The sequence below is a fragment of the Sphingomonas sp. PEI4 genome, assembly GCF_056679955.1.
Map to the genome: position 1 here is coordinate 107,794 of NZ_JBWXPI010000004.1, position 53,601 is coordinate 161,394.

63 protein-coding genes (1 of these 63 only partly in view) are annotated in these 53,601 nt (G+C 62.7%); 29 read left to right on the forward strand and 34 right to left on the reverse strand.

The genetic code is table 11. The features are described from left to right. From copM to AC1MLZ_RS22925, 13 genes are all read right to left on the reverse strand, one after another. Window positions 1-64 carry the beginning of a CopM family metallochaperone gene (gene copM / locus AC1MLZ_RS22865; protein ID WP_052148877.1) on the reverse strand. Its footprint begins 407 nt before the window's first position, so 64 of the gene's 471 nt are visible here — the first part of the coding sequence; its start codon is at window positions 62-64; the stop codon falls past the left edge of the window. Then, a complete protein-coding gene (locus AC1MLZ_RS22870; protein WP_037527212.1) occupies window positions 61-747 on the reverse strand; it encodes a ZIP family metal transporter in 687 nt (228 codons plus the stop codon). Before AC1MLZ_RS22870 ends, copM begins: the two co-directional genes overlap by 4 nt. Beyond that, window positions 735-1,082 carry a hypothetical protein gene (locus AC1MLZ_RS22875; protein WP_480962197.1) on the reverse strand — a complete coding sequence of 116 codons (348 nt, stop codon included), beginning with the start codon at window positions 1,080-1,082 and terminating at the stop codon, window positions 735-737. The genes AC1MLZ_RS22870 and AC1MLZ_RS22875 overlap by 13 nt, the downstream gene beginning before the upstream one ends. 62 nt (window positions 1,083-1,144) lie before the next feature. Continuing rightward, the gene (fliE, locus tag AC1MLZ_RS22880; RefSeq protein ID WP_037527334.1) at window positions 1,145-1,501 is read right to left on the reverse strand and encodes a flagellar hook-basal body complex protein FliE; all 357 of its coding nucleotides are present in this window, start codon (window positions 1,499-1,501) and stop codon (window positions 1,145-1,147) included. 59 nt (window positions 1,502-1,560) lie between these two features. After that, entirely contained in the window at window positions 1,561-4,044 is a 2,484-nt protein-coding gene (locus AC1MLZ_RS22885; RefSeq protein ID WP_037527207.1) for a heavy metal translocating P-type ATPase, read from the reverse strand. Beyond that, complete coding sequence (locus tag AC1MLZ_RS22890; RefSeq protein ID WP_151989670.1) at window positions 4,037-4,654, reverse strand: cation efflux transmembrane domain-containing protein; 618 nt, start codon at window positions 4,652-4,654, stop codon at window positions 4,037-4,039. The genes AC1MLZ_RS22885 and AC1MLZ_RS22890 overlap by 8 nt, the downstream gene beginning before the upstream one ends. Further along, the gene (locus tag AC1MLZ_RS22895) at window positions 4,651-5,022 is read right to left on the reverse strand and encodes a hypothetical protein (RefSeq protein ID WP_084214887.1); all 372 of its coding nucleotides are present in this window, start codon (window positions 5,020-5,022) and stop codon (window positions 4,651-4,653) included. The genes AC1MLZ_RS22890 and AC1MLZ_RS22895 overlap by 4 nt, the downstream gene beginning before the upstream one ends. Next, window positions 5,019-5,516 (reverse strand): SRPBCC domain-containing protein, encoded by a 498-nt coding sequence (locus AC1MLZ_RS22900; protein WP_052148875.1) that lies wholly within the window; start codon window positions 5,514-5,516, stop codon window positions 5,019-5,021. Before AC1MLZ_RS22900 ends, AC1MLZ_RS22895 begins: the two co-directional genes overlap by 4 nt. A 60-nt stretch (window positions 5,517-5,576) precedes the next feature. Beyond that, on the reverse strand, window positions 5,577-8,804 hold the full coding sequence (locus tag AC1MLZ_RS22905; protein WP_151989672.1) for an efflux RND transporter permease subunit: 3,228 nt from the start codon (window positions 8,802-8,804) through the stop codon (window positions 5,577-5,579). Between the two features lie 4 nt (window positions 8,805-8,808). Continuing rightward, window positions 8,809-9,981, reverse strand: coding sequence for an efflux RND transporter periplasmic adaptor subunit (locus AC1MLZ_RS22910; protein WP_037527202.1), 1,173 nt, complete (start codon window positions 9,979-9,981; stop codon window positions 8,809-8,811). Next, window positions 9,978-11,291, reverse strand: coding sequence for a TolC family protein (locus tag AC1MLZ_RS22915; RefSeq protein WP_183937720.1), 1,314 nt, complete (start codon window positions 11,289-11,291; stop codon window positions 9,978-9,980). Before AC1MLZ_RS22915 ends, AC1MLZ_RS22910 begins: the two co-directional genes overlap by 4 nt. A 57-nt stretch (window positions 11,292-11,348) precedes the next feature. After that, complete coding sequence (locus tag AC1MLZ_RS22920; RefSeq protein ID WP_151989675.1) at window positions 11,349-11,681, reverse strand: hypothetical protein; 333 nt, start codon at window positions 11,679-11,681, stop codon at window positions 11,349-11,351. Between the two features lie 32 nt (window positions 11,682-11,713). Next, window positions 11,714-12,364 carry a cation efflux transmembrane domain-containing protein gene (locus AC1MLZ_RS22925; protein WP_480962198.1) on the reverse strand — a complete coding sequence of 217 codons (651 nt, stop codon included), beginning with the start codon at window positions 12,362-12,364 and terminating at the stop codon, window positions 11,714-11,716. Between the two features lie 71 nt (window positions 12,365-12,435). Between AC1MLZ_RS22925 and AC1MLZ_RS22930 the strand changes: the two genes are divergently transcribed. Continuing rightward, on the forward strand, window positions 12,436-12,828 hold the full coding sequence (locus AC1MLZ_RS22930) for a MerR family transcriptional regulator (RefSeq protein ID WP_183937207.1): 393 nt from the start codon (window positions 12,436-12,438) through the stop codon (window positions 12,826-12,828). A gap of 321 nt (window positions 12,829-13,149) precedes the next feature. Here AC1MLZ_RS22930 and AC1MLZ_RS22935 read toward each other — a convergent pair whose 3' ends face one another. The 3 genes from AC1MLZ_RS22935 to AC1MLZ_RS22945 all read right to left on the reverse strand — a co-directional run bounded on the left by AC1MLZ_RS22935 (window position 13,150) and on the right by AC1MLZ_RS22945 (window position 16,590). Further along, a complete protein-coding gene (locus AC1MLZ_RS22935; protein WP_183937208.1) occupies window positions 13,150-13,533 on the reverse strand; it encodes a MerR family DNA-binding protein in 384 nt (127 codons plus the stop codon). Then, complete coding sequence (locus AC1MLZ_RS22940) at window positions 13,530-15,995, reverse strand: heavy metal translocating P-type ATPase (RefSeq protein WP_480962199.1); 2,466 nt, start codon at window positions 15,993-15,995, stop codon at window positions 13,530-13,532. Before AC1MLZ_RS22940 ends, AC1MLZ_RS22935 begins: the two co-directional genes overlap by 4 nt. A 226-nt stretch (window positions 15,996-16,221) precedes the next feature. Beyond that, window positions 16,222-16,590: a hypothetical protein gene (locus AC1MLZ_RS22945; protein WP_052148874.1), complete on the reverse strand. Its 369-nt coding sequence runs from the start codon at window positions 16,588-16,590 to the stop codon at window positions 16,222-16,224. Between the two features lie 279 nt (window positions 16,591-16,869). Here AC1MLZ_RS22945 and AC1MLZ_RS22950 point away from each other — a divergent pair, with 279 nt between their 5' ends. Together AC1MLZ_RS22950 and AC1MLZ_RS22955 are read left to right on the forward strand one after the other, a co-directional pair. Further along, on the forward strand, window positions 16,870-17,085 hold the full coding sequence (locus AC1MLZ_RS22950) for a hypothetical protein (protein ID WP_084214899.1): 216 nt from the start codon (window positions 16,870-16,872) through the stop codon (window positions 17,083-17,085). A gap of 26 nt (window positions 17,086-17,111) precedes the next feature. After that, window positions 17,112-17,561, forward strand: coding sequence for a four-helix bundle copper-binding protein (locus AC1MLZ_RS22955; RefSeq protein WP_052148873.1), 450 nt, complete (start codon window positions 17,112-17,114; stop codon window positions 17,559-17,561). A gap of 1 nt (window position 17,562) precedes the next feature. Here AC1MLZ_RS22955 and AC1MLZ_RS22960 read toward each other — a convergent pair whose 3' ends face one another. The 5 genes from AC1MLZ_RS22960 to AC1MLZ_RS22980 form a co-directional block, all read right to left on the reverse strand. Continuing rightward, the gene (locus AC1MLZ_RS22960) at window positions 17,563-17,862 is read right to left on the reverse strand and encodes a DUF1622 domain-containing protein (protein WP_052148885.1); all 300 of its coding nucleotides are present in this window, start codon (window positions 17,860-17,862) and stop codon (window positions 17,563-17,565) included. Window positions 17,863-17,967: 105 nt separating this feature from the next. After that, window positions 17,968-18,672 carry a cytochrome c3 family protein gene (locus tag AC1MLZ_RS22965; RefSeq protein ID WP_480962200.1) on the reverse strand — a complete coding sequence of 235 codons (705 nt, stop codon included), beginning with the start codon at window positions 18,670-18,672 and terminating at the stop codon, window positions 17,968-17,970. After that, complete coding sequence (locus AC1MLZ_RS22970; protein ID WP_480962201.1) at window positions 18,660-19,328, reverse strand: iron reductase; 669 nt, start codon at window positions 19,326-19,328, stop codon at window positions 18,660-18,662. The genes AC1MLZ_RS22965 and AC1MLZ_RS22970 overlap by 13 nt, the downstream gene beginning before the upstream one ends. Further along, window positions 19,329-21,263 (reverse strand): FAD-binding oxidoreductase, encoded by a 1,935-nt coding sequence (locus AC1MLZ_RS22975; protein WP_480962202.1) that lies wholly within the window; start codon window positions 21,261-21,263, stop codon window positions 19,329-19,331. Between the two features lie 16 nt (window positions 21,264-21,279). Further along, a complete protein-coding gene (locus tag AC1MLZ_RS22980) occupies window positions 21,280-21,624 on the reverse strand; it encodes a hypothetical protein (RefSeq protein ID WP_128081994.1) in 345 nt (114 codons plus the stop codon). A 338-nt stretch (window positions 21,625-21,962) separates the two neighbouring features. On the opposite strand from AC1MLZ_RS22980, the gene AC1MLZ_RS22985 reads away from it, so the two are divergent. The 6 genes from AC1MLZ_RS22985 (at window position 21,963) to AC1MLZ_RS23010 (ending at window position 27,407) form a co-directional block, all read left to right on the forward strand. Continuing rightward, window positions 21,963-23,522: a PAS domain-containing sensor histidine kinase gene (locus AC1MLZ_RS22985; RefSeq protein WP_480962203.1), complete on the forward strand. Its 1,560-nt coding sequence runs from the start codon at window positions 21,963-21,965 to the stop codon at window positions 23,520-23,522. Next, the gene (locus tag AC1MLZ_RS22990) at window positions 23,518-24,138 is read left to right on the forward strand and encodes a response regulator transcription factor (protein ID WP_480962219.1); all 621 of its coding nucleotides are present in this window, start codon (window positions 23,518-23,520) and stop codon (window positions 24,136-24,138) included. The genes AC1MLZ_RS22985 and AC1MLZ_RS22990 overlap by 5 nt, the downstream gene beginning before the upstream one ends. 66 nt (window positions 24,139-24,204) lie before the next feature. Further along, window positions 24,205-24,624 carry a response regulator gene (locus AC1MLZ_RS22995; protein ID WP_052148869.1) on the forward strand — a complete coding sequence of 140 codons (420 nt, stop codon included), beginning with the start codon at window positions 24,205-24,207 and terminating at the stop codon, window positions 24,622-24,624. Window positions 24,625-24,721: 97 nt separating this feature from the next. Next, on the forward strand, window positions 24,722-26,035 hold the full coding sequence (locus AC1MLZ_RS23000; RefSeq protein ID WP_480962204.1) for a type II restriction endonuclease: 1,314 nt from the start codon (window positions 24,722-24,724) through the stop codon (window positions 26,033-26,035). Between the two features lie 68 nt (window positions 26,036-26,103). Further along, complete coding sequence (locus tag AC1MLZ_RS23005; protein ID WP_037527313.1) at window positions 26,104-26,985, forward strand: DUF4396 domain-containing protein; 882 nt, start codon at window positions 26,104-26,106, stop codon at window positions 26,983-26,985. An 89-nt stretch (window positions 26,986-27,074) separates the two neighbouring features. Continuing rightward, window positions 27,075-27,407: a four-helix bundle copper-binding protein gene (locus AC1MLZ_RS23010; protein WP_480962205.1), complete on the forward strand. Its 333-nt coding sequence runs from the start codon at window positions 27,075-27,077 to the stop codon at window positions 27,405-27,407. Window positions 27,408-27,456: 49 nt separating this feature from the next. Here the strand turns inward: AC1MLZ_RS23010 and AC1MLZ_RS23015 are convergent, their stop codons facing one another. The 4 genes from AC1MLZ_RS23015 to fliE (AC1MLZ_RS23030) all read right to left on the reverse strand — a co-directional run bounded on the left by AC1MLZ_RS23015 (window position 27,457) and on the right by fliE (AC1MLZ_RS23030) (window position 29,630). Then, on the reverse strand, window positions 27,457-27,726 hold the full coding sequence (locus tag AC1MLZ_RS23015; RefSeq protein WP_183937216.1) for a flagellar biosynthetic protein FliQ: 270 nt from the start codon (window positions 27,724-27,726) through the stop codon (window positions 27,457-27,459). 43 nt (window positions 27,727-27,769) lie between these two features. After that, window positions 27,770-28,696, reverse strand: coding sequence for a copper homeostasis membrane protein CopD (gene copD, locus AC1MLZ_RS23020; protein ID WP_037527182.1), 927 nt, complete (start codon window positions 28,694-28,696; stop codon window positions 27,770-27,772). 4 nt (window positions 28,697-28,700) lie between these two features. Next, window positions 28,701-29,069, reverse strand: coding sequence for a copper homeostasis periplasmic binding protein CopC (gene copC, locus AC1MLZ_RS23025; RefSeq protein ID WP_037527181.1), 369 nt, complete (start codon window positions 29,067-29,069; stop codon window positions 28,701-28,703). Between the two features lie 117 nt (window positions 29,070-29,186). Beyond that, window positions 29,187-29,630 (reverse strand): flagellar hook-basal body complex protein FliE, encoded by a 444-nt coding sequence (gene fliE, locus AC1MLZ_RS23030; protein ID WP_260171581.1) that lies wholly within the window; start codon window positions 29,628-29,630, stop codon window positions 29,187-29,189. Window positions 29,631-30,141: 511 nt separating this feature from the next. On the opposite strand from fliE (AC1MLZ_RS23030), the gene AC1MLZ_RS23035 reads away from it, so the two are divergent. The 5 genes from AC1MLZ_RS23035 (at window position 30,142) to AC1MLZ_RS23055 (ending at window position 34,529) form a co-directional block, all read left to right on the forward strand. Beyond that, window positions 30,142-30,582, forward strand: coding sequence for a periplasmic heavy metal sensor (locus tag AC1MLZ_RS23035; RefSeq protein ID WP_037527177.1), 441 nt, complete (start codon window positions 30,142-30,144; stop codon window positions 30,580-30,582). A 9-nt stretch (window positions 30,583-30,591) separates the two neighbouring features. Then, entirely contained in the window at window positions 30,592-31,167 is a 576-nt protein-coding gene (locus tag AC1MLZ_RS23040; RefSeq protein WP_037527173.1) for an RNA polymerase sigma factor, read from the forward strand. 271 nt (window positions 31,168-31,438) lie between these two features. After that, entirely contained in the window at window positions 31,439-32,065 is a 627-nt protein-coding gene (locus tag AC1MLZ_RS23045; protein ID WP_052148868.1) for a multicopper oxidase domain-containing protein, read from the forward strand. 6 nt (window positions 32,066-32,071) lie between these two features. Then, window positions 32,072-33,904 carry a multicopper oxidase domain-containing protein gene (locus tag AC1MLZ_RS23050; protein ID WP_480962206.1) on the forward strand — a complete coding sequence of 611 codons (1,833 nt, stop codon included), beginning with the start codon at window positions 32,072-32,074 and terminating at the stop codon, window positions 33,902-33,904. After that, window positions 33,867-34,529, forward strand: a complete 663-nt coding sequence (locus AC1MLZ_RS23055; RefSeq protein WP_183937218.1) for a copper resistance protein B — start codon at window positions 33,867-33,869, stop codon at window positions 34,527-34,529. Before AC1MLZ_RS23050 ends, AC1MLZ_RS23055 begins: the two co-directional genes overlap by 38 nt. A gap of 307 nt (window positions 34,530-34,836) precedes the next feature. Here AC1MLZ_RS23055 and AC1MLZ_RS23060 read toward each other — a convergent pair whose 3' ends face one another. The 4 genes from AC1MLZ_RS23060 to AC1MLZ_RS23075 form a co-directional block, all read right to left on the reverse strand. Further along, complete coding sequence (locus tag AC1MLZ_RS23060; RefSeq protein WP_037527171.1) at window positions 34,837-35,307, reverse strand: YybH family protein; 471 nt, start codon at window positions 35,305-35,307, stop codon at window positions 34,837-34,839. A 10-nt stretch (window positions 35,308-35,317) separates the two neighbouring features. Beyond that, window positions 35,318-36,007, reverse strand: coding sequence for a DUF2231 domain-containing protein (locus AC1MLZ_RS23065; protein ID WP_306286113.1), 690 nt, complete (start codon window positions 36,005-36,007; stop codon window positions 35,318-35,320). 78 nt (window positions 36,008-36,085) lie between these two features. Further along, window positions 36,086-36,853: a MauE/DoxX family redox-associated membrane protein gene (locus tag AC1MLZ_RS23070; protein WP_037527169.1), complete on the reverse strand. Its 768-nt coding sequence runs from the start codon at window positions 36,851-36,853 to the stop codon at window positions 36,086-36,088. 201 nt (window positions 36,854-37,054) lie between these two features. After that, window positions 37,055-37,276, reverse strand: a complete 222-nt coding sequence (locus tag AC1MLZ_RS23075) for a hypothetical protein (protein ID WP_183937219.1) — start codon at window positions 37,274-37,276, stop codon at window positions 37,055-37,057. A gap of 192 nt (window positions 37,277-37,468) precedes the next feature. Between AC1MLZ_RS23075 and AC1MLZ_RS23080 the strand changes: the two genes are divergently transcribed. Then, window positions 37,469-37,846 carry a DUF305 domain-containing protein gene (locus AC1MLZ_RS23080; protein WP_037527165.1) on the forward strand — a complete coding sequence of 126 codons (378 nt, stop codon included), beginning with the start codon at window positions 37,469-37,471 and terminating at the stop codon, window positions 37,844-37,846. A gap of 191 nt (window positions 37,847-38,037) precedes the next feature. Then, entirely contained in the window at window positions 38,038-38,367 is a 330-nt protein-coding gene (locus AC1MLZ_RS23085) for a hypothetical protein (protein WP_128081993.1), read from the forward strand. A gap of 80 nt (window positions 38,368-38,447) precedes the next feature. Here the strand turns inward: AC1MLZ_RS23085 and AC1MLZ_RS23090 are convergent, their stop codons facing one another. Continuing rightward, window positions 38,448-39,383 (reverse strand): NAD(P)/FAD-dependent oxidoreductase, encoded by a 936-nt coding sequence (locus AC1MLZ_RS23090; protein WP_037527163.1) that lies wholly within the window; start codon window positions 39,381-39,383, stop codon window positions 38,448-38,450. Window positions 39,384-39,551: 168 nt separating this feature from the next. Between AC1MLZ_RS23090 and AC1MLZ_RS23095 the strand changes: the two genes are divergently transcribed. Next, on the forward strand, window positions 39,552-39,731 hold the full coding sequence (locus AC1MLZ_RS23095) for a hypothetical protein (RefSeq protein ID WP_183937220.1): 180 nt from the start codon (window positions 39,552-39,554) through the stop codon (window positions 39,729-39,731). 495 nt (window positions 39,732-40,226) lie between these two features. Here the strand turns inward: AC1MLZ_RS23095 and AC1MLZ_RS23100 are convergent, their stop codons facing one another. Together AC1MLZ_RS23100 and AC1MLZ_RS23105 are read right to left on the reverse strand one after the other, a co-directional pair. Continuing rightward, complete coding sequence (locus AC1MLZ_RS23100) at window positions 40,227-41,510, reverse strand: glycoside hydrolase family 130 protein (protein WP_037527161.1); 1,284 nt, start codon at window positions 41,508-41,510, stop codon at window positions 40,227-40,229. Window positions 41,511-41,588: 78 nt separating this feature from the next. After that, a complete protein-coding gene (locus tag AC1MLZ_RS23105) occupies window positions 41,589-42,698 on the reverse strand; it encodes an acyltransferase family protein (protein ID WP_480962207.1) in 1,110 nt (369 codons plus the stop codon). 388 nt (window positions 42,699-43,086) lie between these two features. Between AC1MLZ_RS23105 and AC1MLZ_RS23110 the strand changes: the two genes are divergently transcribed. Continuing rightward, window positions 43,087-43,704: a YgjV family protein gene (locus AC1MLZ_RS23110; protein ID WP_221211838.1), complete on the forward strand. Its 618-nt coding sequence runs from the start codon at window positions 43,087-43,089 to the stop codon at window positions 43,702-43,704. 88 nt (window positions 43,705-43,792) lie between these two features. On the opposite strand, the gene AC1MLZ_RS23115 is transcribed toward AC1MLZ_RS23110, so the two are convergent. Next, window positions 43,793-44,407: a DsbA family protein gene (locus tag AC1MLZ_RS23115; protein ID WP_480962208.1), complete on the reverse strand. Its 615-nt coding sequence runs from the start codon at window positions 44,405-44,407 to the stop codon at window positions 43,793-43,795. Between the two features lie 262 nt (window positions 44,408-44,669). Here AC1MLZ_RS23115 and AC1MLZ_RS23120 point away from each other — a divergent pair, with 262 nt between their 5' ends. From AC1MLZ_RS23120 to AC1MLZ_RS23140, 5 genes are all read left to right on the forward strand, one after another. Continuing rightward, complete coding sequence (locus AC1MLZ_RS23120; protein WP_037527300.1) at window positions 44,670-44,960, forward strand: HU family DNA-binding protein; 291 nt, start codon at window positions 44,670-44,672, stop codon at window positions 44,958-44,960. Beyond that, window positions 44,957-45,457 carry a Ros/MucR family transcriptional regulator gene (locus tag AC1MLZ_RS23125; RefSeq protein ID WP_183937224.1) on the forward strand — a complete coding sequence of 167 codons (501 nt, stop codon included), beginning with the start codon at window positions 44,957-44,959 and terminating at the stop codon, window positions 45,455-45,457. The genes AC1MLZ_RS23120 and AC1MLZ_RS23125 overlap by 4 nt, the downstream gene beginning before the upstream one ends. A 442-nt stretch (window positions 45,458-45,899) precedes the next feature. Next, entirely contained in the window at window positions 45,900-46,175 is a 276-nt protein-coding gene (locus tag AC1MLZ_RS23130; protein WP_480962209.1) for a hypothetical protein, read from the forward strand. After that, the gene (locus AC1MLZ_RS23135; protein ID WP_037527296.1) at window positions 46,172-46,612 is read left to right on the forward strand and encodes a periplasmic heavy metal sensor; all 441 of its coding nucleotides are present in this window, start codon (window positions 46,172-46,174) and stop codon (window positions 46,610-46,612) included. Before AC1MLZ_RS23130 ends, AC1MLZ_RS23135 begins: the two co-directional genes overlap by 4 nt. A gap of 10 nt (window positions 46,613-46,622) precedes the next feature. Further along, window positions 46,623-47,210: an RNA polymerase sigma factor gene (locus AC1MLZ_RS23140; RefSeq protein WP_037527294.1), complete on the forward strand. Its 588-nt coding sequence runs from the start codon at window positions 46,623-46,625 to the stop codon at window positions 47,208-47,210. A gap of 31 nt (window positions 47,211-47,241) precedes the next feature. Here the strand turns inward: AC1MLZ_RS23140 and AC1MLZ_RS23145 are convergent, their stop codons facing one another. Further along, window positions 47,242-47,577: a hypothetical protein gene (locus tag AC1MLZ_RS23145; RefSeq protein ID WP_037527292.1), complete on the reverse strand. Its 336-nt coding sequence runs from the start codon at window positions 47,575-47,577 to the stop codon at window positions 47,242-47,244. A gap of 178 nt (window positions 47,578-47,755) precedes the next feature. On the opposite strand from AC1MLZ_RS23145, the gene AC1MLZ_RS23150 reads away from it, so the two are divergent. The 6 genes from AC1MLZ_RS23150 to AC1MLZ_RS23175 all read left to right on the forward strand — a co-directional run bounded on the left by AC1MLZ_RS23150 (window position 47,756) and on the right by AC1MLZ_RS23175 (window position 53,587). Next, the gene (locus AC1MLZ_RS23150; protein ID WP_480962210.1) at window positions 47,756-49,831 is read left to right on the forward strand and encodes a copper resistance system multicopper oxidase; all 2,076 of its coding nucleotides are present in this window, start codon (window positions 47,756-47,758) and stop codon (window positions 49,829-49,831) included. Next, on the forward strand, window positions 49,828-51,123 hold the full coding sequence (locus tag AC1MLZ_RS23155; RefSeq protein ID WP_183937226.1) for a copper resistance protein B: 1,296 nt from the start codon (window positions 49,828-49,830) through the stop codon (window positions 51,121-51,123). The genes AC1MLZ_RS23150 and AC1MLZ_RS23155 overlap by 4 nt, the downstream gene beginning before the upstream one ends. Window positions 51,124-51,190: 67 nt before the next feature. Beyond that, complete coding sequence (locus AC1MLZ_RS23160) at window positions 51,191-51,775, forward strand: c-type cytochrome (RefSeq protein ID WP_037527288.1); 585 nt, start codon at window positions 51,191-51,193, stop codon at window positions 51,773-51,775. A gap of 46 nt (window positions 51,776-51,821) precedes the next feature. Then, window positions 51,822-52,538 carry a PepSY domain-containing protein gene (locus tag AC1MLZ_RS23165; protein WP_183937227.1) on the forward strand — a complete coding sequence of 239 codons (717 nt, stop codon included), beginning with the start codon at window positions 51,822-51,824 and terminating at the stop codon, window positions 52,536-52,538. Between the two features lie 133 nt (window positions 52,539-52,671). Next, window positions 52,672-53,064, forward strand: a complete 393-nt coding sequence (locus AC1MLZ_RS23170) for a DUF305 domain-containing protein (RefSeq protein ID WP_037527287.1) — start codon at window positions 52,672-52,674, stop codon at window positions 53,062-53,064. Window positions 53,065-53,176: 112 nt separating this feature from the next. Continuing rightward, a complete protein-coding gene (locus AC1MLZ_RS23175) occupies window positions 53,177-53,587 on the forward strand; it encodes a DUF411 domain-containing protein (RefSeq protein WP_409349174.1) in 411 nt (136 codons plus the stop codon). The last annotated feature ends 14 nt before the right edge of the window (window positions 53,588-53,601 follow it).

Genomic DNA, 53,601 nt, shown 5'->3' on the forward strand with positions numbered 1-53,601 from the left:
TTTCATTCCCCTTGCTGGATCGATTGCGGCGCACGTCGGCGCCGTTTGAGGTCAGGCTCGTCACATCGCGATTTCCTCAATGAGGAGGAGCGAGAGGAAGCCGACGAAGAACATTGCGCTGATGAGCGGCGTGTCTGGCTTCTCGTGTGCTTCGGCCAACAGCTCTTCAGTGACGAGAAACAGGAGCGCCATGAGGCCGGAGCACAGGAAGCCCGCGACTACCGGAGGCGACAGGCCAGCGACAGGGATCGCCAGCAATGCGCCGATCGGCAGCAGCAGCGCGAGCGCCGTCACGGTGAGGATGATCTTGAGTTTCGAGGTAATGGATTCGGCGAGTTCCGTTGTCAGCGTTACACCTAGGAACAGCACCTCCAGCGTGAGCGCGACGGTGAGCAGGACGCCCGCCTTGGCACCGGCGACGAACGCAAGGCCCAGCACCAGCCCGTCGACGACGATGTCGATCCCGACCGCCGATATCAGCGTGACCGGTCCCGCAGCGCGGGCTTCGTACGCCTTGAGCCCCAGCATGACCGCGACCCCCGCTGAGCCGCCGATGAAGGTTGCCAGCGGTGAGCCAGCATGCAGCACTTGGGGCAGGATTTCGGTTGCCGCAGCGGCGAACACGACACCGGCAGCGAGGTGCTGCATCGCGGATATAAAGGCGTCGCCGGGCCGACGCCATATCGCAAAGATGCCGCCTAGGATCACGGCAAGCACCGGAATGATCGTATAGGTCAGCGCCAGCATGATTTTCCCCTGAACGACAGATGCTCGTTGATGCCTTGCTTGCCGATCCGCTCGAGATGGAGCCGATCTTGGCCGATCATGACCGTCAGCCGTCCATCGGCAGTCCGGACCTGCGCGCGTGGCACAGTCAGTTGCTCACGATCTTCCCGCGTCGCACCGATGAGGTCGACGACGAAGGTATTGGCACTCAGACCGGTCACGATCGACGTTCTATCTTCACAGGTGAAGACATGCATTCGCATCTCGGAACCGGACGACAACGTGTTGTGTCCATCAGAGTCGTCGTCCTGCCGGACGGGCGAGCAAGCGCCCGCCAGCACGGCGATCAAAGCCATGCCCGCGCGCGTACGCCACATGCCCTTCGGCATGGCCGCATGCACTGTCGCGCGAAGGTGCGTCATCCAAGAGGCATGCTCATGATGTCCCTGTAGGCCGACAGGAGCTTGTTCCTGACCTGAAGCGTCGCCTCGAAGGACACCGAAGCGCGGTTCTGCATCAGCGCCACGGTGGCAATATCGGTGGTCTCGCCGCGCTCGTAGCGTTCGGTGGCGACGTCCTCGGCTTCCTGTGCCGCGTTCACCTTGCCGACGATGCTCTTCAAGGTGTCCCCAAATGTCGCCGGCGCTTCGGTCCGCGGCATGGTCGAAGCCGCCCCAGGCGTCGCGTCTGGCGGCGTCAGGCGGTTGAGCGTCTGACTGCGCGCGAGGATCTGCGCACGGACGGCAAGGACGCCGGATACGGTGGGATCGGACATCACGAACACTCCTTTTTAACCTGCGGAGACCGTATCCGATGGATACGGTCTCCAGAGCATCAGGCGGTTCGCGCCACAACGAACCGATCGCGGTAGGCGAGCAGGCGCAACGCATTCACGACCACGAGCAGTGTCGACCCTTCGTGCATGGCCACGGCCGCCCCGATTCCGAGACCGAAGATCGTCGCAGGGACCAGGATCGCCACCACGCCCAAGCTTACGAAGACGTTCTGCCGGATGATCGATCGGGTCTTCCGCGACAGGCCGACCGCGAACGGCAGATGGGCCAGATCGTCCGCCATCAGCGCGACGTCGGCTGTCTCCAGCGCGACGTCTGACCCCGCCGCGCCCATCGCGATCCCGACGGTCGCATTCGCCATCGCAGGAGCGTCGTTCACCCCGTCGCCGACCATCGCGACCTTGCCGTCGCCCCGCAGCTTCTTGATCGCCTCGACCTTGTCTTCCGGCATCAGGTCGCCCCACGCCTCGTCGATGCCGACCTCGCGGGCGATTGCATCCGCAACCGTCTGGTTGTCGCCAGAGATCATGATCATGCGCGTGATGCCGAGCGAGCGCAGCGTCGCCAGTGTCGCCTTGGCGGCAGCCCGCGGCGTGTCCATCAGCCCGATGACACCCAGGTCGACCTCGCCGCGTCGCACGACCATCGTCGTCCGCCCGCCTGCGCGGAGGCGTTCGACTGCGGCTACCGTTTCATCGGTCAATGCGGCGATGCCGTCCTTACCGAACATCTCGGCCTTGCCGATCGTAACCGGATCGCCCTCCAGCGTCGCTCGGACACCGCGGCCAGTCAGACTCTCGAGATCGCTCGCCTGCGGAAGTGCCACGTCGTTCAGGCGCGTCCTACCGTCCTTCACGATCGCCGCGGCGAGAGGGTGATCGCTCAGGGCCTCCACGGCGACGGCCGTCGTGAGCAGCCGGTCCTCGGCGATGCCCGTCATCGCGACGACATCGGTGATCTTGGGCTGGCCTTCTGTTAGCGTGCCGGTCTTGTCGAAGGCGATGGCGGTCAACGAACCGAGGTTCTCCAGCGGCCCACCGCCCTTTACCAGCACACCCCCGCGCGCGGCGCGGGCTACACCCGACAGCACGGCGCTCGGCGTCGCGATCGCCAGCGCGCACGGGCTGGCGGCGACGAGGACCGCCATCGAGCGGTAGAAGCTGTCGCGGAAGGGTTCGTCGACGACGACCCAGGCGAACAGCAGCAGGACGGCGAGGCCAAGCACCACGGGCACGAACACCCGTTCGAACCGATCGGTCATGCGCTGCGTCGGCGACTTCTGCGTTTCAGCCTCGCTGACCATTTTCACGACCTTGGCGAGCGCGCTGTCAGTCGACAGTCGCGTGACCTCGATCTCGATCGCGCCGCTGCCGTTGATCGTGCCGGCGAACACGCGGCTGGCGGCGTCGACGCGGTCGGGATTGGCCCGCGCCTGGTCCGTATCGGTGACTGCGGTCTTGTCGACCGGGATACTTTCGCCCGTCACTGGCGCTTGGTTGATGCTGCTCGAACCCAGCGTCACGAAGCCGTCGGCGGGTAACCGTGCATCGGGTTTGACTACGACGATGTCGCCGACTACCAGCGTGTCAACGGATATCTCGCTGATCTTGCCTTCGCGGCGGACAAGGGCGGTTTTCGGTGCCAGCTCGGCCAAGGCCTCGATCGCCCGCTTGGCGCGACCCATCGCATAATGTTCGAGCGCGTGGCCGAAGCTGAACAGGAACAGCAGCAACGCGCCTTCCGCCCAAGCGCCCAGCGCGGCCGCACCCGCTGCGGCGACCAACATCAGCGTGTCGATCTCGAACCGGCGCATTCGCAGATTGTCGATCGCTTCGCGGACGGTGAAGAATCCACCTAGAACGTAGGCGATCAGGTAGCAGGCTAGCGGCAGCCACGATGGCGCCTCGGCGACCAGCTTCTCGATCGCGAAGCCAATGCCGAGGACGGCACCGCAGCCCAATGCGAAGAACAGCTCGGTATTCGGCCCCAGGATGCCGCCATGATTGTGATTATGCCCCTCCTTGCCATGGTCGTGCTCGCCGGGGGCATGGTCATGGCCGGCGTGATCGTCGCTAACGGCCTGCGGGACGGCTATGTCGCGTTCGAGGACGGCGCCGCGGATCATGGTTTCGTTGGTGCGTTCTCGGTCGAACTCGACCCGCACTCTGCCACTCGCAGCTACCTCAGCCTCCAGAACGCCGGACAGGGCCTTCAATCGATCGCCAAGGGTACGCGCGCGCCGTTGATGCATGGCCCCGATGTCGAACATCGCGTGACCGTAGCGCACACCGATTTGCGCGCCCGCGCCGGTCGCGACCTCGCGAATACGCGATAGCGTAAGCTGGTCTGGATCATAATGGATGCACAATTGGGCGGGCGTCTCGCCAATGGCGGGAACGACGTGCGCTTCACTGACGCCCTCGCGGTCCGTCAGCCGCTGGACCAGCCGCGCGACGCAGGCGTCCGCGGCATCCGGCACGTCGGGCAGGACGACGGCGAGGTCGATCTTGGTCTTCTCAGCCATTCTGATTGTCCTTGGTTTTGCGCGCGTCCTGTTTCGCGTCGCGCAGGATCTTGATGCCGCCCCACAATTGGATGGCGGCCGTCGCCAGCCCAACCACGAGGTCCGGCCAGTTCATGCCCAGCCACATGACGAGGACGCCGGCGATCACGATGCCGCCGTTCGAGATGAAGTCGTTAAGGCTGAAGGTCGTCGCCGCGCGCAGGTTGACGTCCTTGTTCTCCAGCTTCTGCAGGAGGCGCAGGCATAGATAATTGATGATGCCCGCCACGATCGACATCCCGATCATGGTCGGGCCGATCGGGTCGCTGCCCTGCGCAAAGCGGCGCGCGACATCGATGAGGACGGCGACTGCGAACAGGAGCAGCATGATGCCGGACACCCCGGCCGCAAGCTGCTTCCAGCGTGCACCGCGCGTCAGCGCGACGAGGCTAAGCCCGTAGACCGCGGCATCGGAGCCGTTGTCGAGACCATTGGCGATCAGCGCGCTGGAATCGCCAATCAGTCCCGTGGCGACGAACGCCAAGGCGAGTCCGGCATTGAGGATCAGGACGATCCAGAGCGTACGTCGCTGGCGATCCGTTGTGCTGGCACTCAGAGTGGGATCGCTCATAACCGGGTTGCCTTCTGGCAAAGTACCGGGCGTTTGCCAGGTGCCTCGATCTTGATCTGGTTGCCGGAGAAGGTCGCGGTCTCCGCATCGCCGACATATTGGAGGCCTTGCAGCGGTGCGGTCAGAACGGCCGCAGGTGCTTTCGCATCGCGTCGTAACTCGACCGTGAGCCCCTGATCCTTGAAGTCGACCAGGAGCGTCTTGTTATCGTCGCATCGATAGGGGTGACGCCCAGGTGCCCTGCTGGCCACGGCGCTGTCCGCGGCGTGGATCTCCTGTTCGGTCGGGGGGCCCTTCTGCGGCTGCTCGGAACAGCCGGCCAATATCAGTACGGCGCCCAGGCCCAAGCCAACATGATACATCGTCATCGCTGCCTCCGTTGATTTCGCGCGCCGATGCGCGCAGTTCCAGTCCGGCTGTTCGGAACCGGGACCGCCGACAGGCGGCGAAGCTGGCGATCCAGGCACCTGTCCGACTGCACGAGGCTCGTCTGGAGCCTGCGGCGCATCAGGGCCCAGAGCGGACGACCGAAGATGCCTGAGAAGCGCAGACTATGGCGCAGGCGGGTTCCGGCGGGATCGCTTTCCAGCGCATAGGCTTCCTCGAACATCAGGAACCTGGCCACGCCGGCCGTCCACGCGAACGCTAGCGGTTTGTCGGCGCGGATGATGTCCGCCTTGGCCGTCATGGACTTGTCGAGCCCGCCAATGCGGAACGTGTAATCGGCATCGCCACCGCAGACCGCAGCGCCGGAAAGCTGGATAAACGGCTTCCATTGCGTGTGACCGGCAAAGTCGGTGAGGACGGTCCAGACGCGTAGCGGTGAAGCATTGAGCGTCGTCACATTGTCGATCGTCATCATGGGCGAACCTCCTTCCATGGAGTGAAGCCTGAGGGAGGGCGCAGGCGCCCTCCCTCACGGTCATGCATGCTGCGGCAGCGCCGTGGCGGTTTCCGCCGTGTCCGCGTCGTCGACCTTCACCGCTCGCTGGCCGAACCGTGCGTACAGCGTCGGCAGCACGAACAGCGTCAGTAGCGTCGCCGAGATCAGCCCGCCGATGACGACGGTTGCGAGCGGCTTCTGAACTTCCGCGCCTGCCCCGCTGGCGAACGCCATCGGCACGAAGCCGAGACTTGCGACGAGCGCGGTCATGACGACGGGGCGTAACCGCTGAAGAGCGCCCGTATGCGCCGCTTCGGCCCGGTCCATGCCGGAGCGGATCAGGTCCTGTACCGAGCTGACCATGACGAGGCCGTTGAGGACCGCGATGCCCGACAGTGCAATGAACCCCACCGCGGCCGAGATCGAGAAGTCCATGCCGCGTGCGAACAGCAGCAACACGCCGCCCACCAGCGCGAATGGTACGCCGGTGAAGACGATCGCGGCATCGCGGACCGACCCCAACGCCCCGTAGAGCAGCAACAGGATCAGCACAAAGCAGGCCGGCACCACGAGCTGAAGCCGCTTACTCGCGGATTCCAGATTCTCGAACTGCCCGCCCCATTCCAGGTAGCTGCCCGGCGGCAGGCGCACCCCGCTGGCAACCGCGGCTTGCGCGTCCGCCACAACGCTGCCGACGTCGCGCCCACGGACGTTCGCCTGAACGACGACACGGCGTTTGCCGTTCTCGCGGCTGATCTGGTTCGGCCCGTCGACGACGCCGATGTCGGCGACGCTGGACAGCGGCACATAGCCACCGCCAGCGACCGGCACCTGCACCTGTTCGAGCAGTCCGAGATCTGCACGTTCTGCGTCCGACAGGCGGATGACGACCGGGAAGCGCCGGTCGCCTTCGAAGATCATGCCCGCCGTTCGCCCGCCGAGAGTGGCGGTGATGGTGTCCTGCACGTCCTGCGCGGTGACGCCGACCCGCGCCATCGCGTCGCGGTTCACCCGGATGTCGAGCATCGGAAGCCCCGTCGTCTGTTCCACCTTCACGTCGGCTGCGCCCTGCGTCTTGCGCAGAATGCCGGCGATTTGTTCGGCGGTGCGGTTCATACTGGCGAAGTCGTCGCCAAACACCTTGATCGCGAGATCGCCGCGAACGCCGGCGATCAGCTCGTTGAACCGCATCTGGATCGGCTGCGTAATTTCATATGCGTTGCCTGGAAATTGCGCGAGCCTGGTTTCCAATCGTTCGACGAGTGCGGCCTTTTCCAGCTTGGGATCGGGCCATTCGGCATGCGGCTTCAGGATGACGAACATGTCGGTCGCGTTCGGCGGCATCGGGTCCGAGGCCAGTTCGGCCGTGCCCGTCTTCGAGAAGACGAACCGCACCTCGGGCTGTTTTGAGACCATCCGCTCGATCGGCACCTGCATCGCCTGGCTCTGCTGGACCGACGTCGCCGGGATACGTAGCGACTGGATGAGCAGGTCGCCTTCGTCGAGCTGGGGGAGGAACACCTGCCCCAGCGTCGTGAAGGCGAATGCCGCCAGCACGAGGCTGACTACGCTGGCGCCGATGGTGATCGACGGCCGCTTCATCGCCTTTTCCAGGCCCGGTTCGTAGCGCTGCTTCAGCCACGAAATGATCCGACCGTCCTCCTCATTCACCTTCCGCGACAGCCAGATGGCAATCGCCGCAGGTACGAAGGTCAGCGACAGCACGAAGGCGAAGAGCAGCGCGATGATGACGGTGAGCGCCATCGGCACGAACGTCTTGCCCTCGACCCCGGTGAGCGTCAGCAGCGGTACGTAGACGAGGATGATGATCGCCTGTCCGTACACGGACGGACGGATCATCTCACGCGCCGCGGTCGCAACGGCCTCCAGCCGCTCCTTGACGCTCAGCAGCCGGCCTTCGTGATGCTGTTTCTCGGCAAGGCGCCTGAGCGCATTCTCGACGATGATGACCGCGCCGTCGACGATGAGTCCGAAGTCGAGCGCGCCCAGAGACATGAGGTTGGCCGACACGCCGAGCCGGAGCATTCCGAACCCGGTCAGCATCATCGTGACCGGAATGACCGCCGCAGCGATCAGCGCGGCGCGGAAGTTGCCGAGCAGCAGGAACAGCACGACGATGACGAGCAATGCGCCCTCGGACAGGTTTTTCGCGACCGTCTTGATCGTCGAATTGACCAGCGCGGTACGATCCATCACCGGCTGCACCACCACGTCGGGCGGCAGCGATGCGTTGATGGTTTTCAACCGGTCGGCGACCGCCGTTGCCACGTTGCGACTGTTTTGGCCGATCCGCATAACTGCGGTGCCGACCACGACTTCGGTGCCGTTCTCCGAGGCCGAACCCATCCGGATCGCCTGTCCCGTGCGGACGGTCGCAACCTGATCGAGCGTAATGGGGATACCGTCGCGGGTTGCGACGACGGTGCGCGCTAGTTGGTTCGCGTTGCGAACCAGCGCGTCCGAGCGGACCGCCAAGCCTTCACCATTGCGGTTGACGAAGCCCCCGCCGACGCTGGTGTTGTTCTTCTCGAGCGCGGTGCCAAGATCAGTCAGCGTAATCTTGAGCGACGCCAGCTTCTGGACGTCGGGAACGACCAGAAACTGCTTGGCGTAGCCGCCGATCGAATCGATGCCGGCTACCCCGGTGACGTTCTTCAGCAGCGGTGTGACGATCCAGTCCTGCGCCGTACGTAGATAGGTCGCCTTGTCCTCGGGCGTCGTCAGCCGCTCGCCTTCCGGCGTGATATAGCTGCCGTCGGGTTGCTGCCCCGGCTCGCCGGCACGGTGCTTGTCGTCCTTCCGGTGCTCGAGCCGGACGGTCCACATGAAGACCTCACCGAGCCCCGTCGCGATCGGCCCCATTTCGGGGTTCACGCCGGCCGGCAGGTTCTCCGAGACGCCCTGCAATCGCTCGCCGACCTGTTGGCGGGCAAAGTAGATGTCGGTGGAGTCGTCGAAGACCGCGGTGATCTGGGCGAAGCCATTACGGCTGAGCGAGCGGGTATTGTCGAGGCCGGGAATGCCGGCAAGCGCGGTTTCGATCGGGAACGACACCTGCTTCTCCACCAGCTCGGGCGAGAGGGCGGGCGCGCGGACGTTGATCTGCACCTGGTTATTCGTGATGTCCGGTACTGCGTCGATCGGCAGCCGGGAGAGCGAAAAGGCGCCGATGACGGCGACGATGGCGGTGAGGAGCAGGACGAGCCAGCGCTTCTCGACCGCCCAGTTTACGATGCGGGCGATCATGACATCAATCCTCGTGCGCCGCTTCGCCCTTGCCGAGTTCGGCCTTCAGGGTGAAGCTGCCAATGGTGGCGATTTGCTCCTGGCCGGTCAGGCCGGAGCGAATGATGACGGTATCGCCGGCCGCGTCGCCGAGCGTTACAGGGGTTGCCTGGAACCCCTTGGCCGTCCGGACGAAGACGACCGACTTGCCCTCGACCGTCTGAACGGCCGTCGTTGGCACGCGGACCGCGGTGCTGCCACCGCTGCCGCTGAGCTGGACCGAGGCAGTGACGGGCTCGCCGACGCGCCACTGACCGCCGCCATTGTCGAGAGTCGCGATGACCGGCACCTGCCGCGTCTGTGAATCGAGCGCAGGCGACACGAAGCTGATCCGTGCGGTCGCCTGCCGCCCCGGTGCCGTCACGGTGACGATATTGCCCGGCTTTACCCGGCCGGCGTCTTCCGGCTTAAGGTTGAGCGCCAGCGACACCCGGCCGAGATTGGCGATGCGATAGAGTTCGCTGTCTGCTGCGACCGTCTGCCCGAGCACGACTGGTCGGGCGATGACCTGACCGCCGATCGGTGCGACGATGCCGAGCCGGTTGAGCCCGCCCCCGCCGCCGCCTGCTGCCGATACCTGACTTTGTGCCTGCCGGTAGGCGATACCCGCCTCCGTTGCCGCGGTGCGCGCGGCGATCAAATCCTGCTCGGGGGACACGCGCTGCGCGAACAGCCGCTGCTCGCGGCCAAGATTGGAGTTGGCAAGCGCGAGCCGAGCACGCGATGCCTCGACCTCACCCTTGAGTTGTGCTGCCTCGCGGCTTTCGATGACGGCGATCGTTTGTCCGCGCCCGACTGATTGGCCGAGGTTCCGGGTCAGCGAGACGACACGTCCGCCGATCGCCGCCGAGACGACCTGCGTCCCTTGCGGGTCGCCTTCGATCGTTGCCGGCAGGTCGATCGTACCCGCGCCACCCGTCAGCGGACGACCAATCTGGACCCCGGCTGCGGCGATCTGGTCCGCCGAGAGCGTCACGGCACCCTCATCGGCATGGGCGGCTTCGTTACCGCCGGCCTCGGCGCTGGCCGTGGTTTCGTTCCCGGCAGTCTCGTTGCCGCCTTCGGGTGCGCTACCGCAGGCCGCGAGCAACAGGGCAAGGCCGAACGGCAGAACGCCGCCCGTCAGGATGGTCTTCATCGGTCGGTTCCCCCGGTAATGGTTGTCGGTGCAGGCGCGGTCAGTCGCTCCAGTCGCGCACGGCTATTCTGGTAGTTGGCGAGCGCGTCGATCGCGGCGACGCGAGTCTCGGCGAGCGTGCGTTCGGCATCGAGGAGATCGAGTTGGCCGAACTTGCCTTCGCGGTAGCCGATCCGCGCGATCCGGGCGGCTTCGGCTGCTGCCGCCAGCGCTGGCCCGACCGCGGCCCGCGCCGAGGTCGCGGCATTGGCGGCTTCGGCCTGGGCGTCTGTGATCGCCTGCTCGACGTCAAGCGCGGTAACACGCCGGACGGCCTCCGCCCGTGTTCGCTCGGCCGTCGCCTGCGCGATGGCGGCGCGGCCATTGTTAAAGATCGGAATCGGGATCGAGATCGCGAACACCGCGGCGGTGTCGTTGGTCGCTTCCAGTCGCCGGAGCGCCGGTCCGATGTTGATGTCGGGCACGCGGTTCGCGCGCGCGAGCCGGATGCCGGCATCGGCAATGGCGAGATCGGCGTCCGCTGCCGCCAGCGCCAGCGTGCCGGCGGTCTGAGCTGGTGCTGCCGGGCCGAAGGTCGCCGGCGGTAGCCGATCGAGCAATCCGGCATCGAGCGTGCCGTCGATCGGACGACCGAGACGCCGCGCAAGGTTCGTCCGCGCGGCTTCGGCGAGCCGAGTGAGCCGCTCGACATTGGCATCGGCGTTGATGCGCGCGACGTCGGCGCGTTGTTGTTCCAGTGGTGACGCACGCCCCGCCTGGACGCGGACGGAGGCGCCGCGCAGCACTTCGGCCGCGATCCGCGCCTGGTCACGCGCCGTCACCAGCCGCCGTTCTGCCGCGATTGCGTCGACATACAGCTGCGTGACCTGCACGCGGATGTCGGCCGCAACGATCGCGCTTTGGAGCTGCGCGCGCGATAACTGCGCGTCGGCGACGCCGACGCGGGCACGACGCTTACCGCCCAGCTCTATCGGGATCGCGACCCCTAGCGTCGTCTCCGCGCTCCGTACGCCCCTATAGGGACCGGAGCCGACGACGTTCTCGACCTGTCCTTGAAAAACGGGGTTGGGTCGCAGGCCGGCTACAGCGCGGGCCGCCTGTGCGGCCTCGATCGACGCCGTGGCAGCAGCACCCGAAGGCGCTGACCCGCCCGCGGCCGACACGGCCTGATCGAGCGAGAAGCCGGGCAGCGGTTGTGCCGCGGTCGGCGTTTCGGCTGGGGTAGTCGCCTGTGGCGACTGCCCCTGTTGCGCCTGCGCGATCGATGCGCAGGACGCCGCGGCCAGGACGGCCGCGAGCATTGTTTTCATGGAATATCGATCCTGACAGAACACGTCGTGCCGGCAAATGCCGGCGAGCGGGTGTCGTCAGGCTGCCGGTGGCCTCAACGCAGGGTCAACCACATGCGACGCAATGGCACTGGCAGGTGTAGGAAACGGACGCAGGCCGCCTACACGGGCTATCGACGGCAGCGTATCACTTGCCGGCACATCCAGTGTTTGACCGTGGCAGGTGGCATGGTGGTGCGGCACCGCCTTATCGGCATCGCCTTGCGATTGATCGGCGTCGCCGTCGCTATGCACTGTGCCGCTGCACTCGATAGTCACCGGCCCCGGAATTTCGCGCGCATGCACGGTCGCCGTCATCACCAGGGACGACGCGATCATGACGAGCAAAAAGGACCAGAGCCTGCGTAGCATTGCAGGTCGTCTAGTCGAAATACGCCCGAGTGTCATCGCAAGACTTCCGCCGCTACCGGCCGGGCCTCTCGCCATGCCGGGATCGCTTCGGCGAGAACACGCCACGCCGAGCGCAGGAAGATGAGCGCGATGATGCCGCCTACCGCAATGTCCGGCCATGCAGCTTCGGTCATCGCGACCAGCCCGGCCGCGATCAGCACGCCGACGTTGGAGGCCACGTCGTTGCGCGAACACTCGAACGTGCTGGACATATTCACGTTTTCCGACCGGAAGCGCCACAACATGGCGAGGCAGGTCAGGTTGGCGACCAACGCGGCGCTGCCGAACGCCAGCATCAGCGAGGACGAGGGTGGCACGCCGTTCACGATCTTGGCGAAGATCTCGAACACCACCGCGATACCGAACACGAGAATGATGCCGCCTTTGGCAAGCGCCGCGCCGGCTTCCCAGCGCGGGCCACGGCTCAGCGCATAAAGGCTGAGGGCATAGACGACCGCATCGCCGAGCATATCGACCGAGTCCGCCATAAGCGCCGACGAGCGGGCGAAGACGCCACCGCCGAACTCGGCGACGAACATGACGAAGTTGATAACCATGACGGCGATCAGCACGCGCCGCTGATCGGCCTTGCGGCCGAGCTGCGCGATCGTGTCGCCTTTCCTGGAACAGCAGTCGTCCGCCATCATACCACTCGATTCGCGTGTCGGACCCCCCATATGCACCCTCATGTCACTAGAGGGTCAAGGGCTCGCACATGAAGATCGGTGAAATTGCTAAACTAACCGGTCTGAAGGTAGAGACCGTCCGCTATTATGAAGGCGAAGGGTTGATCGGCGCGCCTCGCCGCAATGGCGGGAATTACCGCCTGTACGACCGGTCGCACCTGGAACGCCTGACATTCATCAAGCGCTCGCGCGACCTCGGCTTCACGCTCGATCAGGTACGCGACCTGCTCCGCCTGGCGGACGATCCGCGCGGATCATGCGATGCGGTCGACGAGATGGCGGTGGTGCATATTGAGGAAATCGATCGCAAGCTCGCCGACCTCCATGCGTTACGTGATGAGGTTGCCACGTGGGGTCGCTGTGACGCGACGACGATCGCCGAATGCCGGCTGATCGACGCTTTATCCTCGCGGCTACCTTAAGCGCTGGCCGGACATTATCATGCGCGATATCTTCGCTCACTCTGCTCGGGCCGTTTCAAAGAGATACCGGCCACGATCGCAAGTGTAACAAGGAGATATTGGGATGACCGGCCAGCGCGGCTTACGCTGGACGGATGAGGCCGACGCCGAGCTACGCCGGCGGGTAGCGGCCAGGCAGACGATCGCGCAGATCGCACGCGAAATGGAAAGAACGATGGACGCGATACGCGGCCGGGCAGCGTCACTGCGGATCACGCTTCGCTCGTCACAACGACCATGGCGCGATGGCGTTACTCATCGCCGTAGCGAGTAGGCCCAGCTTCAAGCTGCCATGCGGCGAAGAATTGGGCAGTCCGGTCGATCGTCTCCGTGACAGCGGTTTACCAATTCCAGCAGCGTCGATCGCATATCTTCGAGCGCAGCCGCCTTACGTCCGAGTTCGTCAGCGCGCGCTTGCGCAAGCATTTTGACTTCGCTGCTCGAACGGCTGCGATCCGACCAGAGGCCGAGCAGCGTCCTAATCTCATCGATCGGAAACCCCAGGTCACGCGCGTTGGCAATGAAGCGAAGGCGGTGAACGTCCGCATCGCCATAGTCCCGGTAGCTCCCGCGCCGTGGCGGCGCGGGAACAAGCCCGATCTTCTCGTAGTGGCGGATCATGCGTTGGGAGACGCCGCTGGCATCCGACGCCGCCCCGATGTTCACAGCTTAACGGCGTTGAGGCGAAGCGCGTTCAAGACCACGGTGAAGGACGAAAGCGCCATCGCCGCACCCGCCAACATCGGCGAGAGCAGGATGCCCGCGACCGGGTAGAGCACCCCGGCCGCGATCGGCACGCCAATCCCGTTGAACAGGAACGAGAAGAAAAGGTTCTGGCGGATATTCCGCATCGTCGCACGAGCGAGCTTGCGCGCCCGCACGATTGCCGAGAGATCGCCGCGCGTGAGCGTCATGCCAGCGCTTTCGATCGCTACGTCCGTCCCCGTCCCCATCGCCAGGCCGACATCCGCAGCGGCAAGCGCCGGGGCATCGTTGATGCCGTCGCCGGCCATTGCGACCCTGGCACCGCTCGCTTTCAGCTCGCCGATGATGCGCGCCTTGTCTTCCGGCAGCAGATCGGCGCGCACGTCATCGAGACCGCCCACGGCGCGCGCGACCGCATCGGCCGTCCCACGATTGTCGCCCGTGAGCATCACGACGCGCAGACCCTCTTTTCGAAGCGCGGCGATAGCGTCGCGCGCCGAGGCTCGCACTGGATCAGCGACGGCGAGTAGGCCGGCAAGGGCACCGTCGATCGCGATCAGGACGACCCCTGCCCCTTCGCCGCGATGGCGATCGGCCGCGGCATCGAGCGGCTTAGGATCAGCACCGATTCGGCTCATTTGCGCGGCGTTGCCGATCACGACCGAGCGGCCGTTCACCGTGGCGCTGACCCCCAGGCCGGTTTGCGACGCGAAATCCGCGACCGTGCCAAGCTGGAGCCCGCGCTCTTTGGCGGCAACGACGATCGCGTGTGCAAGCGGGTGTTCGGATTGCCCTTCGACGGCCGCGGCGAGCGCGAGCATCTCGTTCTCTCCGACCGCACCGACCGTCTCGACCGCGATCAGCTTGGGCTTGCCTTCCGTGAGCGTGCCCGTCTTGTCGATGACCAGCGTGTCGACCTTTTCGAGACCCTGTAGCGCTTCCGCGTTCTTGACCAGCACGCCGGCAGTCGCGCCGCGCCCGGTGCCGACCATGATCGACATGGGCGTGGCGAGCCCGAGCGCACACGGGCAGGCGATCACCAGCACAGCGATGGCATTGAGGATGGCGTGACCCATGCGCGGCTCAGGGCCGACCAACGACCAGATGACGAAGGTCGCGATCGAGATCAGCACGACGAGCGGCACGAACCAGCCCGACACCCGATCGGCGACCGCTTGAATCGGGGCGCGGCTACGCTGCGCTTCCGCGACCATGCGGACGATGCGCGCCAGCATCGTATCCGAGCCGACCGCGCGGGCTTCCATGACCAGGCTTCCCGTTCCGTTCACCGTTCCCCCGGTGACAGCCGCCTCAATTTCCTTGAGGACCGGCGCAGGCTCCCCGGTGAGCATGGATTCATCGACCGACGACCGGCCCTCGACCACTACGCCATCGACGGGGATGGCTTCGCCGGGACGGACTCGTAGCCGATCGCCGGTCGCCACGTCGGCAAGGCCGACTTCCTCTTCAGAGCCGTCAGGGCGCAGCCGGCGCGCCGTCTTGGGCGCGAGGTCCATGAGCGCGCGGATCGCGCGTCCGGTTGCCGCCCTTGCGCGCAGTTCGAGCACTTGCCCGAGCAGCACCAGCGTCACCACGACGCCGGCAGCCTCATAATAGACCGGGACCATGCCGCCGTGCATCCGGAACGTCGCGGGAAAGATGCCCGGCGCCAGCGTGGCGACCAAGCTGTAGAGGAACGCCGCGCCGACCCCGATCGCGATCAGCGTAAACATATTGAAGTGGCGGGTGCGGAGCGAGGTCCACCCCCGCTCGAAAAACGGCCAGCCTGCCCACAGCACGATCGGCGCCGTCAGCGCGAGCTGGACCCAGGGCGAGGCGGCAGGGCTGACGACGTGCAAGCCCGTCATTTCGGCAAACATGGAGACGATCAGCAGCGGGATCGTGAGTGCGCCGGCTACCCACAAACGGCGCGTGAAATCGACCAGCTCGGGGTTTGGAGTATCGTCGAGTGAGGGTTCTTCAGGCTCTAGCGCCATGCCGCAGATCGGGCACGTCCCCGGCCCTTCCTGGCGAACTTGCGGGTGCATCGGGCACGTCCATATCGCCCCCGGGGTCGCCATCGGCTCAGGCTTTGGCTTATCGCCGAGATAGGCGTTTGGGTTCGCGACGAACTTGGTCCGGCACCCGGCGCTGCAAAAATGATATTCATGGCCGGCGTGCTCGGCATGGTGCGCCGTCGTCGCCGGATCGACCGTCATGCCGCACACCGGGTCCGTCACCTTGGCCGCACCGTCGGGCACCTTAGTCCCCGAACAGCAGCCACCCATTTTGCCGTGTTGTTGGACTTCCACCGGCGCGGTCGACGCCCCCGAGCAGCACGACGAGGGTTCAGCAGCCGGTTCGGCTAGCTTCGCTGAGCAGCCGCAACCCCCGGCATGGGAATGAGAATGAGGATCGTTCATGGCGTAACTCCTTCGACCCGAAGCCATGTAGGGTCTGACATCGTGTCAAGGTCAACCCCCGTCCATTCTCGACCCCACCTAAATGATACGCGCCCGCGACCCGTTCCCCTTGGCGATCTGTTGGAGGAGAGACGGTCGGCATACTCAACGGTCGCTACATCGCGAGTGGGTAACTAGCCGCTCGCGATAGCACCAGCGACGTGCCTCTTTTCAAGGCACGATGTGGCTAGCGAACGGGTCGTTCGAGCTCGACGATATCATGCAGCTTCACGCCGCCAGTGAGCGGGGATGCAGTCGCAAAATGGTCGTTCAAGGTAGAATTGATGCGGACGGTGCCGATTTCGGTCCGCGTAAAGCTCGCACCGCTTCGCGGCCCGGGCCGCGACACATTGCGATAGACCTTGAGAACCTGACCGGCTTCGGCGCCGTCTGCCCGCCCGATGCACACGACAAGATTCTTGCCCGACACATCCACCACGCTTCCGCGCATGAAGAAGGTGTGGCCGATGCCGGGCGCGGCGATGGCCGGCTGCACTGCGCCCATGAGGGGCGCGGCGAGAAATGCGGCTGCAATCAAAAAGCGGCGTGCGGTCATGAAGAATTCCTTGGATTTGCGGGATCGCCTTGCAAGATTCCCCGTCTTTTGGACCGGCGACCGGACACGATGAAGCGTCGGAAAATACGCAGGCCGAGAATTTGTGCCTGCCGCCCTTGGCAGCGACGGCCGATCGCTACCCGTTCAAGTTGACGCGATGGCCTGGGCAAGCTCTGCAATTCAGGATCACTGCGGTATGTAAATCCCGAGTCTTCTTAGCTCGGTCCTGCGATCGTATCGGTGGGAGAGTGTCCCGGAACCATCGTCGAGGATCTCGCTATGAAACGTCTCTTTCTCGCCAGCACCCTGCCGTTTGTCTTGCTTGGAGGCTGCGTCACGACTTCGACCGCAGAACAACGTGCGAGTTGCGAAAAGATGGAAAGCGGGATGGGAACGGCTGACCGTCACGATCACAGCGAGCAAAAGGGAATGGGCAGGAGTTCCATGAACTTGACGCATGACCAATGTCGTCAGATTCTCGCTAAAAGCCGCTGATTGGCTTGCCTCGCTAAGGAGAGATCATGGCAATTGTGTCGACACCCCACCCGGACCGCCGGGCGGTCATGGTCGGTCTCACCGCTATGGTGGCGATGGCGAGCGAAACCGTAGCGCGCGCGGCGAAGCCGAGCGCGCTGTCCCCGATGGCAGCAGCGATGCGCGCCTGTATCGACGAATGCCAGAAGTGCCATACGGTGTGTCTTACCACTGCGACCGAGCTTAGCCGCGCTCCGGCGCTTCACCGGTCATCTCCCGCGCAGATCCTCGCGATGCTCGACGCTGCGCAGATTTGCGCCACAACCGCCGATTTCATGACGCGCGGGTCGGCGCATCACGCGGCGATGTGCCGTTTATGCGCCGACATATGCGAGGCTTGTATCCGCGCCTGTACCGGTATGCCCGGTATGGAGACATGCTTGGCGGCGTGCGTGAGCTGCGCGAAAAGCTGCCGGGCCATGGCAGCCATGGGCTAGGTTAGTTTGGGGGCCTGGTCCGGCGCCATGGCAGTGTCCCTTCGATCTCGACTGAGAGCGAGGCACTGAGGAACGTCCGGATCGCGATGATCAGCGCCAGAATGCCGAGGCTACGGAACGTCGGGGTCACGGCGATCGTCCCGATGATGTCAGCGGCAACCAGCAATTCAAGGCCGAGCAGCACTCCTCTTCCGATGGTTGTGCGAAACGACAGCATCGCGTCGGTCCAGTCTGCACCGCGCCGCAAAGCCCGGCCCAGCACCATTACGGCACCCAGCGCGACCGCGACGATCGTCGCCACGGCAGCAACCTCAAAGCCTACCGAAACCCCGTGAGCAACGGAGCTGACGGCAGCGGTCGTATGGTCAAGTGTCATTGCCGGAACCAAATCGTCGCGCCTTTCGTGTCAATGCATCTTCACCCAGCCGACCCCTTTGATGTTATTGAACGAGTCGGTCTGATGACATGCGAAGCATTGCTCGACACGAGCCTTGCCCTGCCCGGCGATCGTTTTGTCCATCATCGAAAAATGCATCATGTAGTGGCTTGGGGGTGCCTTGTGGCACTGGGTGCAATTGGTCGACCGAGGACTGGGATGAAGATATCCCTCGATCTTCCAGGTCTTAACGACGTGGCAAGACGCGCAATCCTGTCCAAAATATCCTTGGTGCTTGTCGCGTGTCGCGTGACAGGAGAAGCAGTTGAGCGAGCCTTCGTGACCCGTGGTCTTAGCGGCCACCTGATCCAAGATCGCATGATCCATCTTGATCGGTCGCGCAGCAGCGGGGTTGTGCTCGACGTGACAACCCCTGCATTCGCCGATGTTCGCGTGAAATGCCGTTGCAGGTTGGCTTAGAAGCTCAGGGGCAGAGGCATGGCAGGTGATACACTTGCTGGCCGCAATCCCGCCAGCCGGCACGTGGCAACTCTCGCATTTGTCGCCGATGAATGCGTGCGCCTTTGACAATGGCCCTGGACTGACGGCGGCTGTCCAACCGGGAACAGCGTTGCTGCCGAAGCGACCGACCGCTAGCGGCACCGCAATGGCGGTGAACAACGCCAAAGCCGCCAGGACGAGGTAAAAGGCACCGGGGAGCTTCAAGCGAGCCACCGCAGGCCGTAATAGATTCCGCTCCAGATGTGCAGGATCAGCAGGGCATACATCAGGATCGCCGAAACGATGTGGAGTATTACCCACCTCGCCAGAACGCGTTTGAGGGTTTCTCGCTCGCTGAGCTGAAATTCAAGGTCCGATATCGCGCCGAGCAATTCGTCGATATCGCCTGCATCCGACCGAGCGATCGGCTGCTCGCCACGGACCAACGCGCTATACCGGGTGCGAAGAGCGCCGAGCGCCTTTTGCTGGTCGCGTAGCTCCTCGCCGATCTGGGCGAGATAGTAGCGGCCAATGAAGCCGGTCCCGACCACGACCAGCATCGAGACGACCAGGGCGATGCCAAGCGGGCTTACGAACTTATGACCTGAATGCACGATGCCGAGCAGCGCGCCGATGGCGCCCGCGTAAACGTGGAACGTCAGCAGGACACCGACCGAAACGGTATTCTTGGTGCGCTCTTTTACCCAAGGGATGCGCTTGGCGATCCAATAGCTGAGCAGGCTCACAAAAAGCAATGCGGCTGCTATTCCGGTAACGCCGCCAGCAAGGCTGCCGGGGAATCGGGGAGCGACGTGGAACAGAAACGCAGGAACGATCAGCACAAGGGCGGTCATGATTCCGCCGACGGTTACTTTTTCAGCTTCCGTCACTCAGGCCGCCACGACCAAATTGCCGGGCGACTTCGCTTGGCAGGCCAGAATCGTTCCGCCGGCCTTCTCCTCGGCGGTCAGGGCGTCCTCGACTTCCATCGTTACGGAGCCCTTGCTTAGCGGCACCTTGCAGCGCCCACAGGTTCCCACTCGACATTCAAAGTCGATGACGACGCCGATCGCTTCGGCCGCTTCGAGCACAGACTGGTCGGGAGCCAATGTTCCCGATTTGCCTGACGTGGAAAACTCGACGGTAGCCTGAGCCGAAGGTGCGCTAACCGCTGCGGCGCCAGCTCCGGTCGGTGCCGCAGCGACTGCGCTTGCCGGCGTCGGCTCTTCCGGTTCGTCCGCGGGAACCGGACCGCCCTTTGGCGGCGCAAAGTCTTCCGTCTTGATTTGATCGGGCGGGACTTTGAGTTGGGCCAGCGCATATTTGACCGCATCCATCATTGCCGGCGGTCCGCAGAGATGAACCCGGCGTTCCGCAATGTCCGGCGCGCATTTGACGATGAAATCGGGTGTGATGAACCCTACCGGACCCGTCCAGTCCGTCCCATCCGCCTTCGACACGATCGAGGCGATCGTAACATTTGGATGGCGCCGCGCCAGATAAGCGATCTCCTCTCGGAAGATCAGATCTTGGGGTGAATTGGCAGCGCAGATGAGGTGAACTCGGTGCTCATACGATCGGTCAGTTAGGTCGCGCAGGACGCTCATCATGGGCGTGATGCCCACCCCCCCGGCAATCAGCACGATACCTTTGGCTTCCGCGCCGGTAAAAAAGAATTTGCCCGACGGAGCAGTGATTTCGAGCAGATCGCCGGTTTTTGCGTGATCGTGGAGGTGTTTCGATTCAAGGCCGTGTTGTTCGCGCTTCACCGTCAGTTCGATGTACTCCCGCTGCGTCGGTGCCGAGGAGATCGTGTAGGAGCGCCGGACCTTTTGACCGTCGATTTCGGAGGTGATCGTGGCGTACTGACCGGGCAGGAACACGAAAGGGAACGGGCCTAGATTGGCCTCCATCAACCGAAAGGTTTTGACCGTTGGTGTCTCGTCGAAGATCGCTTTGATCCTCAGCACCCCCTTCCACGGCCTTTGTACCGCGGGAGGTGCGGAAGGCGGAGGAGCGACGCCTTGACCGCCAAGCGGCCCACTCGCCACGCCCGCTGTTTGTTTGCTATCGCCATTCGGAGTGAGCCGATCAGCCAGCGCGCCAATGCGTCGCAAGCGCTGCCAGCGCAGGAACAGCATCGTTCCCAGCGCGGCTGCCAGGATCAGCATTGCGGCGACGTGGAGCCATGAAAGATCGCGAAAGCCGCCGTCCATTATCATGTCTCCGTTGGGGGCTATGGCGGTCTCGTTCTTGAACCAGGTCAATGCGATCCGTCGTGGCGGCCACGACTGGTTGAGCGCCTGCAATGCGCTTATGCCACTCTCGGCCAGCGATAGACCTTCGCGGGTTGTAGCGACCGCGCTTTGCGCGCCGGCGAAGTCGTTCTTCGATTGGGCATGATGCAGGTCGAGTTGCCCTGCCGAAAGCATCTGACCGCCGGAACCTAAACGCGCGATTGCCTCAGTACGAATGGCCTGTCGGGCTTCGCGCGTGAGTGCCGGCAAGTCCATCATCGCTGGATAGAATGGCTTGCCGCCCCTGGCACCGCAGCATCCTCCAACCGTCGCCGGTGCGCCAATCGCCGCCGGCGACGGCTTCATCATGTCCATCATTCCGGCAGGACCAGCAGGCGGCGCGGATGCAGCCGACATAGGGGCTTTGCTGGCCGGGCCGGGGCTCGCGGCGCCGGGATGGTGCGACGCGTGCTCCGACGGCGCCACTTGCGCCAACGCCGCCGACGACCCGGTGGTCATCAGCAGCGCAGCTAATCCCAGCAGAAAAGAACTTTTCGCTCGGTTTATCGGAGCCCTACCGGTCTTCATGCCAGTCCTACTAGGATCACATGTCGTCGGACATCGGCTTTGCCATCGGCGCCTTCGGAGCGGGCTTCGCCGCTGTCGGCTTCGCCTTGGCACGATGGCTATGCGGCTTAGCCTTCATCGGCATCGGCGCTGGCTTGGCGGCCATGCCTCCCATGCCGCAACAACCGGGCTTCTTCGCGGGCATCTTCATGCCACCCTCCATCTGTCCGTCGCCCATCGGCATCATCTTGTCATCACCCATCGGTGCAGGGGTCGATGACGGTGCCGGCGCCATTTGCGCAGCGGCAAGCGCTGGAGTGAACAACATCGCGGTAAATGCTAGGCCGATGGTCGATGCGCGAGCGCTGAAGTGTTGTTTCATTGCGATATCCTTAGTCTCGAGGAGCCCAGTGCGGCGGCAACTACATGCTCCGCCGAAAGGCGGGGCTGCGGGTCGCGAACCAAACTCCATCAAAGATGGACCGCTAGGAATGACACCGCCATCATCGGATAATACGCAGGCCACGCACCGACCCCTCGTTGAGTGCGACATTTATTCGGCATCCCGAGAGCTTGCCGCCTGGTAGGGGATTAAGTGGCCTAGCCTGTGATTTGCGCTTAGTGTCGGATAGGCCGGAGCTGAACGGCGACCTTCAAGACCATCGGAGGTGCGGCGTTGATCGACTTTGCCTACGCATTGAATTGGGCTGCGCGCCTCGCATGACGGAGGCGCTGCCCCCGAATGACGCGAACGCCGTTGCGGCAATGGCGCGGAGCAACTCCGCCATGGCCGAGGAACTTGGCCTGCTCATCGACGGCGCGACCGGCTACGCGATCTATATGCTAGACCCGCAGGGTCGCGTGACGATCTGGAATCTTGGCGCCGAGCGCATCAAAGGATGGGCCGAGGCAGAGATCCTGGGCCGCGACTTTTCAATTTTCTATCCCCCGGAAGACGTGGCTCTAGGAAAACCACAGGCGGACCTCGCGCTCGCCAGCGCTCTCGGTCGTGTAGAGGAAGAAAGCTGGCGGGTGCGCAAGGACGGCTCGGAGTTCCTCGCCAGCGTAACGATAACAGCACTCCGCGACGATGCAGGCGCGCTTCGCGGCTTTGGCAAGGTGATCCGGGACATCACGGATCAAAAGGCGTCGGAAGCGGCGATCCTGCGGCGCGAACAGCATCTTCGCTCGATTCTCGCGACCGTGCCCGATGCCATGATCGTCATCGACGAAAGCGGGATCGTCTCCTCATTCAGCGCCGCTGCCGAACAGTTGTTCGGCTACGTCGAGGCCGAGGTTGTGGGACGCAACGTCGCCATGTTGATGCCCGATGCGGAGAAGCACGATCATGACACCCATCTCCGGACCTACCAGGAAACCGGGATAAAACATGTGATTGGCCATGTGAGGCCGCAAACGGCCATCCGCAAAAATGGCGAAACTTTCCCGATCGAACTCGCGGTAGGCGAGGCATCCATCGCCGGCGAACGCATCTTCACTGGGTTCATTCGAGATCTGACCAAACGACACGAAACCGAGCAACGCTTGAAAGAGCTTCAGTCCGAATTGGTCCATGTGTCCCGTGTCAGCGCGATGGGCACAATGGCCTCGACGCTCGCACACGAAATCAACCAGCCCCTCACCGCGATCGCGAACTACCTTGAGGCGGGTCGCGATATGATCGGCGTTACCGACGACGCCATGCTCAACGAGCTTGCTGAGGCACTCGATCTGGCGACCGCTCAATCACTCAGAGCCGGCACCATCGTTAAGCGGCTAAGGGCATTTGTGGAGGGCGGCGACACCGGATTCCAGATCGAGCAACTCGACGCGCTTGTGGAAGAGGCGACTAGCCTTGGCCTGCTCGGTGCGCACGAAGCCGGGATCACGGTTACGATGACGATCGCCGCCGGCCGCGATCGCGTCATGGTCGATCGCGTGCAGATCCAGCAGGTGCTGGTGAACCTGATCCGCAATGCGATACAATCAATGGCCGCCACGACCTGTAAGAATTTGACCATCGCGACCGCGCCCGACCGGAAGGGGTGGATGAAAATAACGGTCGCTGACACGGGTGCCGGCATCGACGAAGACGTCCGGGAGCGACTTTTTGAAGCGTTCGCGACCACCAAGGAGGACGGTATGGGGCTCGGCCTATCGATCTGCCGGACCATCATCGAAGCGCATGGCGGTCGTATTTGGGCGGACGCTGTCGTCACTGGCGGCACGGCGTTCCATTTTTGCGTGCCGCTAGCCGCCGATGGCGACGCCAATGATTGATGACCCACGAACCGTGCATGTCGTCGATGACGACGAAGCGATCCGGCAATCCATCAGCTTCTTGTTACGCAAGGCCGGATATACCGTGGAAACGTACCCCGCCGGTACGGCTTTTCTCAAAGCCGTCACCCGGAAAAGCCAAGGTTGCGTCCTGCTGGACGTCCGGATGCCAGATATCGACGGCCTGGAGGTTCAGGCCAGGCTTTCACAGCAAGGTATTGCGATGCCGGTCGTCATGCTCACCGGGCATGGCAACGTGACCCTGGCGGTTCGAGCGATCAAGGCAGGAGCTATCGAATTTCTCGAGAAGCCCTTTGAGCGACTAGTGCTGATCGACGCCATTGAAGCAGCCCTCAGACACGCTGCACGGACTGGACGTGACCATTTGGCGGCTGGCGATGCGGTCGTTAGAATCGCGGCGTTGACGGCGCGAGAGCGAGACGTCCTCGATGGCATGGTGCTCGGCAGGCCGAACAAGCTGATCGCATTCGAGCTGGGTATCGCAACACGCACGGTCGAGGTCCACCGGGCAAGCCTTATGGAAAAACTTTCCGCCCGCAGCTTGTCGGACGTGCTGCGCATTGCGTTCGCTGCGGGGCTGGGCGAGGCGGTGTAGCCTCGCCTTCTACGTACATACGCAGTCACTCGGACATGCAATCGCTTATTCCAACAAGGAATTTGCATGCCCGCTCGGACCGCCCTGAACCCCAACGCCAGTGTCGGTGTCTCGCTCGTTAACGGTGATTCCGCGACCAGGCATGCCCGCCAGATTATGCTGCGATCCTTGGGTTACAACGTCCGATCCTATGCCACATGCGTCGCCCTTCTCACCGATCCCCGCCCGCGCGATCAACAATGCATCATCATCGACATCGATACCCCGAAGGTTGACGGAATTGATCTCCTGCGCGCGATGCGGGCAGGCGGCTGGCGAGGTAAGGGCATCCTGTTGGCCCGTATCCCCCCGGAGAGCGAGGTTTTGCGCGAGGCCGAGCGCCATGGTGATAAGGTATTGGACCACGCCATTGGCGATGGTCGGCTGATCGCGGCGATTGCCACTTCTATAGGAAGCGGGCTGGAGGAGTGGAGCGCCGGAGTGTGAACGCCCGGATCAGCTTTGCCCTTCCCGCGGAAAAAGATATCTACCCGTCGGACTAAAACCGCAGGTGACAGCGCAGCGGCGAGCGCACGGGGGAATAATGGCGGCTCAACTCAGCTTGCGGACCATTGATGAAGATCACGACGGCCTCGTTCGACGCCTCATTGCACGATGGCGCGATGATCCGAGCGCAACCTATCGGAGCTGGTTCCTTTGGAATGAGCGACTGAAGAACTTCCGCTCGATCCGGCGCGGCATAGGCCAGGTGGTGGCGGAGATCGAACGCGGTACGTTCGGTGTCGCCTACCGTGGATCGTCGCTCGAAACTGTCGTCCATTCCGTTGCCGAGCAGCGCCAAATCTTCAAAGGCGCCGATCACGCCTTCCTGTGGAAGCCCAAGCTCCGCATCCCCGATATTTACGAGAGCCCGGAAAACCAGCGCGCGTTCGGCCGCTTGCTCGACGCCTGTTCGTGCTGCGATACGGCCGAGGAGATTATCGGCCATATCCACACGATCGACCGCTTGAAGATCAAGGGGCTTGGGCCAGCGGTGGCAAACCTGCTCTACTTCCTTCACCCGACGCTGGTGCCGCCCTTCAACACGGCGATCGTGAAGGGATACAACGCGCTGACCGGCGCGAACGTGAAGCTCGGGAGCTGGGAGCATTTTCTGGCAATGAGGTCCGGCGTTCTCGACTTGAACGATCGGCACCGCGACCTGCTATCGAACGACCTGGGCGCGATCGGCGGGTTGCTGTTCGACATCGGCTCCGATCGGTACCCGGCCCCTCCCCTCGACGGCAGCGGCGCGGCGCTGGCGAGCTGGGGGGAAAGGCTTGAAGCAGCGCGCGAGGAAGCGCGCACGCTCAGCAAGGCGGCGCTGCGCGAAGGCGAGAACGAGCGCACCCATACCGAAATCCAGGCTTGGCTTCGCGATCTAGGGCTGGCGCTCGGTTATGACGTGTGGATCGCATCGAACGATCGCAGCCGACCCTTTAACGGTTCGCCGTTGGGGCATGGGTGCCTTGAGCGCCTGCCCACCTCGATCGCAACCTCAAAAGGGGCGGACTCCATCCGCCTGATCGACGTGCTGTGGCTTGAGCGGGGTGGCGATCATGTCGCAGCGGCGTTCGAGGTGGAGCACTCGACCTCGATCTATTCGGGGATCGTGCGGATGCTCGACCTTGCGCTCAGCGGTAGCGACCTTCACGCGACCGCGGGGCTGTTCCTCGTCGCACCCGACGCCCGCGAGGCGGACGTTCGCGCACAGTTGCAGCGGCCAGCGTTCAGTCGCGTCGCCGACCTCGACATATCCTACCTGCCCTACAGCGAGTTGGAGAAGAACCGCGAGGCCATAGCCCGGTTCGGATCGGGACTGAAAGCGATCAAGGCGGTGTCGAGCAAGCTCGCATGACATCCTCCGGCGAGGGTTAGGAACGGAAGCCGCGTATCCTCTTAGAGTGGAGGAGAGCTGCCGTGACGATGATGCCTTCCCCGGTCCCCTGGCTCGATACGGTGCTGGTCGTATGGTTCGCGCTGACTGCGCTTTCCGTCGCTTACGTCGCCTGGGATGCCTTCATGCACAACCCCGAGCTTAAGGTGATGAAATGGGGTTGGCTGTTGGTCACGCTCTATGGCGGACCGATCATGGCCGCAGCCTATGTCCTGTCCTGCCAGGAGCCGGCGACAGAGCGGCATGAAGACTTCATTCGGCCGCTTTGGAAACAGGCGTTCGGCTCGGCTATTCATTGCATGGCTGGGGACGCGACCGGCGTCATCGCCGCTGCGGCGATCACGACGGCGCTCGGCTTGCCGATGTGGCAGGACGTGATCGCGGAGTATGTGTTCGGCTTCGCGTTCGGGCTGCTTATCTTCCAGGCGCTGTTCATGCGCGACATGGCGGGCGGCTCCTATGCCCGAGCGCTCCGAATGTCGTTCATCCCCGAATGGCTGTCGATGAATGCCGTGATGGCCGGCATGATCCCGACGATGGTGGTGTTGATGAGTCGGGACATGGCCGCGATGCACGCCAGCTCGCTTCGCTTTTGGGGCGTCATGTCGCTGGCGACGCTCGTCGGCTTCGCCGTCGCCTATCCGATCAATCTATGGCTTGTCGGCGTCCGGTTGAAGCACGGCATGGGGACGGTGCGAGCACTTGGGCATGGCGGGCACGAGGTCGCGGCGGAGCCGCGATCGACGCCACCCATGCCCGGCATGGAACACGATACCATGCAGGGGATGAGCGACATGGCGATAGGTTCGCGCGCGACCAGGCCGCAGATCATCGCGATGACGGTGCTGACACTCGTCATGCTCGGCGCGGGGGTCATCATTGCGACGCTGTTCGGCCGCTGGGCCATGTAGCTTTGCCGCGATCGACGAAATTGCGGCAAGGGATGATCGCGCGGGGCGCGTATCTATGAGCAGGCGGGGGCTCACACGGAGATAGACCGATGCACCAGATCGACCTCGCCATGAAGGCGTGTATGGACGCCTGCCACGACTGCCATGTGACCTGTCTTCAAATGGCGATGAACCATTGCCTCAAGATGGGCGGCCAGCACGCGGCGCCCGAGCATATCAAGATCATGGCCGACTGCGCGCAGATTTGCGCGGTCGCGATCGACTTCATGGCGCGCAAATCGGCGCATCACCAGCATATCTGCCGCGAGTGCGCCGAGATCTGCCGGGCGTGCGCGGCTAGCTGCGAAGGGCTCGAGGGCATGGAGGATTGCGTAGCGGCGTGCCGCAAGTGTGCTGACGCCTGCGACAAGATGGCGGGCTAATCCCCGCTCGCGCGGGCGGCTCGCCGCCCGCGCGTCAAGGACCGATTTGCTAATGCCCGATCCGAGCGATCACGTCGAAAAGCTCGACGGTAAATTCCGTCAGCAGTTCGATCGCCGCGCCTCCAAATACCAGCAGGCAGACCCCCAGGGCGATGAGCTTTGGCACGAAGCTCAGCGATTGTTCGCTGACCGAGGTAGCGGCCTGAATCATGCTGATGATCAAGCCGACGATCATCATGGGCACGAGCAGGACGACGCAGATGAGCGCCAAGACCGCCAGCATCCTGCCCGACTCGTCGAAGAGGATGGATTGATCCATCAGTGCGAAAGGCCGGGAGTCGGGAAGACCACCCGGCCAATCATCACATCGCCGAGGCAGGTGGGGCGAGCGTCCCAAGCCAGGCGACCAGCCCAAGGATGACGACGACACAGGCGGTTTCGGCTGCCAGGCTCCCCCGTAGCGCGCCGAGCGCGCCACGATGATCGGCATTGGCGATCGACTGCTCGAACGCTGGTGTCAGCCGAAAGCGATTGAGCGAGGCCAGTCCCAGCATTAAGACAAACAGCGCCAGTTTGGCGAGCAAGAGTTGACCGTAGAGCGTCGTGGCAAGTGCTGCGACGTTGTCAATCCCGACCAGCATCCATGCGTTGACCAGACCGGTAACTACGACCGTGGCGACCACAATCGTCCCGACCGTGCCGAAACCGTGCAGCGCCCGGTGCGTCAGGCCGAGATGCGCTGCGTCGACCTCAGCAGCCGGACGTGACACGAGCAAAAGCAGGCCGAGCAGCGCGCCGACCCAGGCACCCGAGGCGATCAGGTGGAGAATGTCGGCGATGAGGTGGACCCAGCCCATCGCGGCTTCGTCCATCGCCCCGTGTCCGGTCCATGGCAGCGTTCCAAGGGCTATGCCCGAGGCAAGCATAACGCCCGACAGCCACAGACTACGCTGAGCGGCGAACATCGCAGCAAAAGCAGCCACAACGAGCGCAACCATCCGAAGCTTCCAGGCGGCACCGATAGCGGAACCCGTGAGCAGCCCGCCAATCGCTTCCTGGTCGAGCGGCCAAAGCGGCGTTCCGGCCATCGAGGAAGCCATGAGGACGAGCCAGCCGATTGAAAGCAGCAGGCTCAAGATCGCACTGCCAACCAACCATAGGGGCAGCGCGAGCGCGTTGCTGCGCTCGCGTGCCCGTAGCCCATAAAGGCTGAATGCGGATAAACCGAACAGCGCCGCCATCGCAAAATAGAGCGCAAAGCGGACGCCGATCAGCGACCAATCAGACATCGGCTCACTTTACCGTAAAGGCGTAATTGCCAGCGACCTTGTGCGTGTCGGTCGAGACGATGTGCCAGTCGACGGTGTACCGCCCAGCGGCCAGCCGCCCCTTGGGCGTAACCACCAGCGTACGACCATCCGCCGCAAGCGCCGCAGTGCTCGGCATCTTCATTGCTGCCATTCCGGGCATCGCCGCCATCGTGAGGTCAGCTTTGGAGAACGCTGGCATCAGCTTCTCGCTGAACTGGAGTTTGATCTGTGCGGGCTTCGCTACGGTCGCATTGGCGGCCGGGCTGGCGGAGAGCAGCTTGGGATGGGCATTGGCTGCGCCTGCAAAAGCGACGAGTGCGGTAGCAGCGATCAGGAATGGTAGGCGACGCATGGAGGTCTCTTTCGTGTTGGTTGTCCTTCTCCTTCATACGCGGCTTCGTCGGCTACCCCTCAGATCGCTTCATCGCAGAGCGTCTCGCTCGAAAATTGGTCGTGAGATGCGATGGCATCAAATCGGCATGCTCATGATATCCTTGTAGGCAGAAAGCAGCTTGTTGCGCACTTGCAACGTCGCCTCGAAGCCGATCGAGGCTTCCTGGCGAGCGAGCATCACCTTGGCGATGTCGGTTTCCTCCCCCCGCTCATATGCTACCGTCAGAGCGCCGGCCCGCGCATTCACCGCATTCATTTTTTGCAACTGGGACTGGAATGTCGACGCGAAGCCGCCCTGCTGCGCCGTTCCGACCGGCGCCACTCCCCCGGGGCCATTGTCGTTCCGGATGGAGTTCGGATCCGCGACTTTCTGAAGCGCAGTGTTCATTGCGGCTTCAAAGGTTGGCTTGCCCGCGGCACCGGGACCGGTCAACGAGAGCGGGGTGCTCGCGACGTTGCGAAGCGCAGCGTTCTTTTCGAGAACCGCGCTGCGGATGGCCATGATGTTGTTGATCGACATGCTGCTCACGATCGCCTCTGTGGGTGGAGACAGATCGGGCACGGTAGCGACGCATAAATTAGAAATTGGTTAATACCGGTTATTCTCAATTGAAAAATTATTAAAGGGTACATTTCCTCATTGGGTTCGGCCAGCAAGCGTCTCGCTCGTACGTCCCGCGGCTCGCTAGCACCGGCTGGGCACCATGAGGGGTTAGGGCTTCGCTCGCGTAACCTATGCTAGAGGGTGGAGTGAACGACATGGACGACCTCGACGCGATGTTGACCAGGCTGGCGCAGGCGCCCTTGCCGAGTAGCATTGACGGAATAGAAGCCAGGGTGCTCGCGCGTATCGCTGCGCGGCCTGTAGCGAGCGCCAGCATGGGGATGGGGGCGATAACGGTTGCTGCGGCGCTCGTGTTTGGCATTGTTGGCGCAGGCATTCCCGCACGCGAGGCTCGTGCAATGACACCCCTGTCACCCTTGGGACCGACGTCGCCACTTGCACCCTCGACCTTACTTGTCGGAACTCCATGAACGGGCGCGCCCGGCTGGCGGTAGGTGTGATTGCGTGCTTCATCGCCGCGATCAGCGGTGTGTTCGTCGGGCGGGCGCTGCTCCCTTCGCAGATTCAGCCCGGAAATGAACTGCATGAGGTGCTGCATCACAAACTGGCGCTAAACGCGAACCAGCAGGCCCGCGTCGAAGCGTTGGAGCAACGGTTCTCGGTGCAGCGGCGGGCCTTTGAGCTTGAACTGAGGGCCGATAATGCGCGGCTGGCCGAGGCGATCGAGACAGAGCATGGTAACGGCCCCCGCGTCGCCGCGGCGGTCGATCGGAGCCACGCCGCTATGGGCGAGTTACAAAAGGCGACGCTCGCCCACGTATTCGCCATGCGGCAGCTTCTCCGGTCCGACCAGACCGGCCAGTTCGACCAGGCGGTGGTCAAGGCGCTCACCGACGATCATCATTAAGCCTGGGCGGTGAGCCTCGACTGGAAAACGCTGTCCGAAGCGGAGCTTGCGACACTTTGTATTGCCGGCCGAGAGACAGCGTTCGCTGAAATCATGCGCCGAAACCGGCGGCCGGTGTTCCGGGTGATCCGCGCTTGTGTGGGTGACACGGACGAGGCGCTCGACCTGTTGCAGGAGACGTTCATCGCCGCGCACCAGGCAATGCACCGCTACGACGGTGAGCGATCAATGCGCACCTGGCTATCGACGATCGCGATCAATAAATGCCGTGACTGGGGACGGAAGCGAACTGTTCGGCGCTTTCTGTCATTGGCTACGCCGATCGGCGCCGAAGCGGAGGCCGTGGGGGACAATCAGGTGGCACCCGATGACGCGGTCGGCGATCGGCAGGAGTTGAATCGAGTAGCAAGGGCTATTGCCGCCTTGCCTATCACATTGAAGGAGCCCTTGGTGCTTCGCACAATCGAAGGGCTCAGTCAGGCCGAGACGGCCGCCATATTGTCGATCAGCGAAAAGGCGGTGGAGACCCGGCTATATCGCGCCCGCACAAAGCTCCTGGAGAGTTTGGGCGGGCGCACCAGGTGACGCGCTGCCAAGCTTGCCAAAGGGCAGCTCCATCGGGCAGCTAGCCCGCTTCGCCCGCGCAATTCAGGTTTCCGAAATTCGATTATCCGGTCACCTTCGCGCACCAGTGCGAAACGTGGATGAGGGGTCAGGCTGCGCCGCACGTAATAGAATGTGAAGCGCCCTTTGGGGTGCTCGCGTCGTTTATGCATGAGCCCGAACTGACCATTAAACTCAGCGACGGCAGGACTTTCTAACATACGGCAGGACTTTCTAACATAAAGGCATCGATATGCGTCGGACAGCTGTTTTCCTCCTGGCCACCACCATCCTTTTTGCCGGCACGGCAGAAGCGCGGACGTATGACCTCGTCCTCGACCGGCAGAAAGTTGAGGTCGAACCAGGTCGAAAAGATATGGCCATCACGGTCAATGGCGGAATTACGGCACCGGTGTTGCGGTTCACCGACGGTGAGACTGCGACTATTCGGGTCACCAACCACCTGAAGGAAACGACCTCGATCCACTGGCATGGCCTGCTGGTGCCAGGATCGAAGGACGGTGCGCCCGGGTTCAATGGCTTTGCCGGCATCAAGCCCGGCGAGACCTACACCTACACCTTCAATCTCCGGCAGACCGGGACCTATTGGTATCACGCGCACTCGGCGACCCAGGAGCAGGAAGGCCAATACGGGGCGTTCATCATCGATCCCAAAGCCGGCAGCGATATCGCGGTCAAAGCGGACCGCGATGAAGTCGTGCTGCTTTCAGAGCATACGCGCACCGCGCCGGAGCGGATATTGCGCAACCTGAAGGGTGATTCGGGATATTACAATTTCTCCAAGCGAACCACGCCCGAGCTGTTTCGCGATGTTGCGAAATTCGGCTTGAAGAAGACCTTGGCGGACCGTGCGGCCTAGAACAAGATGCGGATGGATCCGACCGATATCGCCGACGTTGGCAACTACACGCTGCTCGTGAACGGGCAGCCGAGCAGCCGCAAACCTTACCTTCCGTTCACGCCCGGTGAGAAGGTGCGGCTTCGGATCATCAACGGCTCGGCGATGAGCTTCATGGATGTTCGAATCCCCGGATTGACGATGACCGTCGTTGCGGCCGACGGTCGGGCCGTCGAGCCCGTCACGGTCGATGAGTTCCGCATTGGTGTTGCCGAGACGTACGACGTGATTGTCGAGCCCAAGGCAGGCCAGGCCTATCCGCTGTGGGTGGAGACGCTTGACCGCAGAGCGTCCGTGCTGGCGGCGATTGCGCCTCGGGAAGGGATGGCCGTGACGGCACCGGCGCCGCGTCCGCGCCAGGTCTTGTTGATGAGTGAGATGGGCAGCATGGGCATGTCGATGGGCGGCGATGGCAAGCCGATGGCAGGCATGGATCATTCCAGCGGCTCGATGCCCGGCATGGACATGAGCGGCGGGAAATCGATGGACATGGCTGGAATGAACCAATCTGGAGGCTCGATGCCGGGCATGAACATGAGCGGCAATGCGGGCGCTTCGGCGAAGTCTTCAGCCAGTTCGAAGGCAGGGTCGAGCCATTCCACCTCGGGCGCCATGGCCGGAATGGACATGGGCGATAGCAAGTCGATGGCTATGGCTGGAATGGACCACTCGGGCGGCTCGATGCAGGGCATGGACATGAGTAGTAAAGCTCCTGCGTCGTCAGACCACACGAAGATGCCAGGAATGGCTAGTGCATCGATGATGGCCAGCAACACCCCTGCGCGATCGGGGAGTGCGGTCCAGGCGACCTCATCCGGCAAGAAGGAGACGCCGTTCCCCCGCGTCGATTACGGCATGGGGTCCGATACGACGGCTGGCATGGACGGGATGGCGATGACCGATGGCGGCATGCCGGGGATGACCGGCAATAGTCAGGCAATGGCCGGCGTGGACATGGGCAGCGGCAAGATGGCCATGCCCATGCAGCATACCGGGATGGCCGGGATGGCCGGCGGTAGCGGGTCTATGGCTGGAATGGATATGAGCGGTGGCGGAGGCAGCATGGCTGGCATGGCGGGCATGTCGATGACATCGCTTGCCGACGAGGGCGACACTGACGGATCGGGGCGAGTCTTCGGCTGGGCCACAGGCGCTCCTTATGGAGCGCGCGTGCTTTCGGTAAAAGACTTGCGAGCACTGGCCCCGCAGCGTGACACCCGCGCACCGACCCGGACGATCGTCATCAAGGTGTCGGGCAACATGGAGCGCTATATCTGGACGCTTAACGGCGCCAAGTTCGGCGAGGCACCGCCGATGAAGGTTGCATTTGGTGAGCGGGTTCGCATTACCTTCGTCAACGAGACGATGATGGCGCATCCGATGCACCTGCACGGGATGTTCTTCCAGGTCGAAAACGGGCAGTCGGCAGATCGGCTGCCCGACAAGAACGTCGTGACGATCGCTCCCGGCAAAACGCAGTCGATCCTGCTTACCGCAGACGAAGCCGGGGAATGGCCGCTTCACTGCCACCTGCTCTACCATATGGAGAGCGGCATGATGCAGAAGCTTATCGTGGCGTCGGTCAGTCAGCCAAACGGGATGCCCACGCCTGCAATGCAGTCGATGCCTGGGATCACGGGACGGGAACGAATTGATGTGGTTCATCATGGCTGCCGCAGCTGCGGCAGCGGCAAGCACGCCGGCCGCACCTCAGACCGTGGAGGTCCCGGCGGGTCCGCCTGCACCGCAGGAAAAAGACGTCATGGAACGCCAGATCGAGATGGGCGGAATGGGTCATGAGGAGCGGACCTTTACCTACAATCGCATCGAGGCGGACTATTCACGCCAGCGCGGCAAGAACGTCGGCAATTATGATGCCGAGGGCTGGGTCGGAGGCGACCGGGACAAGTTCTGGTACAAGAGCGAAGGGGAGAAGAATGGCCCGCGGACCGAGCAGCTGGAGTTTCAGGCGCTCTACAGCCGCAACGTCTTCACCTATTTCGATGTCCAGGGCGGCGTGCGCTACGACGTCAAGCCCGATAGCCGGGGGTATGCGGTCTTTGGTATACAGGGTCTGTCGCCGTACCGGCTCGAAACCCAGGTGCATGCTTTCGTCGGCTTCAAGGGCGACGTCAGCATCAGGTATAAGCAGAGTTTCGATCTGCTCATGACCAACCGACTGATCGTGGCACCCACGCTGGAGACCGACTTCTATCTGAACGACGCGCCTAGACGCCGGGTGAAGTCCGGATTTTCGGTCATCGAAACGGGCGTGCAGACGCGCTATGAATTCAGCCGCAAGTTCGCGCCCTACGTCGCGATCGTGTACGAGAGCAAGCTTGGCGGGACCGCCCGGTTAGCCCGGTTGGACGGCGAGAATGCGGGGGGCTGGGCGCTGAGAACAGGTATCCGTGCATGGTTCTGAGTCGCCCCCTCGCAGCGGTCATCAGCGCATTCATGAATTGCGGGGACATTGTGACATGAGAAGAACACGGGTTATCTCGGCCATGCTCTTGTTGCCTCTAGCTGTAGCGGCGTGTGGCACCAAAGATGAAACGCCGAGCATTTCTGAGGACCAGATGAACCATTATGCGGGTGTCCCCGAACACGATCACCCGACGAATGCTGCAACAAGCACGACTCCGGAGCCGACTACGCCGGAATCAGCAAAGAAGCGGTAGAGACCACGTCGTTGATCCCCAGCAAGCTTCGGGATCAACGACGCTGACCGCTCAGGCACCTTTCGGCTTGCGACCGCTATTGTGCATGCTGACGATCTTCCAGCTGCTCCCTACGCGCCTCAAGACGCTGGTGGCGACGCCAAGACGTTCAGCAACAGCTCCGGTCTTCGGCTCGATCCTGAAGCGATAGCTTTCGGTCGCGAGCGCGACCGGACCTTCGAAGCGGACGCTGACCTTGTAGTCGGAGAAGTTGAACGACCTGAACGCCGCCAGCTCGGGCCCAAGATGATGGGCGAGATAGGTCGCATAGGTGCCCTCCGATCCGCCCGTTTCAAAAATCTGGGAGTCGGCCGCGAAGAGACGTTCTGTCCCGGTCGCGTCGAGCTTTTCGATCGCCGCTTTGTACTCAGACAGCACCGCTTCCACGGCCTTTGTGTCCGCCATGCGCGACGGAGACTGCGCAGCGACCGCAATCGGCACTACCAGCGACGTGGCCACAGCCACCCTCAGTCCAAGCATCATCTTTTTCCCCTTAGAACGCCAGATGGTTGAGGCCGCCATGCATGAAAGTGCCCCCCAGGAACCCCTGTACCGATATCGCCAGCGTCATCAAACCGAGCAGCCCCCAATATGCAGTGCGAGATCGATCGGGCGCTCTGCGGTGCGCTGTAGCCAGGTAGGCGAGGCCTATCCCGAATACCGCGATCGAGGTGCCAAGCCAGCGATGGGTCATCAGGATCGGATTGCGGTCCCATAGATAGAAGCCGCCAGCGAACCAGCCGAGGAACGCCGCCACGATAGCCCCCAGCGCCCCGACCACGAGCATGACGTGCGCAGCGCGCTGGTAGTCGCGATTTTGGCGCCATAGCCCGAACAGCTCGACCGCGAAGGCGCCGATGAACATCGCGATCGGGAAATGGATGACCATCGTATGGACGCGGCCAAGCCAGCTCACGAGGCGCTCGCCGAAGCTCTTGTTCTTGTTGGCGCCCTCGTCGTGCATGCCGCCCATCGCCATGTCGTCGCCGGCGATATTCGCGTTGAGGCTCGTCATCGAACCCATGGCCATGTGATCATCTGCCTTGGCAGGAGCCGCGCTATTGGCCGCCCCGGGACCTGCGCCCAGCGCGTCATGATCCTCATGCGCGAATGCGAGCGAGCCCGTCGACAGTGCTACAAAGCCCAGCACTATTATCGTAAACCGCTTTGCCGATCGCGTCATCGCATTACCTCGTCTTGAGTGATTTATTGCTCGTGGTGTTTTGGATTGTTGCCCATCGGCAGTGATCTGAACGAGGCTCTAACCCGTCATCTTCAGCATGCCCGGAGCAAGCGCCATCCACATCGCCATGGCCACCATCATCACGTTCTCGGTCAGCGAGATGAAGCCGAGGGGCACGTTGCTATCCCCGCCCACGCAGGCGCATTTCAACTCCCGTTTGTCGATATAGACCGCTTTGAACACCGAGGCCGCGCCAATGGCGCCAATGAACAAGGCGACGGGCACTGACAGCCAGGTCAGCGCACCGGCGATCATCAGCACGCCCGCGCCACCTTCTGCGAACGGGTAGATGTACGAATAGGGCACCCAGCGTTTGGCGAGCAGATCGTACCCGAGGAACATACTGGAAAAGCTCTCGATGTTCTGGAGCTTCAGCAGCGCTAGGACGCACATCGAAAAAGCAATGAACCATTCGCCCGCGCGGATCGTGAAAGGGGTGCCGAACACGGCGTAGCTCGTGGCGAGAGACATCAGCGCCGTCATCGCAAAGACCGCAATCACGGGGCGGTAGGAGACGGCTTTGGGGTCGCTGACTGTCTTGCCGAAAAAGCGGCGCAGATCGTCATAGCCGCCTATTCGCTCGCCAGAGATAAATGTCTGGGGGGTCGTTTTGACCCCATACTCCGCCTTGAAGGCATCGGTTTCTTCGCGGGTCGTAAGCCAATGATCCTCGACCGCGTAGCCCTCGCGCCGCAGCAGATTCTTTGCTTTAAGACCGTAAGGGCACGTGTGTTCCGCCATCACCATCCGGTAGATGGTTGCCTGCTTGGCGGGGCCGGTAGCCATGTGCTTCTCCGCTTCTTTTCTCCGCTTGCAACAGCACGAGCGAATTACCCTAGGTCATCAGTTGAACCGTCCAGGGCGCAAGCTCCTGCGGAACGCCTTTCCACGGTTGCCAAGAGCACATTCAAGGCCCCTGCCCATGCGTCACGGATGCGAGAGGGTTGCCAGGAACGCTCCCGACAACCCGCTGGCAGCTATCGACGTTTACTTGTGCTTGGCTGCCGCCTTGTGCCCACCCTTGTGATGAGCGGCCTTCTTCGGGGCGGCCTTCTTGCTCTTCATGTCCATTTTCGATCCGGGCGCCATCTTCATACCGGCCATCGAGCCGCCATTTGACTGCGCCGATGCGACGCTGATGCCGGCAGTGGCGATACCGATGGCAGCTGCGGTCTGAAGGAGCCTCACGGCGATTTTCATCTTGGTCATAACGTCTCCGATCGTGCCTAGGGCAGCGGCGGTGCAACCGTCGTGCCTACAAGATGATACGCGCCACGAGCCGTTTGCCCTCGGGGGCCAGAAGCATGACAATCGCAAGCAACCATTGCGGCCTAAACCGCTCCAGGTGAACCGGACTGCCGCTTGCTCGTTGAGGATCGAACCACAAAGAAAGGAACCAGCATGACCCGTCTTCTCGGTATGATGAGCATCGCCGCAGTGACCGTCGCCGCCACGCCGGCACTTGCCCAGCACTCGCAGATGGGCGGAATGGCGATGCCCGGGATGCAGGGCATGCAGGGCATGCAGAACATGGGGCCAGCGCAAAAAGAGCTTTCGGCCGCGATGGACCGCATGAACCAGGCGATGATGCAGGGAATGATGGACCCCGATCCCGCCAAGGCATGGATGAAGAGCATGGCCGCTCACCACCGCGGCGCGATCGAGATGTCACAGATTATCATGCGTCACACAAAGAACGCCGAGGTGTTGGCAGAGGCTCGGAAGACGGTCGATGACAATCAGCGGGCGCTCACCGAGCTGCAAGCGAAAATGCGCTGATACTCAGCTGTCCCAGCGGGCCGGTGAGGGGTAGCGACAACGCCACCTTTCACACGTGCGGCTCTGCGAGACAAGATGACAGTCTCGACACTGAAACTCTCGTGAATGGTCGCTGACAGATGCATTCAGAACTGCTTCAACCAGGACGATCTACCAAGACCTCACGTAATGGAACGATGAGGAGAATGGAAATGTTTGGCAAAATGTTTGCGGCTGCCGCACTGGTTGCATCTACAGCTGCTGTTCTAGCACCAAGTGCGGCGCTCGCCCGGGATCGCAACCACGGTGGTTGGCAGAATCAAGATCGTCATTCTCAGGGCGGGTATGGCAACCATGGGTACAACCGTGGCAATGGTGGCCATCGGTATAATCGTGGCGGTGGCCATGGTTACAATGCCGGCAACGGCTATTATAATAATGGCTACTACCCTCGCCAGCATGGCTATCAGCAGCAGCATGGGTATGATCGTGGGTATAACCAGCATTACCAAAGCGGCCACGACAACTATCGCGGCCATTGACCTGGGTTCGCATCCCGAGACTTGACCGGATCGGGGTGCGAGCGCCGCGACTAGCCCTTACAGTAAATATCTCAATAGGGTCACCTGTCCCCGCTACCGCGCAGCAAGTTGTGGATCGCGGTCGCTGCCTGCGCGGCTTGGCCCATTGCGACACTGATCTGATCGAGACTTTCGACAACATCGCCCGCCGCGAACAAACCGCTAACCGAGGTCTGCTGATGCGCGTCGGTGACAACGCAACCGCCTTCGCTAAGCTTCACCCCGATCTCTGCGACGAGTTGCGTGTGCGGTGAAGAGCCAAGCGCAGGATACAGGGTGTCGAACGAGAGCTGGCGTCCATCTGCCAGTCGAACCGCGAGTTGATCGCCATCGATCGATATTTGATCGACCGCTTCTTTGATTATTTCGACACCGAGCCCAACTAGCCGCGCCTCGTCCGGCCAGGAGAGTTCGGGCGAGCGTTGCGTCAGCAGCGTCACGCGTGCGCCGTAGGGGCGTAGGAACTCAGCCTCGGCAGCGCCATGATCGTCACAGCCGAGCACAGCGATATTGGTGCCCTTCGCCTCATAAGCATCGCACACTGGGCAGTAGCGGATCAGGCCGCGCGCCAATGCGTCGTCGTGCGTCTCCTGAGGCATCGAGGGCCGGTGATTTCGAACGCCGGTCGTCAGGATCACGGTACGGCCCTGCCAGCTTGTCGTGTCCGTCGCGACCGAGAACCCGTCCTCGACGATCGCCAGGCGAACCACCCTGCCCTGCTGGATTGTTGCGCCGTACGCCTGCGCCTGCCGTTTCATACGCGACAGCAGATCCGCACCACCAATCCCGTCTGGGAAGCCTGGCAGATTGTGTGACCGCGGGATCGAACTTGCGCGGCCCGCCCCCGCGTCGATCACAACACAGTTGCGTAGAAAACGCCCGAGATAGGTCGCGGCCGTCAGCCCGGCGGGGCCACCTCCGATGATGATGCAATCCACGTTGTTCTGCGACGTCGACCCGTCAGCTGCCGTGCTCATAAAGCCATTCCCCCAAGCCGGCTCTAGCGCGCGCTCTATTCACGTTTACGCGTGCACGGCGATCGTCCCTCACGTCGGGTGTCACGCAGGATCATTCCTGTTCCGCATACGCCCATTGGTCGTCATTTGAGCAAAGTTGGATGGTGGTTCTGCGGCCGAGCTTCCCGCATGAACAAGCCCGAACAGATCGGCGCTTCAATGGCCCCCGTGACCGCCGTGACCACCACCGCCGCCGTGACCGCCGCCACCGCCATGGCTGAATCCACCGCGATGGCCAAAGCCGCCGCCGTGTCCATAACCACCGCCGTGGAGTCCGAAGCCGATCCCAACCGAACCGTAAAAGGGTGACCCATAGCCCGGATAGCCATAGTAGGGGTCGTAAGAGCCCCCGCCGCCCCGATAGCGACCGTTATACGCGAGATTTTGGGCCGGCACTGCAATCAGGCAAGATCGTACACCTTGCGTCTGGGCCGCTGGGACCGGCGCGGCTGGAGGCGCGTCCGGAGCTGACAAGGGCTGCGCTACGAAAGCTCCTGGTGTGTTACACGGCACCGCGAAATAGGCGATATTACGACTCGGAGGACCATACGTCGCGCAACCGCCAAGTGCCGCTGCGAGACCGGAAATTGCCGAAAGTTTCAAAATCTGCGGTGACATGTGGAGCCTCCATCGATTGAGCGTGGATCACGACTGTCGCCGAGGCTGCAAGGCGCATGCACGGCCTCAAACGCTGCTGCCGACCCCAGGCGCCGGCCGGACACACCGGCTGACCAGACGCGCCAGAGCCGTCAATATTAATAGATACGCATCTGGCGCGGAAATCCCTCAAAGCGCGCCGCCTGCTCACTCCATCACTGCGAGCAGATCGTCGACCGTCGTGGTCGCGAACGCGGTAAAGCTGTCCGCGACTGCATAGGGGAGCAGCAGATCGCGGCCGACAACGAGCGCGCCGCAACTGTAGACGACATTGGGGACATAGCCATCGCGCTGCTTGGGGCTGGGAGCCAGAACCGGGCGAGGTGTACGCGCCAGAAGCTTTGAGGGGTCGCCCTTGTCGAGCAGGCAGGCGCCGATGCAGTAGTTGCGGACCGTGCCAACCCCGTGCGTCAACAACAGCCATCCCTCGTCTACCTCGATCGGTGAGCCGCAATTGCCCATCTGGACAAACTCCCAGGGATAGCGCGGCTCGATCAGCTTGGCGCCGCCGCCCCAGCGGAGGATGTCGTCAGATCTCAGCAGCCAGATATTCTTGTTGTCCTGGCGGCCCAGCATCGTGAACAAGCCGTCGACCCGACGGGGAAAAAGCGCCATCCCTTTGCCCGTCGAGGCATCGCCGGTAAGCGCGCGCATCTCGAAGGTGCTGAAGTCGGTCGTGGTCAGCAGCTCCGATCGCGCCTCTGCGCCGCTGAACGCGGTATATGTCCCATGGTAAGCGACCGTGCCGTCACCTTCGTCAAAGCGGACCAGCCTGAGATCCTCGATACCCTGGCGTTGGCTAGGCAACACCGGAAACAGCACGGTTTCCGACAAAGTCTCGCTGCCGCCATAGCGGAGGCGGACCGCGTCGTCGGTATCGGCACGCTCGATGATCGGCTGCATCGACACCGAACTGGGATCATCCACGATCAACGCGCCGCCCGGTTTCCATCGCCCCGTGCGAAACGTTACCGAGGAAAGGTGGCCCTCGCCGATCCCGCGCAGCGACAGGATGATCCGAACCTCGCCATCGACAACGCCGCTTTGGTCGGGATGTAGGACGGCGCCGGGATTGAACAACGCTGCGCTCTCATAGGCATATTCCTGGCTGAAATAGGCTCCGATCAGTCGGCGTCGCGCGTCGTCGCAGCGATCGGCACCTTCGAAGTGATCCGCGACCTCGTCAAAACGCCGCCGCAGCATCGCGTCGACGTCGCGGTGGTTCTGGTCGAGTGACGCGGTGACGCCCTCCAGCTGACGGGTCAATTCCGCCTCGTCTAGCGATAGGATTAAGTCGACCGTCTCCTGAGTGCGTGTCGTGCCAGCGTCAAAGCCACGCGGATAGCCGGGCTCGAATGGCCTGACCAAGGTACGCGACGGATCGGGCCGTAGCGTGACATGAGGAAAACGGAGCTTCGCGCGCTGGATCATGTCAGGCTTTCTCGAATTGTGGCATGTGAATAGGCAGGCTTGGCCAATCAAAGGTCATCCCTATGCATCATGAAGCCTCTACCCAGGCTGGAGATGCCGCAGCACCGCAGCGTTCATCCGGCGCCGCGCCGGGATGTCGACGCGCGCGGCCATAAACCACGAGGCGATGCAGAGTGCAGACAACAGGACAAACCCTGACCATGGCGCAGGTAACTGTGGAAGACCTGGTAGAAGTTTGGGCAGGCCCATCACCCCAAGCGTAAAGACGGGGATTTGCAAGACATAGATGGGATAGGAAATCTCCCCCAGAAAAGCGCTGATTCCTCGACTTGGAACCGGGTTGCGCCCAGCCGAAGCGGCTACAATCAGCGGAAATAGAAACAGCACGCAGGCCGCATCAAATAGCCCCCGCAAGGCAGGTGGTATGGGCGCACCAAGGGCGCCGATCGTGATCACGATGATGATGGCCTGGGGTAGCTTGACGGAAGTCAGCGCTGCTAATCTTCCCTCCTCCCGAGCGCGGTGAATCAAAACTCCGACAAAGAAGGAAAAGGTGACCCTGATTGCGGCTAGATGAGCATCAGGCCAATATGCTCCTCCATTAAGATTGCCGCGAATGAGTACCAATGCCAAAAGGACCAAGCCCGATATGCTGGTGATCTTTCTCAGTCGTTCGACAGTCAGAAATCTGAAACCAAAGCCGTAAACAGCGTTGGCGAGCAGCTCGAATGACAGAGTCCACGCTACAAAGTTCGCAGGAAACAGCGGTTGATACGGGATACCCACCGGTGGCGAAGGCAACATCGCGACGTTGAATATGCCGGAGAGCATTATCTCCGCTGCGAGATGATCGTTTCGATAGTAATAAGCGAGTTCAACGATGCCCAGCGCCAAGGCCAGCAGATAGAACGGATAGAGGCGGATTAGCCGAGCAGTGATGAAAGCCCCTCCCCCCATTCCGTCTTTAAGCCTCACATCATAAGCGCGGGCGAGCACGAAGCCGCTCATGACAAAGAACAAGTCTACCGCGAGGTATGCTCCGATTGCTACGAAGGGGGCGAAGGCTTGCGGGTAATGCAACGTGATGACGCTTATGGCGGCAAGACCCCGTAAAATGTCTAGGATATGAAAGGACCGTGATCGATCCTCCGCCGTTCGCTCGGCGCGACCTGTCGCAACATCGGCCATCTCGTGATCCCCAACCGCAGGCCGACCCCAAAGTTGTCTGAACACGACAGGCCCCGTTTGATTTACGCGGCAGCGGTGTTTACCCCTCACGGCTCTAGGCGACACAGGGTCCAGAGGCGCGCGAGGAGGTTGGCATACCTCTTCGCCCAAGCCACGCGGCTGCGCATGGCAAGACATCCTGCCCGCAACATCGACGAGCATTTCCACCTAAAGACTCTCGGCGCCGAGCTCGAATCTGACCCGCAGCCGTGCGCATCTCGTACAATGAAGGGCTTATTAACCTCGTATCTTCATATGCGGATGTAGTCCCACATTTCCGCGAGAGAGCATGCCATCCTTTATTTCCGTAGCGATGGCCGCTGGCAGTGCGCCCAGCATTCTGTTGGGCATGATCGGGCTGGGCTGCGTTGTTATCTGGCCGTTCCTGCGCAGTTTGCGTCGGGTGATCGTCGTCCAGGGCGTAGGCGCGACCGCCTTCACATTTCAGTTCGCCGTCCTTGGCGCCTCGACCGCAGCTGTGGCTTGCGGCATCTCGCTAGCGCAGCTGATGATCGCGCTGACCGTACGGGACCGTCGAACGCGGCTTGCGCTCAATGTCGCGAGCCTCGTCGTCCTTGCCGCGCTGGCTCTTATCACATGGGCAGGCATATCATCGCTTCTGGCCGGTTGCGGTGGCTTAGTAAGCATGGCCGCGCGCAATCAGCCATCGCCTATACGGATGAAGGTAGGCTTCCTGATCGGGGCTCCCTTCTGGTTGGCACACAATATTATAGTCGGCGCGCCGTTTGCGCTGACGGTGGATTTCATCTCCGTCGTCACTAACATCGGTGGACTCGGCCTAGCGGCGTTCGGGGCGCGGCGGAGCCTGCAAGCCGCGGGCTCAGGCGCTGCATTGCGCAATGCAGGGGGCGTTTACCGGGCTTCTTTCAACCGATACTTGGGCTGGGCGGGCTTATTCAGGCTGAACCGCTATCGTGTCGCGGAGCAACGGAAGCGCTGCGCATGATCGATCTATTACAGGCCGTGTCGGCAGCGAACGCGTAGCCGATGCAAGCGCAATGTCATTGGATAGAGGCGGATGTGATCTTTGTGCGTCATGAAGCGCGCGCGCGAGCGAACAATCGAGTAAAATCCGCTTCGTCAATCGCGCCGATGACCAACACCGGCCCAGCAAGGTAGCCCGGCGTGCCCGGAAGTCCGATCGCGAGAGCTTGTTGACCGTTAGTGCGAAGGAGCGCCGAGATTTGCTCGTCGTGCGACGTCAGATAGGCGATGGTCCGGGTCCAATCACCACCCGCCTCAGTTACGACATTCCTGAGCATGCCATCGTCAATAGCTCTACTGTCAGTCATAAGCCGACGATGAACCGCCGGGTAGATGCCCTGCTCGGCGCTCGCGAGCGCCACCCGTGCAGCTTGCTCCGACGGTGGACCGAAAATGGGCCAGTCCTTGTAGATCACGCGCACGTCTGCGTCCTTGCGTATTGCTTCTTCCAACGCCGGGAACGCACGCCTGCACGCTGGGCAGCGATAGTCAGAAAAGACAGCGAGATGCAGGGATGCATCAGCCGGCCCGCTCATCGGAAAACCCTTTCCGTCGAGGATTTTCGCCAAAGCGCTGGACCTGCCGATGTCACGTCCGATCGGCACCGTTCGCCTTAACACCATACTGGCCGCCCATCCGCCAACGACCAATGCACCCAGCTGCATTATTTGGCGACGGGTTAGCGGCGCGGGCATGCTACAGCCCCTGCGGGAGTCTGATGGCGCGGATGCCGCTGCGCGTAAAACATTCCTGGCATGCGCACTTGGTAGCGGGTGGAGGCACGGAGCACAGCCAAACTGTTCCGACCTCATGGGCATCGAACTCTGCTGAATATATTATCGGTCGACACAGCAGCTCACTCGTGCCCACAAAGCCTCCGCTATTTTGCGGTGCGTTGATTCGCTTTGACGGCAAGGAAAGTTTTACATGAAGCTGGACGATCTTGTGAGAAGTGTCGGAACAGAAAGCGAACTTAGCACGGTAAAGGCGCGCGCGCTGATCGACCATGTGTTCGGCAGTATCGGCGATGCGGTTGCACGCGGCGAGGAAGTGTCATTGCCGGGGTTCGGCAAATTCTCCAGCAAGGGTACGAACGCGCGCACCGGACGCAATCCACGTACAGGCGAGCCAATGGAAATCGCTGCGTCGACCAAAGTCGTGTTTGTCCCCGCCAAGGCGTTCAAGGACAAGCTTCCCGTCGCAAAGGGTCGCTCATGACGACAGAGACTGACGCCGGTCCAAGCGCTATCGAACTCGCAACCGAGCTGACGATCGCATGGTTGAGTAATCCCAACACCCGCGCGTCGGCCGAGGACGTGCCGGCGTTTCTCGCCACGATGCGAGATAGCGTGCTGCAACTGATCGGTCAGCCAGATGCGGCAGGCGTCGAGGAACCTCCAGCTGACCTGTTCACCCCGGCGGTGTCAGTGCGCAAGTCGCTCGCGTCGAAGGAGCACATCATCTCGATGATCGATGGCAAACCTTACAAGACCTTGCGCCGCCATTTGGGAGGGCATGGCCTGACCGAAGAAGAGTATCGGCGCCGGTATAATTTGAAGGCCGATTATCCGATGGTGGCAGAAGCGTACTCAGCCGCGCGTCGCGCCATGGCAAAGAAAATTGGCCTGGGCCGCAAACCTGGCCTGCGGACGACACCAACTGAATCCAGTCCGCCCAAACGACAAAAGTTGAAGCTGCCGACTATCACCGGATAGTTTTTAGGCAATCAGTCGGACCCTAGCAGCCTCTTCGAGAAACGGTCGCCACGGGAGAGCTATCACGATCGGCCAAGGACGTTGAAACGGCATACCTAGCCTCCCAAAACCGCTTCTTGTTTCCTTCTCCGAAATCCGGCTGGACCGTATTGAGTTTTCGGGGAATGCCTCTGCTCGTCTGCTATGCGCGCGTGTCCACGACTAGTCGCTTAGCCAATCTGCCTAGATAGAGGCTGTCGCTCGACCACCGGGCCTTTGTCCACCCACCCAACCCTGACGCCTCGCCTTGCGGCCCGGCGTGGGCGTAGCGTTTAACCAAACAGGTCGCCGATCATGCGCAGCTCGCAACGTACGCACTTCGACCGGCTACCCCGCACAACCCGAGGGTGAGGGACAGGAGCCCCGCCCGCGTATTTCATGCTAGAGGGGCGGAGTGAACGATATGAACAACCTCGACGCAGTATTGATGAGGCTCGCGTACGCACCCGTGCCCGAAAGCCTCGACGGAATCGAAGCCAGGGTGCTCGCGCGCATTTCTGCGGCGCCAGTGGCCCGTGTCGGCATGGGCTTCGGCGCGATGACGATCGCGGCTGCGCTCGTCATGGGGATATTCGGCGCTGGCGTTCCAGCGAAGGAGGCCAGCGCGGCATCTCTCCTATTCCCGCTTGGGCCAGTGTCGCCGCTCGCGCCATCGACCTTGCTGGTCGGCACGTCGTGAGCGGCCGTACCCGGCTCATGCTTGGTGTGATCGCGTGCTTCGTCGCGGCGATCATCGGCGTGTTCATCGGGCGGGCGCTTCTCCCGTCCCGGGCGCAGCCCGGCGCGGAGCTGCATGACGTGCTGCATCACAAGCTAGCGCTGGACGCCACCCAAGAGGCGCGCCTTCAGATATTGGAGCAGCGGTTCGCGGTGCAGCGGCGCGCGTTCGAGCTGGAGTTGAGAGCCGACAACGCGCGGCTTGCCGAGGCGATCGAGGCCGAGCACGGCAACGGCCCGCGGGTCGCCGCCGCAGTCGATCAGAGCCATGCCGCGATGGGCGAACTACAAAAGGCGACGCTCGCGCACATATTCGCGATGCGACAGCTTCTCCGGCCGAACCAGACCGGGCAGTTCGATCAGGCGGTGGTCAAGGCGCTCACCGACGACGTCCATTGAGTCTTGGTGCGTGAGCCTCGACTGGACGACGCTAACCGAGGGTGAGCTTGCAGCGCTCAGCATCGCAGGAAGGCAGGCCGCTTTTTCCGAGATCATGCGTCGGCATCGCCAGTCAGTCTTCCGCATGGTCAGGGCTTGCGTCGGAGAAGCCGACGAGGCGCTGGACCTGGTGCAGGAGACGTTCGTCGCGGCTCACCAGGCGTTGCCTCGCTACGACGGCGATCGTTCGATGCGCGCGTGGTTATCGACGATCGCGATCAACAAGTGCCGGGATTGGGGGCGCAAGCGCACCGTGCGGCGCTTCCTGTCGTTCGCCGCGCCGATCGGCCCCGAGGCCGAAGCGGTGGCAGACGATCAGGTGGCAATCGACGACGCCACGGGCGACCGTCAGGAGCTGGACCGGGTGACGCGTGCCATCTCGACCTTGCCGGCGAACTTGAAGGAGCCGCTTGTCCTCCGCACGATCGAGGGCTTGAGCCAAGCCGAGACGGCCGAGGTGTTGGGGATCAGTGAGAAGGCCGTAGAGACCCGCCTGTATCGAGCGCGGCGCAGCCTGGCAGACCGACTTGGGGCGATGACCCGCTCAGCCGCGGGCTGAACAGCCGATTACGATCTACGTCACTGCCGGTTCAACAGCGGAGCCGCAGAACGCCTCCACAGTTAGGAGAGGTGACATGAACGCTTTGAGTAGAGTCGCGCTTGGGATTGGGCTGACCTTCGGTCTCGCGGTGCCCGCAATGGCCCAAAATCAGGATTGGCGGTATCAACGGGACTGGCAACATGGCGATCAGCACCAGCAATTGCGCGACGAACACCATGACGGCCATGATGCCATCGACGACGAACATGCCGAGGCGCACGCCTACGGGCTGACGCGTCGGGATCACCGTCGGCTTCATCGTGACCTTCGCCACGAGCACCGCGACGAGCATCGCGAACTCCGGCGCGAGCATGGCGACGACCATGATCGGAACTACTCCAACCCATATGGCTACTAAGCGGCTCTGTCGCTGAGCAAGATTGCAGGGAAAGGCCGCAGCACCACCTGCCCTCGCCTTTCCCTGCAAAGGCATTGAGGGGTTCGCGCTCGCGCCGCGTATCAAGGCTAGAGGGACACTCCCGTTCGAGAGCCTTGAGGACCGTATGAGCCGCATATTCGATCGCCGCCAGATGCTACGCGGGGCTGCCCTAGCGGGCGGCGGCGTGGCGCTTACCGCCTATATGCCCGCATGGGCGCAGCCTGTGTCGGGCGGGATCGTCAAGCCGTTGCCCGTCGTGTCAGGCGCTGAGATCGCGCTGACGATCGACAGTTTCAAACTTCCCGTCGATGGAAAGTCCACGCCCGCGATCGGCGTGAACGGCACGGTGCCCGCGCCTCTCATTCGCTTGAAAGAGGGGCAGAAGGTCCGCCTGTCCGTCACCAACAACCTCGACGTGGACAGCTCGATCCACTGGCATGGGCTGCTGGTCCCCTTTCCGATGGACGGCGTTCCCGGCATCAGCTTCCCCGGCATCAAGGCACGTTCGACCTTCGTGTACGAGTTCCCGATCATCCAGGCGGGCACCTATTGGTATCACAGCCACTCGGGCGCGCAGGAGCAAGGCGGGCTTTACGGTCCTATCGTGATTGATCCGGCCGGCACAGATCCGATCGGCTACGACCGCGAGCATGTGATCGTGCTGTCCGACCATAGCCAGATGACGGGCGACCAGATTTTCCGAAAGCTGAAGCAAATGGGCGGTGCCTATTTCAACTATCAGCGCCCGACGCTCGCGGGTTTGCTCGCCGGTCGGGAGATGCCCCTGAAGGACCGTATCGACTGGGGCAAAATGCGGATGGACCCCGCCGATATCGCCGACGTCACGGGCTCGACCTACACCTTCCTGGTCAACGGCTATGGGCCGTATGACAATTGGACGGGGCTGTTCAAGGCAGGCGAGCGCGTTCGCCTGCGGATCATCAACGCCGCGGCGCAGACCAACTTCAACGTCCGCATCCCCGACCTGCCGATGACCGTCGTGCAGGCCGACGGGCAGAACGTCCGCCCCGTTCAGGTGGACGAGTTTCAGATCGGCGTCGCCGAGACGTTCGACGTGATCGTAATGCCCGGGGACCGGGCCTACAGCTTCGTCTCCGAAGCGATCGACCGCTCCGGCATGGGCCGGGCGACGCTTGCCCCGCGTGAGGGCATGATCGCGCCCGTTCCTCCACTCCGTCCGCGCACGCTGCTGACCATGACCGATATGGGCATGGACATGGGGAGCATGGGCGGGATGCAAGGCATGTCCGGCATGTCGGAGGAGAGTCCGGTCGTGAAGCGCGGGGCGGACCCCACCTTGATGCAGAATGCTTCGCGCAACCTATGGAAGCTGACCGGCTGGAAGGAGCCCACCGATCACGGGACGGTCGCGGTAGGCGCTGCGATGGGAGGCATGTCCGGCATGTCGGGCATGGACCACAGCAAGATGAGCGGCACTGCCATGCCCGGAATGGACCACAGCCAGGTGGCGGCGGGTGGTGCCGGCATGGCCGGCATGGATCAGGGCCAGATGAGCAGCGGCGCTGCTATGCCCGGAATGGACCATAGCGCCATGCAGGGCGGCTCGAGCCAGGCTGGCGGCATGGCCGGTATGGATCACGGCTCAGGTGGCAGCATGAACATGAGCATGCGCGATCCGAAGAATGCGCCGGGCGTCAAGATGGGGCCGGGCGTGCAGACCATTTCCCCGATGCCGAAAGACCGGAGTGGCGAGCCGCCGCAGGGCTTGGAAGACCTTGACCACCGTGTCCTCACCTATCGTGACCTCGTGGCGCTCGCGCCCAACCCGGACGTGCGCGCGCCATCGCGTCAGTTCGAGATCCACCTGACGGGTAATATGGAACGCTACATGTGGGGCTTCGACGGTCAGAAGCTCAGCGACCCGGCCGATCCCATTCCGTTTCGCAACGGCGAGCGGGTGCGGATTACGCTGATCAACGACACGATGATGCCGCATCCGATCCATCTCCACGGTCACTTCTTCGAGCTGGTCACGGGCCACGGCGACCACGCGCCGCGCAAACACACGGTGAATGTGCCGCCCGGAGGTAAAATGGCCTTCGATTTGACGGCCGATGCTCCGGGGGATTGGGCGTTCCACTGCCATAATCTCTACCACATGACTGCGGGCATGATGCGTGTCGTCACCGTTCGGCCATTAGAGGGAGCGGCAGCATGAACCGGCTGATCCCGGCGCTCGCCGCCACCACGATGCTTGGCATGACCGTTCCGGTCGCCGCCCAGTCGATGCAGGGCATGAACATGCCGGGCATGACGATGCCAATGCCCGCCAAGAAGAAGCCGGCGAACAAACCCGCAGCGAAGGGGAAGCCCGCCACAAAGACGAAGGCTACCGCGCGCACCGCAACCCTAAGGGGGAAAGCGGCTCCAGCAGCGAAGCGCGGGGCCGCGCCAATGGCCGGCATGAAGGGTATGGATCACGGGACCATGCCGGGCATGGATCATTCGACCATGCCCGGGATGGACCAGAATGCCCCGCAGGGCTCCCAGCAGGACATGCAGGCGATGCCGGGGATGCAGATGCCCCAAAACGGCCAGACGCCCGCTCAGGGCGCTCAGCAGCCGATGCAGGGTATGGATCACTCGGCCATGCCGGGCATGAATATGCCAGCCGACCAGAGCAGCGGCCACGACATGCAGGGAATGCCCGGCATGGCCGGGATGCCAGGCATGGCGACGGAGGGGGTGCAGCAGACCGGCACCGCGCTTCCCGCCGGAAACGGACCGCCCCCGCCTATCCCGACTGACCACGCGGCCGACGGCGTTTACGGGGCGGACACGATGGCGATGGGCCGCCATCATCTTCGGCAGCATGGCGGTCAGAACTTCAGCCAGGTGCTGTTGAACCTAGCCGAGTATCAATTCCGCAACGGCCGTGACGGCTATCGCTGGGACGGCGAAGCGTGGTTTGGTGGAGACATCAACCGTCTGTTCGTCAAGAGTGAGGGCGAGGGAGCGTTTCGCAAGGGCATCGAAACTGCCGAGGTGCAGGCGCTCTATAGCCGGACGATCGGCCCGTATTTCAATCTACAAGCGGGCGTGCGCCAGGACTTGGGGCCTTCCCCGAAGCGCACTTATGCGACCGTCGGGTTTGAGGGACTGGCACCAGGTTTCTTCGAGTTGGAGGGGGCGCTGTTCCTGTCCAACAAGGGCGATGTGCTTGGTCGGCTTGAGGGATATTACGACCAGCGCGTCACCCAGCGACTGATCTTGCAGCCGCGCGCCGAGCTTAATTTCGCGGCTCAGGACGTGCCGGAAAACCGGATCGGATCGGGCCTGTCCAATGCCGAGCTGGGATTGAGGCTCCGCTATGAGATACGGCGCGAGTTCGCGCCCTATATCGGCGTGTCGTGGGATCGCCGGTTTGGCGACACCGCCCGCTACGTCCGGGCGGAGGGCGACAAGGCCACGTCCCGCAGCATCGTTGCCGGCGTCCGCATGTGGTTCTGAGCCTGCCGCCCCGAGCACCGCTAGGCGCTCGCGCGCATAATCAACTGGCATGTCGAGGGGAGAAGTAATGCAACACGAGGCATCGGGCACGCTGAAACGGCACTTGCCGAGCTTGTCCTTCGTTGCGGTGGTGGCGGTTCTTGTCGCCGTTTGCACAGCCGCATTCGTCTATTTCGGCGTGTATAATATCGCGGCCGACGAGCCGCACACGCCTGCGGTCTATTCGGTGCTCGAACGGTTGCGCGATCGGTCGATCGAGGCGCACGCCCGCGGTATCGCGCCACCGGCTGATCTTGCGTCGGCGCAGCGCGTGTCGATCGGCGCGGGCCTTTATGGGGAAATGTGTTCCGGATGCCATCTCGGCCCCGGCGTCGAGAAGTCCGAAATGAGCCAGGGCCTCTATCCGCAGGCACCGGAACTCGCGCGTGCCCAGGATCTCACTCCCGCGCAGCAATTCTGGATCATCAAGCACGGCGTAAAGCTCAGCGCCATGCCGGCATGGGGCAAGACCCATCCCGATCCCCTGATTTGGGATATGGTCGCGTTCGTGCGCAAGCTCCCCGGTATGACGCCCGAGCAGTATAAGGCGCTGGTGGCGAGCGCCCCGGCCGATCACGATGAGATGATGAGGGATATGCCAGGCATGAAATGATGCCGGCGACGACATTGATGGAGGGGCGGTTCTGAAAAGCGCAAAATTGAGGCTGCACCTGCTCGCGAGCCGCATCCATAAATGGCTTGCGATCATCATCGGCGCGCAGCTCCTGCTATGGTTCACGAGCGGCGCCTTGATGAGCTTCCTGCCGATCGAGCGGGTGCATGGGGATCATCTCGTCGACCGCAAAGCCGTGACGGCCATTCCCACCGGCATCGCGCTCGCGCCGCCATCGGCGATCGTCGCCGCGAGCGGTGCGCCGATCGAGGCGATAACCTATCGCATGTGGCTTGGCCGGCCCGTCGCCGAGGTCGCGACTGCCAAAGGCACGCGCCTGCTCGACGCCTCGACCGGCACGGTGCTTCCGGCACTAACAGCCCGCCAGGCCGAAGAGATTGCACGCTCGGCGTGGCGCGGCAGCGCCCGACCGACAGCAATGGTAGAACGGATCGAGCGCGCTAACCCCGAATACCGAGGAACGCTTCCTGCTTGGCGCGTTGCGTTCACCGATCCCGACTCCACCCGCGTATTCGTAGCGGCTGACACCGGCCGGATCATGGCGGTGAGGACCGGGACATGGCGGCTCTACGACTTCTTCTGGGGCCTCCACATTATGGATTGGACGAACCACGAGAATTTCAACACACCCTGGCTGCTCGCCTTCGCGATCGGCGGACTGGTTCTATGGTTGGGCGGGGCGGTCCTTCTCTACATGCGGTGGCCTAAGCGACGACGTCGCATCGCCGGGACTGGCGCGTAATATACGCGCCGCAGGCGTGCCGCCCTTGGAAATAAAGTCTCGTTTCTGGACGACATCTCGCGCGTTTTAACGGCGTGCGTGAGGGGTAGCGTCCCCGCACGCGTAAAAGACTTAGAACCCGAGGAGATCGACAATGCGATTTGCACCGACGTTAGCAGCTTTAGCCCTGATCACCACGCCCGCGCTCGCACAGCAGAGCGGGGGAATGCAGGGCATGGACCACAGCCAGATGGGCGGCATGAAGGGCGCCGACATGTCCAAGATGATGGCCGGCAACCCCTACGGTCAGGCCGAGATGGACATGCACCAGAAGATGATGGCGGCCAAGCAGGGCGATGCGGCCGAAATGTGGACCCGCAAGATGATCGAACATCACCGCGGCGCTGTCGCTATGTCGCGCGTCGCCTTGCGGGTTGCTAACGATGCCGAAACTAAGCGTATGGCTCAGATGGGTATCGCGGAACAGGAAAAGAGCATTGCCGAGCTTCAGGGTTGGCTCAGCAAGCACGGTAAGCGCCCGCAGTAAGGGGTGCTTACCCGCCCTGTCGATTCCCCCCAATTCCCCCGGCAGGGCGGGGTTTCTCATTCGGAGCTGACCTATGAAGCACGGCCTACGCGGCATCATTGCCGCCTTGTTGATGACGGTTCCCGCCGTAGCATCGGCTGCGGCCGACATCGCCATGCACCGCGATCCTGGGTGCGGCTGTTGCGAGAAATGGGCAGCCCAGGTTCGCCAGCAGTTCGGCCGCAAGGTCCAGATCATCGACGACGCGAACCGCACGGTTTTCCAGCGCCGCGTGGGCGTGCCGGCGCAGCTCGCGTCCTGCCACACTGCGATCATCGACGGGATGGCATTTGAGGGACACGTTCCGATCGCCGACATGAAGCGCGTGCTTGCGCAGCACCCGAACGGCGTGCGCGGACTAGCGGTCGCGGGAATGCCGATGGGCTCCCCTGGCATGGAGGTCGCAGGGGCAAAGCCGCAAGCCTACGACGTGATCGCGTTTGGCCCAGCTGGGGGCCGCGTCTTCGCGCATCACGGGGGATAAGAGCTGGTTAATCC

Excerpts from the sequence above, each read along its gene's own strand:
- AC1MLZ_RS23080 (WP_037527165.1), top strand. The coding sequence starts at position 37,469 with ATGACCCGTCTTCTCGGTATGATGAGCATCGCCGCAGTGACCGTCGCC.
- AC1MLZ_RS23090 (WP_037527163.1), bottom strand. The coding sequence starts at position 39,383 with ATGAGCACGGCAGCTGACGGGTCGACGTCGCAGAACAACGTGGATTGC.
- AC1MLZ_RS22900 (WP_052148875.1), bottom strand. The coding sequence starts at position 5,516 with ATGATGACGATCGACAATGTGACGACGCTCAATGCTTCACCGCTACGC.
- AC1MLZ_RS22870 (WP_037527212.1), bottom strand. The coding sequence starts at position 747 with ATGCTGGCGCTGACCTATACGATCATTCCGGTGCTTGCCGTGATCCTA.
- copD (WP_037527182.1), bottom strand. The coding sequence starts at position 28,696 with ATGTCTGATTGGTCGCTGATCGGCGTCCGCTTTGCGCTCTATTTTGCG.
- AC1MLZ_RS23130 (WP_480962209.1), top strand. The coding sequence starts at position 45,900 with ATGAACAACCTCGACGCAGTATTGATGAGGCTCGCGTACGCACCCGTG.
- AC1MLZ_RS22975 (WP_480962202.1), bottom strand. The coding sequence starts at position 21,263 with ATGAAGACCGGTAGGGCTCCGATAAACCGAGCGAAAAGTTCTTTTCTG.
- AC1MLZ_RS22915 (WP_183937720.1), bottom strand. The coding sequence starts at position 11,291 with ATGAAAACAATGCTCGCGGCCGTCCTGGCCGCGGCGTCCTGCGCATCG.
- AC1MLZ_RS22920 (WP_151989675.1), bottom strand. The coding sequence starts at position 11,681 with ATGCTACGCAGGCTCTGGTCCTTTTTGCTCGTCATGATCGCGTCGTCC.
- AC1MLZ_RS22925 (WP_480962198.1), bottom strand. The coding sequence starts at position 12,364 with ATGGCGGACGACTGCTGTTCCAGGAAAGGCGACACGATCGCGCAGCTC.
- AC1MLZ_RS22985 (WP_480962203.1), top strand. The coding sequence starts at position 21,963 with ATGACGGAGGCGCTGCCCCCGAATGACGCGAACGCCGTTGCGGCAATG.
- fliE (WP_037527334.1), bottom strand. The coding sequence starts at position 1,501 with ATGTCCGATCCCACCGTATCCGGCGTCCTTGCCGTCCGTGCGCAGATC.
- AC1MLZ_RS23175 (WP_409349174.1), top strand. The coding sequence starts at position 53,177 with ATGACGGTTCCCGCCGTAGCATCGGCTGCGGCCGACATCGCCATGCAC.
- AC1MLZ_RS23170 (WP_037527287.1), top strand. The coding sequence starts at position 52,672 with ATGCGATTTGCACCGACGTTAGCAGCTTTAGCCCTGATCACCACGCCC.
- AC1MLZ_RS23125 (WP_183937224.1), top strand. The coding sequence starts at position 44,957 with ATGACGACAGAGACTGACGCCGGTCCAAGCGCTATCGAACTCGCAACC.
- AC1MLZ_RS22890 (WP_151989670.1), bottom strand. The coding sequence starts at position 4,654 with ATGAGCGATCCCACTCTGAGTGCCAGCACAACGGATCGCCAGCGACGT.
- AC1MLZ_RS23085 (WP_128081993.1), top strand. The coding sequence starts at position 38,038 with ATGTTTGGCAAAATGTTTGCGGCTGCCGCACTGGTTGCATCTACAGCT.
- AC1MLZ_RS23015 (WP_183937216.1), bottom strand. The coding sequence starts at position 27,726 with ATGGATCAATCCATCCTCTTCGACGAGTCGGGCAGGATGCTGGCGGTC.
- AC1MLZ_RS23010 (WP_480962205.1), top strand. The coding sequence starts at position 27,075 with ATGCACCAGATCGACCTCGCCATGAAGGCGTGTATGGACGCCTGCCAC.
- AC1MLZ_RS23150 (WP_480962210.1), top strand. The coding sequence starts at position 47,756 with ATGAGCCGCATATTCGATCGCCGCCAGATGCTACGCGGGGCTGCCCTA.
- AC1MLZ_RS23065 (WP_306286113.1), bottom strand. The coding sequence starts at position 36,007 with ATGACGCGATCGGCAAAGCGGTTTACGATAATAGTGCTGGGCTTTGTA.
- AC1MLZ_RS23035 (WP_037527177.1), top strand. The coding sequence starts at position 30,142 with ATGAACGGGCGCGCCCGGCTGGCGGTAGGTGTGATTGCGTGCTTCATC.
- AC1MLZ_RS22930 (WP_183937207.1), top strand. The coding sequence starts at position 12,436 with ATGAAGATCGGTGAAATTGCTAAACTAACCGGTCTGAAGGTAGAGACC.
- AC1MLZ_RS23145 (WP_037527292.1), bottom strand. The coding sequence starts at position 47,577 with ATGGTCGTCGCCATGCTCGCGCCGGAGTTCGCGATGCTCGTCGCGGTG.
- AC1MLZ_RS22875 (WP_480962197.1), bottom strand. The coding sequence starts at position 1,082 with ATGGCTTTGATCGCCGTGCTGGCGGGCGCTTGCTCGCCCGTCCGGCAG.
- AC1MLZ_RS23100 (WP_037527161.1), bottom strand. The coding sequence starts at position 41,510 with ATGATCCAGCGCGCGAAGCTCCGTTTTCCTCATGTCACGCTACGGCCC.
- AC1MLZ_RS23115 (WP_480962208.1), bottom strand. The coding sequence starts at position 44,407 with ATGCAGCTGGGTGCATTGGTCGTTGGCGGATGGGCGGCCAGTATGGTG.
- AC1MLZ_RS22885 (WP_037527207.1), bottom strand. The coding sequence starts at position 4,044 with ATGGCTGAGAAGACCAAGATCGACCTCGCCGTCGTCCTGCCCGACGTG.
- AC1MLZ_RS23050 (WP_480962206.1), top strand. The coding sequence starts at position 32,072 with ATGCGGATGGATCCGACCGATATCGCCGACGTTGGCAACTACACGCTG.
- AC1MLZ_RS23000 (WP_480962204.1), top strand. The coding sequence starts at position 24,722 with ATGGCGGCTCAACTCAGCTTGCGGACCATTGATGAAGATCACGACGGC.
- AC1MLZ_RS23120 (WP_037527300.1), top strand. The coding sequence starts at position 44,670 with ATGAAGCTGGACGATCTTGTGAGAAGTGTCGGAACAGAAAGCGAACTT.
- AC1MLZ_RS22910 (WP_037527202.1), bottom strand. The coding sequence starts at position 9,981 with ATGAAGACCATCCTGACGGGCGGCGTTCTGCCGTTCGGCCTTGCCCTG.
- AC1MLZ_RS22995 (WP_052148869.1), top strand. The coding sequence starts at position 24,205 with ATGCCCGCTCGGACCGCCCTGAACCCCAACGCCAGTGTCGGTGTCTCG.
- AC1MLZ_RS23005 (WP_037527313.1), top strand. The coding sequence starts at position 26,104 with ATGATGCCTTCCCCGGTCCCCTGGCTCGATACGGTGCTGGTCGTATGG.
- AC1MLZ_RS22905 (WP_151989672.1), bottom strand. The coding sequence starts at position 8,804 with ATGATCGCCCGCATCGTAAACTGGGCGGTCGAGAAGCGCTGGCTCGTC.
- AC1MLZ_RS23045 (WP_052148868.1), top strand. The coding sequence starts at position 31,439 with ATGCGTCGGACAGCTGTTTTCCTCCTGGCCACCACCATCCTTTTTGCC.
- AC1MLZ_RS22955 (WP_052148873.1), top strand. The coding sequence starts at position 17,112 with ATGGCAATTGTGTCGACACCCCACCCGGACCGCCGGGCGGTCATGGTC.
- AC1MLZ_RS23155 (WP_183937226.1), top strand. The coding sequence starts at position 49,828 with ATGAACCGGCTGATCCCGGCGCTCGCCGCCACCACGATGCTTGGCATG.
- AC1MLZ_RS23075 (WP_183937219.1), bottom strand. The coding sequence starts at position 37,276 with ATGACCAAGATGAAAATCGCCGTGAGGCTCCTTCAGACCGCAGCTGCC.
- AC1MLZ_RS23055 (WP_183937218.1), top strand. The coding sequence starts at position 33,867 with ATGGAACGCCAGATCGAGATGGGCGGAATGGGTCATGAGGAGCGGACC.
- AC1MLZ_RS22945 (WP_052148874.1), bottom strand. The coding sequence starts at position 16,590 with ATGACCGCACGCCGCTTTTTGATTGCAGCCGCATTTCTCGCCGCGCCC.
- AC1MLZ_RS23160 (WP_037527288.1), top strand. The coding sequence starts at position 51,191 with ATGCAACACGAGGCATCGGGCACGCTGAAACGGCACTTGCCGAGCTTG.
- AC1MLZ_RS23060 (WP_037527171.1), bottom strand. The coding sequence starts at position 35,307 with ATGATGCTTGGACTGAGGGTGGCTGTGGCCACGTCGCTGGTAGTGCCG.
- AC1MLZ_RS22980 (WP_128081994.1), bottom strand. The coding sequence starts at position 21,624 with ATGAAACAACACTTCAGCGCTCGCGCATCGACCATCGGCCTAGCATTT.
- fliE (WP_260171581.1), bottom strand. The coding sequence starts at position 29,630 with ATGTCGATCAACAACATCATGGCCATCCGCAGCGCGGTTCTCGAAAAG.
- AC1MLZ_RS23095 (WP_183937220.1), top strand. The coding sequence starts at position 39,552 with ATGAACAAGCCCGAACAGATCGGCGCTTCAATGGCCCCCGTGACCGCC.
- AC1MLZ_RS22895 (WP_084214887.1), bottom strand. The coding sequence starts at position 5,022 with ATGACGATGTATCATGTTGGCTTGGGCCTGGGCGCCGTACTGATATTG.
- AC1MLZ_RS22950 (WP_084214899.1), top strand. The coding sequence starts at position 16,870 with ATGAAACGTCTCTTTCTCGCCAGCACCCTGCCGTTTGTCTTGCTTGGA.
- AC1MLZ_RS23070 (WP_037527169.1), bottom strand. The coding sequence starts at position 36,853 with ATGGCTACCGGCCCCGCCAAGCAGGCAACCATCTACCGGATGGTGATG.
- copC (WP_037527181.1), bottom strand. The coding sequence starts at position 29,069 with ATGCGTCGCCTACCATTCCTGATCGCTGCTACCGCACTCGTCGCTTTT.
- AC1MLZ_RS23110 (WP_221211838.1), top strand. The coding sequence starts at position 43,087 with ATGATCGGGCTGGGCTGCGTTGTTATCTGGCCGTTCCTGCGCAGTTTG.
- AC1MLZ_RS23105 (WP_480962207.1), bottom strand. The coding sequence starts at position 42,698 with ATGGCCGATGTTGCGACAGGTCGCGCCGAGCGAACGGCGGAGGATCGA.
- AC1MLZ_RS22940 (WP_480962199.1), bottom strand. The coding sequence starts at position 15,995 with ATGAACGATCCTCATTCTCATTCCCATGCCGGGGGTTGCGGCTGCTCA.